Genomic DNA, 57,671 nt, shown 5'->3' with positions numbered 1-57,671 from the left:
TATTCTTTGATAAGCGATTGAGCGCCAACGGAACGATCAGCTGCGCCTCCTGTCACGTCCCTGAAAAAGCGTTTGCCGACGGAAAACCACTGGCCCTTGGCATTCATAATCAATTGGGCACACGTAATACACCGTCACTGCTGAACGCAAAATTCAATACCTCGTTCTTTTGGGATGGACGGCAGGATACGCTGGAGAATCAGGCACTGGATCCGATTTTAAATCCAAGAGAACATGGGATACCTGACCTGAATAATATGTTAAATATTATTCAAAATGATTCCGGCTACAAAAAACTATTTACAGCCGCATTCCCGCAAGACCTGCCCGGCATCGGCCCAAGGCACGTTGCAAGCGCGCTGAGCGCCTTTGAGCGAACCCTCATTGCGGCCAACTCGCCATTTGACCGCTTTTATTTTGGTGGCGATCAGTCAGCCATCAGCGCTGCCGCAAAACGGGGATTGAAGTTGTTCCAGGGCAGCGCAAAGTGCGTCAGTTGCCATTCGATCGGCAAGCAAAGCGCCTTATTCACGGACAATGAGTTTCATCAGCTTGGCGTTGGCATCTCGGAAATTGCGAACGATTTGCCCGAATTGACCAAGCGAATCGTCAAGTTAAAAGAACAAAACCTTAGCCTGGATTCATCCATTCTTCACGATGTAAAGCTGGCAGAATTAGGACGCTTCGCCGTGACCATGCGGCCCCTCGATATTGGCCGGTTCCGCACGCCATCACTTCGCAATGTGGCGCTGACTGCTCCCTATATGCATGACGGAAGCATTCCAACCTTGCCTGAAGCCGTGGAACTCGAGCTCTACTACCGAAGCACCGAAATTGGATATCCCCTGATTTTGACTCCGGCAGAAAAGGATGATCTTGTGCAGTTCCTGGAAACCCTCAACAGCCCTGCAGCCCTTGTTCCACCTCACGAATGGCGAGCGTCAGATTGAGATAGGGCCGCTCTTCGCTTGACACGATTGCGACATTTGTCGCATACTAGTGCCAATCGTCACAAACCGCGTCTTACCATGCATATTCCATCGACCCCTGAACTCTGCGTACTCAAAGCCCTCTGGCGCCAAGCGCCGTTGAGCGCGCGCGAAATCCACGAAGCGGTGGAGGAAGAACTGGGCTGGTCGTTCTCTTCCACGCGCAAAACGGTGGAGCGGATGATGGAGAAGCAGATGATTGCGCAGCATGTGCGCCATGGTGTGCAGGTGTATGAAGCCCTGTTGGACAAGGTCGAAACGCTGGCCGCTTACGCCCGCGACTTCGGCTCGCGCATCATGGAACTCGATACGCCGCTACCGGTGAATATGTTCGCGGGCAGTAAACTGGTTGACGCGACCGAACTCGCGCAGTTGGAGCAGATGCTGTCTGACTGGCCCGATGAGGACGACGCAAAGTGAACGACTTCGACTTGCTGTTGATGCGCTTCCTGCTCGCGAGCCTTGGCTGCTTTGCTGCCGGCTTCAGCGTGTGGGCATTGAGCGCCCTGCTCCGGCGCTTCCTGCCTGCGCTGGCGGCGCAGCGATCGCTTTGGTTGCTTGGTCAATTGGCCGTGCTGGCGACCTTCGCGCTGCTGCTCCTGCCGCATAGTGAGCGCGTGCGCTTGATCCCTCCACTCGAAGCGGCAACCGAAACGGTCACCCATTACATTGCGCCACCAAAGACCCCGCCCCTTCCCAACGCAACGGCCGATAGTGCGCAAGCGTCGGACAATTTTTCCAGTACGCGTGTCTGGATGCTCCACGGTGCCCAATTATGGCTATGTGTGTACCTTGCCGGACTGGCTTGGTCGGCCGCCAGCCTGTGGCGCGCGCAGCGCATGCTGAACCAGCTGGCGCGGACCGGCGATGTAGCGAACGCGGGACGTGCTGCGATCATCGAAGTGGATGCGCCGATTTCGCCCATGCTGCTTGGCCTGTTCCGCCCTCGCCTGCTGATGCCACGCCATTTGGGCGGCTTCGATAAGCTGCAGCGCGAAATGATCGTCGAGCATGAATTGACCCACCTTCGCCGCCACGACTTGCAATGGATGGCCGCCGGTATGCTGCTGCAAATGCTGTTGTGGTTCAATCCCTTCATGCGGCTGCTGCGCGCCAACCTGACCTGGGCGCAGGAACTGGGCTGCGACCGCGATGTGCTGCGAGGCCGTCCGGCGTCCCAACGCAAGGCCTACGCTGCGGCACTGGTGGCGCAGCTCAAGCTGCAGCACCTTACGCCACAGGGCGCGCTGGCATTTGGCAGCATCGATGCGAACACGCTGGCTGAGCGCGTGTCGCTGATTCGTACACCAGCCAACACGCGCCGCGCCATGTGGGCTCGTGCCGCGACAATTGCAGCGCTGGCAGCTATCGTTGGCGGTAATTTCGCGCTGCAGCCTGCGTTGGCATGGAGCGTTTCACCTTCCGCGCAATCGGTCGCTGCGCTGAATTGCACCACCTTCGTCGATGCCGCCAGCGGCAAAGCGCTGCTGCGCGAGGGCGATTGCGCGGCGCGCATCACACCGGTTTCTACCTTCAACATCGCCGTTAGCCTGATGGGCTATGACAGCGGATTCCTGAAGAACCAGCACGCGCCGGTGCTGCCTTATCGCGAGAGCTACAAAGCCTGGAACAAGGAATGGCACCGCGACATGGACCCGAGCCAGTGGATCCGCTATTCGGCCGTCTGGTATGCCCAGCAAGTCACACAGCACATTGGCCGCGAGCGATTCGAGCGCTATGTGCAGGGTTTCGGCTACGGCAACCGCGATACCGGCGGCGACAAGGGCAACGACAATGGCTTGACCTGGTCGTGGGTCGGCTCGTCGATGCAGATTTCGCCCGACGAGCAGACTGCCTTCCTGCGCCGCCTGGTGCGGCAGGAGCTCCCTGTCTCGCGGTATGCGCATGAACAGACTGCGCGCCTGCTGAAAGTAAAAGACCTGCCGAACGGCTGGCAAGTGTTTGGCAAGACCGGTACGGGCGCCCCTGTGGGCCCGGACGGCAAGGACGACTACTCCCGTTCCTACGGCTGGTTCGTAGGCTGGGCGACCAATGGCGAGCGCACCATTGTGTTCGCGCGCCTGGCTCAGGACGAGACTGTGATCGAAGGTGCTGCGGGCCCGCGCACCAAGGAAGCCTTCTTGCGCGACCTCCCCGCGCAACTCGCAAAACTCTAACCAAGGACCAAAATGAAACGCAAAATCTTCGCCCTGCTTGCAGGGCTAGGCCTCCCTTTGCTCGCGTTTTCTGCAGAGCACTGCCTGGCGATGGCCGATGCGGCCACCGGCAAATGGCTGGTGCACGAAGGCGTATGCGATAAACGCTTGCCGCCGATGTCGACCTTCAAGCTGCCGATCGCGCTGATGGGCTATGACGCTGGCGTGCTGTGGGACGAGCACGCACCTGTGCTGCCCTTCAAGCAAGGCTATGTGGACTGGCGCCCGGTTTGGAAACAATCGCACGACCCAAGCTCCTGGATGAAGGAATCGGTCGTCTGGTATTCCCAGCAAATCACCCTGCAAATGGGCGAGCAGCGATTCGCCGGCTACGTCAAGCGCTTCGCTTACGGTAACGGCGATGTCAGCGGCGATCCGGGCAAGCACAATGGCCTGTCCGAATCGTGGCTAGGTTCCTCGCTGCGCATTTCGCCGGACGAGCAAATCGCTTTCCTGCGCCGCGTCGTCAACCGCGAGCTGGACCTCAAGCCCAGCGCATACGACATGGCAAGGACACTGGTCAAATGGCCCGAGCAGGTGGGCGGCTGGCAGGTGTTCGGCAAGACCGGCAGCGGCAGCGATGGCGCCCGTGATTTGGGTTGGTACGTCGGCTGGCTCGAACTCGGCGACCAGCGCGTGGTCTTCGCCCAGGTCGGCGACGCCAGCGGCATGCAAGTGCGCGATGACTTCCTGCGCGGCCTGAAAGTGCGCGTTGCCGTGGATGGCGTGATCCCTTCGCTGATGGCGGAACAAGCGTTGCCCGGCATGGCGGTCGCCGTTACGCTGGACGGCAAGCCATACTACTTCAACTACGGCGTCGCCTCGCGCGAAACCAATGCGCCGGTCAGCGAAAACACCCTGTTCGAAATCGGTTCGGTCAGCAAGACCCTGACCGCCACTCTGGCCACTTGGGCGCAGGCGCAGGGCAAGCTGTCGCTGGCTGCGCACCCTTCGCGCTACCTGCCGCAACTCAAAGGCAGCGCCATCGACAAAGCGACCCTGCTCCACCTGGGTACCTACACCGCCGGCGGACTTAAGCTGCAATTCCCCGACGAGGTGCGCGAGGGGCAGGAAATGGCCTTCTTCCGCGCATGGCGGCCGGATGCGGCGCCCGGGGCAATGCGCCGCTACTCGAACCCCAGCATCGGATTGTTCGGGCATGCCGCCGCGGCTGCACTGGGGAAGGACTTCGCGACCGCGATGGACTCCGAGATCTTCCCCCGCTTCGGCATGAAAATCAGCTACATGAAAGTGCCCGGGCACGCGATGCCGGACTACGCCTGGGGCTACAACGATGGCAAGCAAGTCCGCGTGAATCCAGGCCCCTTCGATGCGGAGGCATACGGCGTCAAGACCAGCAGCGCTGACCTGCTGCGCTTCGTACAGGCAAACATCGATCCGAGCCGACTGGAGCCGTCCATGCGGCGCGCCGTGGCGGCAACCCACGTACCTTATTTCGAAGCCGGCCCGCTTTTGCAGGGACTTGGCTGGGAACAGTACCCTTATCCAGGCACGCTGGAGCGGCTGCAAAGCGGTAGCGATCCGTCCATGACTCGCGAGCTCGTTCCGGCCAAGCGTCTCCCGGCAGGCAGTGCGGCTGGCGACGCAACGCTGTTCCATAAAACCGGCTCCACCGGCGGCTTCGGTGCATACGCGGTTTTTGTCCCGCAGAAGAAGATCGGAATTGTCATGTTGGCAAACTCCGTCTATCCCAACCCGGACCGCATCAAGGCCGCCTACGCGATCCTGCAGCAGCTCGCACCCTAAGGCGCGGCGCAGTCCTTCTCACAGCTTGATCTAGATCAAAAATAACTAACTTGCATTGAGAATACGCAGTTCTTTCCGAATTTTTGACCTGCGTCAATTCAATAACATGCATGTGAAACATAAGATTTGTCTGTCAACGGCGCAATCCCGTGCCAGACAAACCTGTGAGAAGAAAATGAAACCGACCTTGATGTCCAAAGCCATGGCGGCACTGGTGATCGGCGCCGCAACACTGGCGCCAGCTTATGCACAACATGGCCAGCACGGCGGCAATGGCAGCACTGCCGTTCAATATCGTCCTGACGTGACCTTTACCCTGCATACCGATATCGCGGACGGTAAGCTGGTGTTCATCAGCGACACCGGCGAATCCAAGGGCAAGGCTAATCCTACGTTGCGCGTGCCGCTGGGTGCAGTTGTGCAGATCAACCTGGTCAACGGGGATGGCGCCACCCACGATATTTCCGTGCCCGACTTCAAGGCAAAATCGAACCAACTGAAGGACAAAGGCGCATCGACCGCCATCGTCTTCAAGGCCGACAAGAAGGGTGAATTCACCTATATCTGCACCCTGCCGGGCCACGTGGCTGCGGGCATGATCGGCAAGATCATCGTCGGCGAAGGCGAACTCAAAGCTGCGCCACAGGGGGCCGATGTTTCGCGCAACCCGATGGAAGTCGGCACTCCCATCGGCAAGCGCGGCCCGCAAACAGTGAACGTGAAGCTGGACACCACTGAAATTCTCGGCCAGCTGATGGACGGCACCACCTACAAGTACTGGACCTTCAACAATAAGATTCCTGGCCCGTTCATCCGCGTGCGTGTGGGCGACACCGTAAACGTGGACATGTCCAACGCCAAGGACAGCCACATGATCCATTCGGTCGACTTCCACGCCGTGACCGGCCCGGGCGGCGGCGCCGCAGTGACCCAGGCGGCGCCAGGCAGCACCAAGAGCTTCACCTTCAAGGCCATCAACCCGGGCCTGTACGTGTACCACTGCGCTACCCCGATGGTGGCCCAGCACATTTCCAACGGCATGTACGGCATGATCCTGGTGGAACCTGAAGGCGGCCTGCCGAAAGTCGACAAGGAGTTCTATGTGATGCAGGGCGAGCTGTACACCGCGCAAAAGCACGGCACGCCCGGCGAAGCCGAGTTCTCGCTGGACAAACTGCTGGCAGAACAACCGGAACACCTGATGTTCAACGGTACCCATGACGCGCTGACCAAGACCCACCGCATGGAATCCAAGGTTGGCGAAACCGTTCGCATCTTCTTCGGTGTCGGCGGTCCCAACGCAACCTCCAGCTTCCACGTCATCGGTGAAGTGTTCGACCGCGTGTACAACCTGGGCGACCTGACTTCGCCTCCGCTGCAGAACGTGCAGACCACCACCGTGGCTCCCGGCGGCGCAACGATGGTCGAGTTCAAGACCGAGGTACCGGGACGCTTCATCCTGGTCGACCACGCGCTGTCGCGGATGGAGAAAGGCCTGGTCGGCTTCCTCTACGTGACCGGCAAGGAGAATCCGGAAATCTTCCGGACCAGCAGCAAGCCTGACGGCGACTCGGGCCATTAAGCAGGAATAGCCCCGACATAACCTTAACCAGGACAGGACCCGCCCAGCGGGTCCTTTTGCCATTTCAGGAGAACCAAATGCCAAGCCCCAAAATCGACCCCCGCGAGTTCCTCAAGCGACTGCCCCTGTTCGCAGACCTGTCGCCGGAGGAGCTGACGCTGGTGGCTGCCGGCACCACCGAACACCACATCCCGCGCGGCAGCGCCGTCTTCCAGCGCGGCGATCCATGCGTCGGCTTCCACATGGTCATTTTCGGCCAGGTGAAACTCAGCTTCCTCTCCGCCCAGGGCAACGAGAAGATCGTCGAGATCATCGGCCCGGGCCACAGCTTCGGTGAAGCGCTGATGTTCATGGAAAAGCCCTACATCGTCACCGCCCATGCGGTCAGCGACTGCATGCTGCTGCACATCTCCAAGCACACCGTATTCGCCGAACTGGCGCGCAATGCGCAGTTCGCGCGCCGCATGCTGGCCGGCATGAGCCGCCGCCTGCATGGCCTGATTTCGGACGTGGAAGCCTACTCGCTGCGCTCGGGCAGCCAGCGCATTATCGGCTACCTGTTGAAGGATGACGATGCCGGAGATGGTTCGGAAATCACGCTGGCCGTCAGCAAGAAGCTGCTGGCATCGCGCTTGAACCTGACTCCGGAATACTTCTCGCGCGTGCTGCACGAACTGGCCGACCAGGGCATGATTGCCGTGAACGGCCGCCAGATCAAGATTCTTGATTCTGCCCGTTTGCGAGCTTACGAAGGCTGATCGCAGCCAGCGCCAGGTCAAACCCCAGGCGCATGCAGGCAACTGCCAGTACCGCACCGGCCAGTTGGGCAAGCCAGCCAGGTGCGATGGCAGCGGCAAGCAGCATCCCCACGCTGGCGGCATGCCAGGCGAACTGCACGCGCGGTTCGCTCTCCGGCATCATCTGACGCACGCCCGGCACATCGCAGCCGGCGTGCTGCCCGTGGTACCACAAGAGGAACGGCACAATCTTGTACAGCATGCCGTTCACTGCTGACATGGCGAATCCGCCGATAAACAGCACGCCAAGCAGCAACGCCTTGTCCATGCCACGCGGGCAAAGGAAGACGGCAACGCTGGCCAGCAGCGAGCCAAGCGACAGCCACCAGTACCATGTCGCTACATCCGCCGCGCGCTTGCGGCGGAACAGCAGCACCAGCGTATACACCGCGAACAGCGCCAGGCAGGCGCTCACCAGCCCCGCGCCAATCCATTGCCATTGTTGGTTGAGCAGGTAGCCTGCGGTCCACAGCGCCAGCCCGCCAAGACACAGCGGCGGCAGCGTGAAGGCGAGCTGGCGCGGGAACAATTGGGTGGACTGGAACATCGGTACCACCTGGAACACGACCGACACCACCAGCACCCCGACCCAGCCTACCAGCGCCCAGGCGGCATGCACATTGGTCCATTCCATCACACGCAGCCGCACCGCACCGACCAGGAAAGCCGCCAGCGCGACGCCGATCGCCACGGCGCAGGCCAGCGCCACCACCGCCTGGCGCATGCCGGCGACGACAGGCAGCGCATTCGGTGCGGAACGCTGCGCGAGCGCCCGCGCCAGAACAGCGACAAGAAGGATAAAGGCCCCGGCCAGCAGGATCCCGGCCGCGCGCAGGCACCACGGCAGTCCATGCAGGAACCCCGCCGCCAGCAGCAGTGCGCCGCCGGCCAAGGCTCCCCAGATCACGGGACCGAGTCGGCGCGCCCAGTGCAGCTCGACACCTGCAACCACCGGCACCATCTGCAACAGCGAGCCCGCCATGGCCATGCCAAGGAAACCGAGTGTCAGCAAATGGGTCACGGCCAGCGTGGCCGGTGCCCAGCGCGTACTCATTGCCTCGGCGCCCTGCCACACCAGCAGCAGGCCGGCCAAGGCACCGAACCATGGCGCCGCCAGCAGGAAACGCAGCGGCAGCGCCAGCCCGGGCGTATGCTCGAAAGCCAGCTTGCGTTGCATCAGTCGGCGTGGGTAATCAGGATTTCGTAGATATAGTCTTCGCGCATCGAGGTGGCGTGGCGGTAGCCGTTTTTCTCGAGGATGCGGTAGAGGGGAACCGGCTCGCGGTCGATGACCATGCGGAGTTGCTGGCCAGGTTGCAGCAGGTCGAGCGCTTCCAATACGCGCTCCATCGGTTCGGGCGGCACCATGCCGCACAGCTCCAGCAAGATTTCAGGCGCACTCATGATGGTTCCTTCAGATTAAATCCGCCAGGGTCTGGCGGTCGAGATGACCGAGGTAAGCCTCGGTCGCCCTGTGCAATCCCGCCTGCAGGCGGCAAGCGCCGGCAAGTTGGCAGGTATTGCGCGTGGCATTGAAACATTCAACGATCGTAAAGTCGGCTTCGGCCAGGCGCACCACAGCGCCTACCGAAATCGAAGCCGGCGGCTGCGCCAGGCGCAGGCCGCCGGCCCGTCCACGCCAGGTGGCCACCAGCCCGGCCTGGCCGAGCCGGTGAGCCACCTTGCGCAGGTGATGTTCGGAGATGCCGTGCGCCTTGGCGATCTCCTGCACGGTCACCAACCTGCCCTGCTGCCGGCCCAGGTACATCAGCAGGCGCAAGGCATAGTCGGTGTGGCCCGTGAGGCGCATTGATTAATTCTCCAGCGCCACGCCTTCTGCCACGGCCTCTTCCTTCTTCGCCTTGCCGACCAGGCGCAAGGCAAACAGGGCGAGGAACAGGCAGCCGATCGCAAACACGATATCGCCTGGAACTCGCAGCCAGACCGCGGTTTCCATGAAGGTGGAGTGAACCACGTCCGGCGAACGTGCATACCACATGCCCTTGGTGATCGCAGCGGCAGCCTGGTAGATACCGGCGGGAACCAGCGAGATGAACACCATCATGGCCAGGCCGATATTCAGGAACCAGAACATCGATGCCAGCAGCTTGTCGGACCATGCGAAGCGGTCAACCAGGCCGCGCAGGCAGAACAGCATCAGGCCGATACCGAGCATGCCGTACACGCCAAACAGCGCAGCGTGGCCGTGTGCCGCGGTCATGTTAAGACCCTGCATGTAGTACAGCGCGATCGGGGTGTTGATCGAGAAGCCCAGCAGGCCGGCGCCCACGGTATTCCAGAAGCCCACGGCGATGAAGCACAGGATGGCCCATTTATAAGCGCCAATCCAGGGAGCCGATTTCGAACGCTTGTAGTTGCGGTAAGCTTCCATGCCGATCAGCGACAGCGGAACCACTTCCAGTGCCGAGAACATGGCGCCGATAGCGATCACCGAAGTTGGCGTACCGGTGAAGTACAGGTGGTGCAAGGTACCCAGGATGCCGCCGAACAGGAACACGATGGTTTCCAGGATGATGGCGCTATTTGCCGAAGCGGCGCGGATCAGGCCCAGGCGGGTGAACAGCAGCGCGATAACAGCGGTTGCAAACACTTCGAAGAAGCCTTCCACCCACAGGTGGACCAGCCACCAGCGCCAGTACTCGATCATCGAGTAGTGCGTGCCCTTGCCCCAGGTCAGGGAGGTTGCGTAGAAGCCGCCGATACACAGTGCAGCCAGGAATACCATGGCGATGATGCCGCGGCTTTCCGATGGTTTCTTCAGTGCCGGCCACAGGCCGCGGCCAAGCAGGAAGGCCCAGAACAGCAAGCCAACGAACAGCAGGATTTGCCACACACGGCCCATCGAGGTGAACTCGAGGCCTTGGTTACCCAGCCAGAACGCGAAATCCACGCCCCTGTGTTGCAGGGTGCCGAGCCAGCCGGTTGCGGTCGAACCAACCACGATGAACAGCAGCGCGTAGAACAGCACGTCGGTGCCCAGCTTCTGGAACTTCGGTTCCACACCCGAGATCGCAGGAGCGATATACAGGCCGGTCGCCAGCCAGGCGGTTGCGATCCACAGCACGGCGAACTGGGTGTGGATGGTGCGGCTGACGGTGAAAGGCAGCACATTGGCCAGCGGGATGCCGAAGAAGCTCGAACCTTCCACCGCAAAGTGCGCGGTGATCACGCCCATGCCGACTTGCGCCAGGATCAGGCCGATCACGACCAGGAAGTACTTCTTGGTAGCCTTCATCGAAGGCGTTGCCTTCAGCGAAAACAGCGGATCGTTCTTCGGCGGTACAGGATCTTCTTCCTCCTTGTGCATGCCGTGGTAGAACAGCATGCCGGCGATGGCGCCGATCATCAGGACAACCGAAGCAATCGACCAGATGCCGGCGCCGGCGGTCGGCGTATTGTCGATCAGCGGCTCATGCGGCCAGTTGCTGGTGTAGCTCAGGCCGACTTCACCTGGACGGTCTGCCGCGGCAGCCCACGAAGACCAGAAGAAGAAGCCGGTCAGCGCAGCGCGGTCGCTAGCTTCCGGCAGCGAGTTCGGCGCCATTGCATACTGTTCGCGCAGCTTGTCGTATTGTTCGGCGTTGCCGAACAGGCCAGCATAGTGGTTGGCCACGCTGCGAACCGCTTCAGCGCGGATGGCAGACAGCTTTACCTCATTGGCGTCGGCGTTGTAGGTATTGGTGCGCAGTTCGGACTTCACCAGGGCATCGACGTGGGCCTTGGCACCGGCGTCAAGCTGGGCGTATTCCTTATTGAAGTCCTTGCGCGCAAACAGATCTTGCAGCGCAACCGCTTCGCGGTGCAGCCAGTCGGCCGACCAGTCAGGTGCCAGGTAAGAGCCGTGACCCCAGACGGTGCCCAGTTGCTGGCCGCCAGCCGACAGCCAGGCGCTCTGGCCATATTTGACCTGGTCCGCTGTGTAGATCACCGCACCTGTTTCGTCGACGACTTGCGCTATTGGGGGCGCTTTCAGGTAAATTTCGCGGCCCACCCAGCCCAGTACCGTAAACGATAGCAGGCAGATAATGGCGAGCCACGTCCATAACTTCTTAGTGGCGTGCATGATAGCTCCTTTTGTGGTGTTTTAAATGTATGTTTTTAGCCAGAATACAGCCGCCACGCAGGCAGCTCACATGATCCAGGTCAAGTCTTGCTTAATGGCCGCCGCAACCGCCGCAACAGGTGTGGCTACGCTGTTGCGGCGCCACAGGTGGATAGCCATGTTCTTCCAGCAGTTTGCCCAGGTGGTGGATGCTGGTCAGGGAGTCATCGAAGGCAACTTCAACGTGTGCCGCGCCGGTTGGGGCGTGCACGCCGCGGATGCCGGGAACGGTGCGCAGCAGTTCAAGCACGCGGGTCACGTTGGCGGCGTCCAGGGCGGAAGCAAGTTGGAAAGAATGATGCATTTGTAAGTCCTCCTCGGGGTTGATGTGGGAGGAAGTGTATGGAGCGGCTGTTTTTTCGTCCTTGACGCAGCTTAAGCAAAACCGGCAAACCGGTGTCTGACCCGCAGGGTCAGACACCAACAGTCTTGAGGCCGGTGGCATGGTTTAAGTCCTTTGGCTTTCGCAGCACATCAAAAGCCTGGAACCAACCACCATCCGTCGCTGTGGCAGTGTCTGACCCTGCGGGTCAGACACTGGTTCACCGGTTTTCAGCCACAGCCACCCATATAGTGGCACTCAACACACCGCGTGCACCCATCCACCTTCCGCAGCGCCCTCGCCCCACACTCCGGGCACTTTCCCGCCGACTGCGCAGGCGCAGCCCCTGCCGCCGTCATTGCCTCCGGCGCCACATGCCCCGTCGACGCGCACCGCAGCGCCAACTGCGGCACCGGCACCTGGTTGCCATACGCATCCAGGAACCCACGCCGTATCAAGATCCGCTGCAAGGTAAACGCAATCGCCGCCACCTCGGAATCGTGATAAACCGGCACCTGCACGCCATCCTCACGCGTCAACAGCCCGCAACGAACCGGCCCCTTCTCCCAAGCCACTTCACGCATATCCGCCAGCGCCTTGGCAATCGAACTCCCGGCGCGCGCCGCCATCGACAACAAGCGCATGGACGAAGTGATCCACTGCTGCCCATCGCTGCGCTGGTTGGCCGGCATGAAGAACTCAAACGGACGCTCAATCCGCACCGGCGCCCCCTCCAGCATGCCATCCACGGTAATGAAGCTCACGGTCAGGTAGGCCGACTTCTTGCCCTCCTGCGTCCAGTATTCGACCTTCGAAGTCACCGACTCCAGCTCCCCCAGCGGACGCCCGTCAAAGCGCTTGCGCAAGGGATCATCGTCCCGCAACGCCGGCGCAACTGAAGCGGAAGCCGCCTCCGGCGCAGGCGCCACACTCAGCACGCTGCCCGTCACCGTATTCGGCCGGAAGGTCGCCAGCCCCTTCAGCCCCGCCACCCAAGCCTCCGTGTACAGCTCCTTGAAATCCTCATACGGATAATCTTCCGGCACATTGACCGTCTTCGAAATCGCCGTATCGACGAAAGGCTGCACCGCCTCCATCATGCTCACATGGTCCAGCGCCGCCATATCCAGCGCCGTCACGAACTGCGGCGGCAACTGGCCCATATCGAAGCCCATATGGCGATACAGTCGCCACGCATGATCGGCCACCTCATAGGAGCGCGACGACCCATCCGGCATGCGCTTGCGGCGCTGGTAGACCCAGGAAAAGGCCGGCTCGATGCCATTCGAAGCATTGTCCGCAAACGCCAGCGTGATCGTACCTGTAGGCGCAATCGACAGCAGGTGCGAATTGCGGATCCCATGCTTCGCAATTGACTCGCGCAAGTCATCCGGCAAGCGGCGTACGAAGGCACCCTCCAGGTACTGCTCCTTGTCGAAGAACGGAAAAGCGCCCTTCTCCTGCGCCAGCGCCACGGAAGCCGCATATGCCGCATCGCGCAAGGCTTCCGCAATGCTGGACGCCATTGCACGCCCGCTTTCGGAGTCGTAGCGCATGCCCAGCATCACCAGCGCGCTGCCGAGGCCAAGGAAGCCCAGGCCAATGCGGCGCTTGGCCGCCCCCTCATCGGCTTGCTGCGGCAGCGGCCACTGGGTCGCATCCAGCGCCAGGTCCAGCATGCGCACCGCGATGCCGGCCACCATGCGCATTGCCTCAAAGTTGAAGGCCGCGCGATCACTGAAAGGGTTTTGCACAAAACAGGTCAGGTTCAGCGAACCGAGATCGCAGCACCCATAGCCGGGCAGCGGCTGCTCGCCGCAAGGATTGGTAGCGCGCAGGGTCTCACAGTAATACAGGTTGTTCTCGGCATTGATGCGGTCCACGAACAGCACGCCCGGCTCGGCGTGATCGTAGGTGGACGTCATCACTTTATCCCACAATTCGCGCGCCGGCACACGGCGATAAACCCACAGCCCATCCTCACGCCGGCGAGCGCCAGCAGCCAGGTCCTCATCGCCCGGTTCGACCTTGTGCACCAGTTCAAACTCCGAATCCGACGCCAGCGCCTGCATGAATCCATCCGTCACGCCGATCGACAGGTTGAAATTGCGGAAACCGCCATCGTCCTTGGCAGCGATAAAGCGCTCGATATCCGGATGATCGATGCGCAGCACGCCCATCTGCGCACCACGCCGCGCGCCGGCCGACTCCACCGTCTTACAGGAAGCATCGAAGACTTCCATATACGACACCGGACCGGAAGCGCGCGACTGCGTACCCTTCACCTTGGCCCCCGCAGGGCGGATAGCGCTGAAATCGTAGCCCACACCGCCGCCCCGGCGCATGGTCTCCGCCGCTTCCGCGACAGCGGTATAGATGCCGGGCAGCCCGTCATCCTCTCCCGTCACCGAATCGCCCACCGGCTGCACAAAGCAATTCATAAGGGTGGCCTTCAGTCCCAGGCCAACAGCGGAATTGATGCGCCCAGCAGGCACGAAGCCATGCTCCTGCGCCCACAGGAATTTCTCCTCAAGGTCTTCGCGCAGCTCCGGCGCCTCCAGCGCAGCCAAGGCGCGCGCCACACGGCGGCGGACGTCGATAATGTCCCGCTCATCCCCCTTCGCGTATTTTTCGCGCAGCACGTCCAGCGAGATTTCCTGCGGCGGCATCGGGTTGCCGAACATTTTTTCGTTTGCATTCATGGGTAGCCCTGCTCAGGTTAAAACTGAGCCTGACTATCCCTGAATGCCGAAGCAAATTCCTTGATTCAGGATAAGCTTGGCGACCAGATGTCCTGTTCTGACCAACCCAACTCCCTGAAATCCTGCACCCGCAACGGCGCCTCCCCCTCCGAGAAGAACTCATCCAGTTGCGGCGGCGCGACCGGGGTGGACGACAGCATGGCATGCACCTGCCCCCGATGATGGATCTGATGCCCAAAGATATGGGCCAGCAGCCGCTGGCGGCTATCGCGCTGGAATTCGCCCTCACCCCGATCAATCACCACGACCCGGCCCAGATCGTCATCGCGCAAGCCCTTGCAATAAGCGATCAAACGATCGTCGGAAGCACGCTGCGCCGCCCAAAGCGCCGCACAAGTATCGAACGGCTCCTCCACCGCGAAGAATTCGCTGCAATAGTCGGGATGCGGCGGCGCCCCGCGCGCCTCCCGCTCCAGCGCATCGATATAAAACCAATCCACGGTAAGAATGTGATTCAGCGTAGCCCTAATCGACGGAAAAAACCCCGTCCTTGGCGCCACAAAATCTTCCTGCGACAACTGCGCACAAGCCCGCAACAGCCGATGGTTAGCCCAGCCATTGTTATACGCCTCCGTCAGGAAATGCCGCGACAGCCGATTACTGCCCAGCTCGTGTCCCACCATGGGGTCACACCCGAAATGGGACACGGCCTCTGCCGTTACAGGTTTAGTCATTGGATATGTAAATAGCTGATGCCAGGAGCATCTTCGAGAATCGAGCGCACCGCCGTGTACAGCTCCGCCACCACCGTCGCGCGTGGATCGCGCCCGGCCAGCCGCTCCATCAAGCCGCAATCGGCGAAAACATAAGCCTGCCAGCCCTCTTCCGCACTGGTGCAAGCCACATACAGCTCGCAATCTTCAGCCGCCACCGGCACGCACCACGCAAAATCCTCAGGAATCACGTCGCCCAGCGCGCGGTAGCCATGCGTGGGCAGCTCATTGGCCATCCACTCGGCCAGGCGGCGGCCATAAATACCGGGATTGGTCAGCTTGTCCTCATTCGCAACGATTTCGAAGCGGGACGACTGGAACATCAGGACCGGGCTATGCATTCTGATGCTCCTTTCATTTTTTCAGCTACGCGGCACTTGCGCGAAAGCCGCATTCAGTCGCCGCACCGTCGCGTTGTTCATCGATGCCGTATGCTTGTTCCAGCGGTCCATCGTGTGCTGCAGCTCGCTCTGCAGGCGCTGCGCCAGTTGGAACTCGCGCACACCGGCAGCCCAGATCGCAAATTCGGCGCGCGCCTCGAAACTGCCGAAGCGGTTGACGGCGTTTTCGAATTCGCTACGGGCTTCATCATTACGCCCCGCTGCCGCAAAGGCTTGCGCCAGCAGCAGGCTGCATTGCTCGGCGCGGTAATTGGCATCCGTACGACGGATAAATTCCAGGTGTTCGATGGTCTTGCCATAAGCGCCCACCGCCAGGTTGGCGCGCGCTGCGCCCAGGCGGATTTCCAGGTCCGAGCCGAAGGCGCCCTGCAAGCATGCCTCGTAAGTGCTTGCAGCTTCGGCCGTCTCACCCGCTTCCAGCAAGGCCGAGGCAAGACGCATCTGGTTCTGCGCGGTCGGGGTGAAGTTGAAAGCTTCACGCGCTTCGCGCAGTTCGCGGCCCGGATCAAGCATCTTGCCGGCGACCGCAACGGCCTTGCGTGCGCCAACTTCCAGGCGAGAGCTCGGCAGGTACACGGCGAAGAAATACACCAGGCTGCCCAGCAGTGGGAAAGAGAACAGGATCAGCAGCCAATACAATTCGCGTCCGCGACGCACCGCGTGCACGGCAAAAAAGATGGCAACCAAAATATGCAGACCCAGACCGAAAAACGGCATTTCACTTTCTCCTATCAGTTGAAGTTTCGATTATAGACGACCGTCCCGCAAGGGTTCCAGATGAATGCTCAGCCCGCTTGCCGAAGTACGGATCGCCGTCGGGAAGAACTGCACGCCGGCGTAACGCAGCTCATCCGGACGCCAGGTATAGATCGGCGTGTCGCGCGCCAGGCTGTCGGCCAGCAAACGGGCGGCACCGGCCACCTGGCGCTGCGTGCGCTCATCCAGCCCGTCCAGCCTGAAGTCGTCCAGGCGCGCTTCAGCCAGCATCACCGCGTTACGCGACTGGTCGATATTCAGGCGGCCCGACAGCGACAGGCTGCCGGTAAACTGCTGCCGCATCAGCGGCGACGAGACCGACAGCGTAGCGCCAAGCGCAATGCGGTCGTTCGGCAGCGTGGACAGCCGCGGCTGCTCCAACCGCAGCTCGAACACCGCCAACGCACGATGCTCAAGCGGGAAGCGCTGGTCGATATTGCGCTGCAGTCGCGCTAGCGGCACTTCGTAATCGCGCGGGCCAGCAAAGCTTGCGCAGCCGGACAGCAGCACCGTAGCGCCGCCTCCAGCCGCCAACGCAGCGATGGCAATGGCGCCTGTGGCGAGACGTCTGTGTGGGGTCATTTGCAGCTCCTGTGTCATATTCGGGGCAATGATAACGGGGATCACCTATGCAACCTGTAACCATTGGTATCGCTGGATGGGCCTTGCCGCGCGCCGATGCGGACCTGTTTCCGCCGTCCAGCTTCGGCAGCAACCTGGCGCGCTATGCGGCCGTGTTTGACGCAGTCGAAATCAATTCCTCCTTCTATCGCCCGCACAAGCCCGAAACCTATGCGCGATGGGCGGACAACGTGCCTGCCGGCTTCCGTTTTGCCGTCAAGCTGCCAAAATCCATCACGCACGAAAAGCGCTTGCAGGATATTGAAGCGGAACTGGACCAATTCGCGACCGAAGCGGGAGCGCTCGGCGACAAGCTAGGCTGGATCCTGGTGCAGACACCGCCAAGCCTGCGTTTTGACCCGGCTGCCGTAGCCGCCCTCTTCGCCGGTCTTGGCGAGCGCTTTGGAACCGAACCGGGCGACGGGAAGCGCGGGCGCTTGCGCCTGGCGTGCGAGGCCCGCCACGGCTCATGGTTTGACGACGAGGCGACAGCGTTGCTGAGCAAGATGGATGTGATCCGGGTAGTGGCCGATCCCCCTGCGGGCGAGCCTGGGCCATTTGTGGCAACCAGCGAAGACGCTGCCTACGTGCGCCTCCATGGCAGCCCGCAAATTTATCGTTCAGTCTACGAGCCGGAGCGGCTGGCACAGGTCGCAGCGTGGCTGCGCCCCCGGGGCGACCAGGCCCTGGTCATCTTCGACAACACCATGTCCGGCACCCAGGTCCGGCAAGCCGCGCAACTGCGCCAGATGCTCACTTCTTCACCCGACATCGCCCCATAGTTCCCAGTTGCAAAAAAACCACTTGCGCCCGACAGTTTCAGTGTTATAGTTCACTACAACACCAGTTCATTAAATCACCAACACTGGAGGAAACGATGTATGTGGAATGAAAACCGTCCGATCTACCTGCAGCTGAAGGAGCGGGTCGTCGGCATGATGCTGGATGGCTTGCTCAAGCCAGGCGATGCCCTGCCCTCGGTGCGCCAGGTCGCGGCCGATTACCAATTGAACCCGATTACCGTCTCCCGCGCTTATCAAGAGCTGGTTGACGAAACCTTGGTGGAAAAAAGAAGGGGATTAGGAATGTACGTTACCGAAGGCGCTGTTGATAAACTGCTGTCCACTGAACGCGACCGCTTTATCCGCGAAGAATGGCCCGCAATGGTCGAACGCATCCGCCGCCTGGGCCTGGACATTGAACAACTGCTGCGCGCCACGAATGTGCCGCCACAAGGAGCCCCGGCATGACAGCGATCATCACCGCTAAAAACCTGAGCAAAAGTTTCGGCACCACCAAGGCGCTGGATGATGCCAGCTTCGAAATCAAGGCTGGCCGCATCGTCGGCCTGATCGGACCAAACGGCTCCGGCAAAACCACCACGCTGAAAGCCATCCTCGGCCTGTCCCGCTTCGAAGGCGAGCTGAATGTACTGGGCCTGGACCCGCGCCAGCAGCGCGATGAGCTGATGAAGGACGTCTGCTTCATCGCCGACGTCGCCATCCTGCCGCGCTGGCTGAAAGTCAAGGACGCCATCAGCTTCTGCGAAGGCATCCACCCGCGCTTCAACCGCGAACGCGCCGAGAAGTACATCGCCAACACGAAGCTGTCGCCGGACATGAAGGTCAAGGCCATGTCCAAGGGCATGATCGTGCAACTGCACCTGGCGCTGGTCATGGCGATCGACGCCAAGCTGCTGGTGCTGGACGAGCCGACCCTGGGCCTGGATATCCTGTACCGCAAGCAGTTCTACCACCAGCTGCTGGAAGACTACTTCGACGAAAACAAGACCATCCTGATCACCACGCACCAGATCGAGGAAGTCGAAAACATCCTGACCGACCTGATGTTCATCCGCGACGGCAAGATCACCCTCGCCGCCTCGATGGACGAAATCGGCGACCGCTACACCGAAGTGATGGTGCAGCCGGAATACATGACCGCCGCCAGCGCCCTGCAGCCACTGCACCAGCGCACGGTGTTCGGCAAAGCGGTGATGCTGTTCGACGGCGTCTCGCGCAAGCAGCTCGAAACGTTTGGCGAAACCCGTACCCCTAGCGTGGCCGACCTGTTCGTAGCCAGCATGAAAGGACAATACGAATGAATACGATGAAATGGCTGATGCAGCGCGAGTACTGGGAGAACAAGGGCATGCTGTTCTGGGCCCCTGCCATTGTCTCCGGCCTGATGCTCGCCTTCACCGCCGTGATGCTCATCATCGGCAACAACATGGAAATGCATATCAACGGCGATAGCTTGTCGCGCTTCCATGAAATGAGCGCCGCGCAGCGGCATGAGCTCGCCAACGCCGTCGGCGCTGCCTTCCCGATGATGGCCACGCCGCTCTACATCCTGATGGCCTTCGTGATCTTCTTCTACTGCCTGGGCGCGCTGTACGACGACCGCCGCGACCGCAGCATCCTGTTCTGGAAATCGCTGCCGGTGTCGGACGTTACCACCGTGCTGTCCAAAGTGGCGGTAGCAACCGTAGCGGCACCGCTGATCGTCGCCATCATCGGCTTCGTGGCATCGCTCGCGATTATCCTGATGACGTCTCTCGCCCTCAGCTTCCACGGCGTGAACGTATTCGGCGACCTGCTCTCTTCCACCAACCTGTGGCTGTCGCCGTTCCGCATGCTTTCCCTGATCCCCATCTACCTGCTGTGGGCGCTGCCGACCGTGGGCTGGCTGCTGATGGTGTCGAGCTGGGCGCGCGGCAAGGTATTCCTGTGGGCAGTCGGCGCGCCCTTGATGACCGGTGCGCTGCTGGCCTGGGCCAACTACGCCTTCAAGCTGGGCGTCAACATCGAATGGTTCTTCTCGCAGGTGGTGCTGCGCTTGCTGGGCAGCGTGCTGCCAGGCGCCTGGTTCATCTTCGACCGCTCGGCGCAAGAGGCGATGAAACACGCCCCTGGGATGGAGAACGACCCGGCCGGCCAGATCAGCGGTTTCTTCAACGAGACTTACGCCTCGCTGGCCAGCCCGACACTGTGGGTTGGTGTCGCCGCTGGTGTAGCCATGATTGCCGTCGCAATCTGGATGCGCCGCTGGCGCGAAGAGAACTGATCACCGGCCAGCTGGTCGCGGCAGCCCGATGTTCATCGAGCTGCCGCCCATGCCTCCCGTTCGGCACCGCACTGAAGTCCCATCGGTTCACCGTTATAGTGACTGGATCACCAGTCACAGGAGCTGCCGATGGCGAAGTCGCCCCCAGGAATCCGCCTATTGCGCAGTCTTACCCGTGCAGGAAAGGCACAGCAAAAATTGCTGGCCACCTTCCTGGGCGCTTCGACACACAAGACAGCGAAACCTAAAAAGCCCCGGCGCAGCGCACCAAGCAGCCATTCCACGGCACCAGGCAAATGGATGGCCGCGCACTACCCGGGTCCGCCGGGCGCCTCACCCCTTGTCTATTGGCTCTATCTTCCCGAACGTACTCCTGAAAGCGCGACGCGAACTGGTTTGCCTTTGATCGTCATGCTGCACGGATGCCACCAGAGCGCTACCCAGTTCGCGCAGGGTACCCGCATGAATTTGCTGGCGGAGGGCAAAGGATATGCCGTGCTGTATCCGCAGCAGTCGGTGAGCGCGCATGCGCAGCGATGCTGGCATTGGTATAGCCAGGCTGCCCAGCAAGGCAGCGGTGACACTGCCAGGCTTGCAGCACTCATCGCACACATTTGCGAACGGCATCACGTCGATCGCAGCCGGATCTATGCATGCGGCATCTCGGCCGGCGCTGGAATGACCGCCGTCCTGGCGCTGCAGCACCCTCAGCTTTTTGCCGCGATCGGCCTGCATTCCGGCCCGGTGGCCGGCGTCGCCAAGTCCTCGGCCGAGGCCTTGCACGTGATGCGGCACGGAGCAAGCGTCCACGCCGTGGGAGTGATTCAAGAATTGCTGCACAGGCGCGCGTTGCACCCCAAGCCGGACGGCGCTTGCGCGAACCAGCCCTTGCCGGCAATCCTGATCCAGGGCGAGGCGGACAAGGTGGTACGACCAGTCAATCAGGCGCATCTTGCGCGCCAATGGTTGGCGCTGAATGGACTCAGCGCGAACACACCGTCGCAAGTGACGCTCAAACCCGAGGGAAAAACCGTTCGCCGGAATGCCTGCGAGATTCGCGACTTTCACGTTGGCCGCCAGGTTGTGCTGCGCGTTGCAAGCATAGCGGGCCTGGGACACGCATGGAGCGGCGGCGACCCGTCGCTCAAATTCAATGAAGCCGCAGGCCCGGATGCCAGCCGCATGATGCTGGACTTCTTTTCGAAACACCGGCGCTCACGCAAGGCATAAGCCAAGGGCGGCCGCCCCGCAGGCACGCCCGCCCCAGGATCAGGGCACGCTAGCGGGCATCAAGCAAGGCTGCGAATGCCTCCGCCCTCGCCGGCAGAGATCCGGTTGGGTAACACACACAATTAATTGATCACCATCACATCGAGGAATATACTTTCCGAGAGATCGGAGGAATTATGTCAGTCCATTCCCAAACATACGTTAGTAGTGTCGAGGCAGCTTACATCGCCGATGTGACGGACCGCGATGTCCATCGCGCGATTGACGAGCAGATCGTGCCTGATGGGTTCATTCAGCTCAGCAATGGGCGACGTCTTTCTCGTCTTGCAGCTGCCTTCATTGCGTTCTATTACAAAACAGAGACGATGTTCACCGCGAGCATGCGCAAACGCGTGCTCAACACCATCGCGGATCAAGTGACGAATTCCGGGAATTTGATCGTTACTGAGCATGAACTGCGAACACTTCTAAATCGAGCAGAAACCAAAAGCGTTCTCCACTTTTCGACCGAAGAGGCTGAGTCAGCTGTGTCCGTCGACTTTAGCAAATACATCAGCGTCGTCTTTAAGAGGTCTGAGGAAGTCGAACGAGCCCTATTGGCAATTTCTTCTAGTGAGGATGTCATGGGAGGCTTACCCGTATTTCGCGGAACGCGAGTCCCTGTCGACTCAATACTTGCTTCAATAGAGAATGGTGTCGAGTTATCGCGAATCAAAGATTCGTATCCGTTTTTGTCGGATGAGCTCATCAAATACGCGAAAATCTATTCGAGAGTTCGGCCTCGACGCGGGCGTCCCCGGCGCTTGGACGAAGTCAACCCTGGTTGGAAGGTAAAGACAGAGAAAATTGTTCGAGCAGCCAGCAAATGACCTTCCGCCTATTCATCGACGAATGCCTCTCGCCAGAACTCGTCGACATGGCGGTTGAAGCCGGTTTTGAAGCGACCTGCTCCAGGGACCGAGGAGTCTTGGGCATGAAGGACTGGAGCTTAGTCACCTATGTCGTGAATAACGACTTGACGCTTGTAACGCACAATTCAAGAGATTTCCGCGGTGAAGGCCCTGCGCAGCCCGGTGGATTACACGCACAACAAGAAATCCATGCAGGCCTGATCTGCATTAACTCGGTATTTAGCATGGACTTCGAGCGCCAACGGCGATTGTTCGGCTATCTACTGGATGAACTGATGCTTCATCCAGATCTTGTGAACCAGGCACTCGAAATCTTTGAAGACGAAAATTGCGAGGTCTCCATATCGCATTACGAGATTCCAGTAGCATAGCGAAAAATCTAACTCATCTGGCGCCATGGCTTTGGCGAACCGGCCAGCGCAAGGCGCCTGCATTGGATTAGAAATGGTACTCGGCGCGAACCATCGGAGTTTGCGCCAGACTCCCTGGCACGTTGGATGGATTGCCAAACTTGTTGCGCCAGTACTGGTACTCAAAGCCAGCCTTCAACTTACCCGGCTTCAGCCCCGCCGCTGCGCTGAAGTCATACATCACCTGCATGTCGATGTTGGTCTCCGGCGAAGTTGGTCCGCCGAACTCATTGCGGCCCTTCTCGCCGATGTAGTTCATATATCCTTCGAACGACCAGCCGCCGCCCAGCGGAATGCCCCAGGCGGCGTTTAGCATGGCATGCGTGTCGTAGTGGTAGCGCTTGGACACGCCGATCGGTTCATTGCTTTCCCATAGCGCCAGCAGGCTGATATTCAGGAAGCCGGGCACGTCGACCATCAGCGTTGGCCCGGCCACCAGCATTTGCTTGCGCGAGGCATAGCCCTTGTCGTTCTTGTGGTTCCAGTCGAAGCCCGCCGTGAGACCCAGGCCGCGCATGCCGGCGCCTTTGAATTCCTTGCCGGACAGCTTGCCGATATCGAGCGTGTGGCGGTACAGCAGGTAGGTTTCGGTCGCGCGGTCGTCCTTGCGGTCGGACTTCAGGATGTCCAGGTTCATGTAATTGCCGCCGTACTGGTAGCCGCTGGCGTGGGTCAGGTTGATCACGCTCTTGCGGATGTCCTCCGTGTTATACGGCTCGGCGAACCTGGTGCCGAAGCGGTAGCCGATGGAGTTGTCCATCCAGTCCAGTGCCAGGGCTGGCTGTGCGGCGCCAAGGGCCAGGGAGACAACGGCGGCGGCGCGCGCCAGCGGTGCGAATCGGGTCATGCATCCTCCTGTTAGCGTAATTTCGGGGTGGCGTCGAGCTTGAACAACCCTACCACTTCCTCCAGTCGTGCGGCCTGTTCGCTGAGCGATTGCGCGGCCGCGGCGGCCTCCTCCACCAGCGCGGCATTCTGTTGCGTGGTGTTGTCCATCTGGGTCACGGCTTGGTTGACCTGGTCGATGCCGAGGCTTTGCTCCTGGCTTGCGCTGGCAATTTCCTGCATCAGCCCTGCTACGTTCTGCACGGACTTGAGGATTTCCTGCATCGCGTTGCCGGCGGAATCGGCCAGCTTGCCGCCATCGGCCACCTGTTGCACGGATTCGGTGATCAGTTCCTTGATCTCTTTTGCCGCTGCCGCGCTGCGCTGGGCCAGGTTGCGCACCTCGCTGGCGACGACGGCGAAGCCGCGTCCCTGTTCGCCTGCGCGCGCCGCCTCGACGGCGGCATTCAGCGCCAGGATATTGGTCTGGAACGCAATTCCGTCGATCACGCCGATGATGTCGGAAATCTTGTTCGAACTGGCGGTGATTGATGCCATCTTCTCGACCACCTGCCCCACCACGTCGCCGCCACGCTTGGCCGATTCGGCAGTGCCGGCCACCAGCTTGTTGGCCTGCTCCGCGTTGGCGGTGTTGTTATGGACCGTCGAGGTCAGCTCTTCCATCGCCGCTGCGGTTTGTTCCAGATTCGAGGCTTGCCCTTCTGTGCGGGCCGACAGGTCCATATTGCCGCTGGCGATATCGCCCGTTGCCGCGCCAATGGCGCGGCTGCTGTCGCGTACGCGCAGGATGGTGGCGTTGAGCGATTCGACGAACTTGTTGAAGGCCCCTGCCAGCGCGCCCAGTTCGTCCTTCGACTGAACCGGCATGCGGCGCGTCAGGTCGCCGCCGCCACTGGCGATATCTTCCAGCAGTTCTGCCGCCTTCGCTACCGGGGATGCAATGGCGCGGGCGATGGCGAAGATCGCCAGCAAGCCGATGCCGCCGCCGATGATGGCGGCGATCAGCGACGTCATGGCGGCGCCGCGTGCGATGCCGGCCAATACTTCGGCTTCCGGCACTTGTGCGACCAAATAGGCGTTCAATTCGGGGATGAAGGACGAGGCAACCAGCATTTCGCCTTCGGCGCCTTTGAAGCTGTCCGCGACGAAGGCTTCGCCGCCCAGCAAGCGCTTGGCCAGGGCCGGCGTCATGCCGTGCAGTTCCGCCAGCTGGTGCTTGCCGTCGACCATTTTCGGATCGCGGTGAATCAGCACCGCGCCGTTGGCGCGCACCAGGAACACGTAGCCGGACTGGCCCAGTTTATAGTTGCGCACTGCTTCCGCCAGCGCATTGACGGACAGGCCCAGGCCGGCCGCGGCCTGCTTGCCGCCTGCCGTCTGTACGCGGGTGTTAATGAACAACATATAGGTATCGGCGCTGACGTCTTTGTCGATGTCGAGCTGATAAGCCGAGCTGCCCGAAAGGAAGCCGTAGAACCATTGGTCGCTGGCGGCTTTCTCGTTCAGCGTGCGGTCGTAGCCCTTGTCAGTGTAGTACTTGCCGGTCGCGCGCGACACCCAGAACACGGTGGCCGCATTGTTCTTGGACTTGAGGTTCTTGGCTTCGGTCGTCCATGCTTCCACGCCCTCGTCCGGCACGCCCGCGTCCTCCCAGGCATGCAGGAAGGTGTTGTTGGCCAGGGTTTGGGAGACCGCTAGCGGGGTGGCGATCTGGCGCAACACGTCGTTGCGGATGGCCGCGACCTGGGCCGGAAGTTCCTGCCGCAGCACGCGCTCGCGCGCCGCCTGGCTGGTCTTCATGATGCTGAGGGTGGAGGAAATGATGATGAACAGCAGAAGGGTCAGGCCCATGCTGAGAAGAAGCTTGTGCCGGATGGACAAGCGGTGCAGCAATTCCATTCGAACTCCCGGGTGTCATATTATGCGTCCAGCATATCAACGCCCGGGAGCCGCCACAATCAATCCAAACGAATATGGCGGATTCTCACAACAGCTACCGCTACTCGATTACAGCCCGTAATTCGGCAACTTGCGCTGCCAGCGCGGCCACTTCTTCGCGCAGGGAAGCGACTTCCTGCTCCAGTTGCGTTACGCGGTCGGCACGGCTGCCGCCGCCCTCGCCCGCTCCGCTTGCGCTGCCGCCGTATGCACCGGCGGTGGCCTCGCGCGCCAACGCGTCTTCGCCGCCGAGCAGGTGGCCGTAGCGCGGTTCGCGCGAGCCGGGCGCCAATGGCAGCTTGGAGACGATGGGCGGATACTTATCAATCAGGAATTGCAGGCCAGTTTCAACCTCGGCCACCGATTTGAATTCGTGCAGGCGGCCGGTGCGGGTGCGGATCTCGCCGGCCGTTTGCGGGCCGCGCAGCATGAGGATGGTCAGGATTGCCAGCTTGTCTTGTTCAAGCGTCCACTTCATGCGCATGCGGTGTTCGTACTTGACCACCCGCGCGCCGGACTGGCTGACGGTGCCCACCAGCTTGCGCTCGGCCAGGCGGGCCAGCACGTCGGCTACGGTTTCTTCGCTGATCTGCATCACCGGCTCGCGGCTGGAGAGCTGGTTGCAGCCGTTGGTCAGCGCGTTCAGCGACAACGGGTAGTTATCCGGCGTCAGGCCTTCTTTTTCGGCCAGTACCGCGAGCACGCGGATTTCAAACGGGTCCAGAATGTCGTCCATGTATTTTCCTTATTCGACCAGTTTGTTGAGTTCTGCCTGATCGAGCTTGTCGCAGGCTTTGATGTCCGGACAGGATAAACCCGCCGCCTTCATGGCTGCCGACAGGCGCTCGATCTGTTCTTCCTGTGCCACCGCGTGGGTGATCAGGCTGTGCAAGGCCTTCGACAGCGGGTCGTCGCCGTTGGCTGTTACGCCGTATGCGGAGAAGAAGCGCGAGGATGGCGATGGTGCTGCGTGTTCTTTCTGTACCAGGTGGGCCGGGTTGCCGACGGCGGTGGCGCCGGCAGGGACCGGTTTCAGCACCACGGCGTTGGAACCGACTTTGGCGTATTCGCCTACCGTGAAGCCGCCCAGCACTTTGGCGCCGGCGCCGATGATGACGCCGCGCTCCAGCGTCGGGTGGCGCTTGGCGCCTGCGTGCAGCGAGGTGCCGCCGAGGGTGACGCCCTGGTAGATGGTGCAGTCGTCGCCGATTTCCGCGGTCTCGCCGATCACTACGCCGAAGCCGTGGTCGATGAAGACGCGGCGGCCGATCGTGGCGCCGGGGTGGATTTCGATGCCGGTGATGATGCGGGCCAGGTAGGAGATGAAGCGGCCCAGCCATTTCAGGCCGTGGATCCAGCACCAGTGCGCCCAGCGGTGCATGACGATGGCTTGCAGGCCGGGGTAACAGGTCAGCACCTCCCAGCCATTGCGAGCTGCGGGATCGCGCTCGATGATGCTGCGGATATCCTCACGGAGGTGGTCAAACATGTTGGTGGTGCGCTTGCTTGTTGGTCAGACGAACATCATAGCGCATCCGCCGCCCTGCTGCAGGGCGGCGGCTAGAGGCTATCCTCAGCGCAGCGGCATCAGCCGGCGATCGACCGCGTCGCGCAACAAGCCGAGGAATGCCTTGTGTTGGCGTACGTGCATGCCCAGCACCTCCGGCTCGGTGATGCCATGCTCCATACGGAATGCGACGGATGCCTGGCGTTGCCTGGTCTCGTAGTCCGCCAGCCTTGCAAGCGTGTCGAGCGGCAAAGTGCGCATGCCAGGGCGCTTCGACTGCAGGCGAGACAGGCGTGCACGGTGCACGCGCAAGATCTCGGCAGCTGGCGCGTCGGCTTCCATTTGCAGGCCGTGCACCATTGGGCCGCTGCTGAACATCGATTTGCCACGAACTGGGGCAGTCAGCAGCATGGTGCCGTCCTCCAGCAGGCTCACCACCCGTACCAGGCGCAGCGCGTTGACCGCTTCGGCCACGACGGCGACGTCTCCACGTGCATCGCTCCAGAACTGACCGTGCATGGTTGCTCCCAGCATCGCGGTGATGGCCGGGTTCTCAAAACCGCACTGCAATGTCAAGTCACTGCTCGCCAGTTCGGGCGCCAGTTCTTCGAACCATTCCACGCCGGTTTCCTGCGGCACCAGTTCGACAGGATCGAAGCTGATCTGGCGCACCACGATTTCGGCCACTCTTTCTGCCTGGCTTGACAATTCCGCCAGCTCGGCCGCAGTGGGTTCGGCATCTGTCCGCGCTTGTTCGCCCTGCCATTGCTGGCAAAGCTCATTCAGGTCACCAATACTGTCTTCGCCGAATTGGCCGAACTGACTGCGCATCTCACGCAGGCGCTCGGTCGCTTCCCGCATCGCCGCGTACTGGCCAGCCTGCACTGCAGCGCAGCCACCGTCGCACAACGCGGCCTGTTCCTGGCTGTGTTCCTGCGCCTCCTGGGCGCGCTCACGTTCATCATCGTCGCCAGCGCCGGCAATTGAACGTTGCCAGGCTGCCGCGGCGAGACGGTATGTTCGCGCTGCATCGTCGTAATGCCCTTGGGCCTGAAGCAAGCCAGCCTGTGTGTCGAGCAATTCGCCATCGTCGGCAAGGCCTGGCGCTGCAGCGACAGCTTCGAGTGCCAACATCATGGTGGCGACATGGTGGCGGCTGCCGGTGGCATCTTCAAAATGGCCGGGCGGTATCTCCTCTTCGTCGCCAAAGCCCACTGCGGCGCGCGCAAGGAACAATACCTCCTGCTTCAACAAGGCAGGATGAGCGGGGTTGGCAGCCAGGGCCACGAGCATCAACTCGTACTTCAGCCAAGGGGGCGTGAAGCCCATGTCATCGACGGCAGCGAGCATCTCGACCATGAAGCCTGCATCGGCCGCATTGGCGGCGGCCAGGCTGCGCACGCTGGCCAGCGCCTCGCCCTGCAGCTGGTCGACCAGCGCGTCGAAACGGGGATCGGCATCGACCTCTTCGTCGTCATCCTCGGCGTAATCTTCATCGTCTTTTTCATCGTCCACGCCAAGCTCTTCTTCGGCAACCGCGTGAGCCCAGCGGAGCTGGACGCGTGCTGCCCGCAAAGCACTGGCGCGGTCGGCAGGATCCAGTTTGGCAGCCATTTTCCAGTCCGCGAGGGCAGACAGACGAATGCCGCAGGCATCCATCATCCGGGCACGTAGCCGGTAACCATCCGCCTGCGCTGGATGCGCGGCAATGTAGGCATCCAGTTGTGCTTCGACCTCGCCGAAATCGGCTTCATCGTCCAAAACCTTCTTTACCAGACCATCGAGTTTCTGCAACGAGAAGATCATGAAAGTACCTTCAAGTGAGGGGTAATCAGCCTTCTTTTGCGATACGCTGGCGGCGCGCTTCGTATAGGCAGACGCCGGAAGCGACCGAGACGTTGAGCGACTCGACCGAGCCGAACATCGGAATCGACACCAGCACGTCGCAGGTCTCGCGCGTCAGGCGGCGCATGCCCTCGCCTTCCGAGCCCATGACGATCGCGGTTGGGCCGGCGTAATCGCCTTCGTACAGGGTCTTGTCGCCGTCATCGGAGGTGCCGATCAGCCAGATGTCGCGCTCTTTCAGTTCGCGCAGGGTGCGCGCCAGGTTGGTCACGGTGATGAACGGTACCGATTCCGCTGCGCCCGAAGCCACCTTGGCGGCAGTCGCGTTCAGGCCTACCGAGCGGTCTTTCGGTGCGATCACCGCATGCGCGCCGGCGCCGTCGGCTACGCGCAGGCAGGCGCCCAGGTTGTGCGGGTCGGTAATGCCGTCCAGTACCAGCAGCAGCGGCGGGCCTTCCACCGCGTCCAGCAGCTCGTCCAGGTTGCGCGCCAGCGCCAGCTGGGACGCAAAGGCGATCACACCCTGGTGGCGGCGGGTGCCGACGATCTTGTCGAGGCGCTCGGATTCCACCGGCATCACACGCACACCGGCCGCCTTGGCATTGGCGATCAGGTCTTTCATGCGGCGGTCGTCGCGGCCCTGGTCGAAGAAGATCTCTTCAACGCTGGAAGCTTCGTGGCGCAGGCGCGAGGTAACGGCGTGGAAGCCGAAAATCATTTTGTTCTTGGACATCGTGGTTCTCAAAATAAGTCCGGCGCCGAAGCGCCGGACGGGTGCTTATCGTTTTTTCTTAGGCTTTGCGGCCTTGGTCACGCGCTGGGCGGTGGCCGCCTTCGGCTTGGCCTTTGGTTTCGGCTTGGCGCTCTTGCGAGCAGCTGGCGCCGATGGTGCGTGCGCCGGGCTGGCGGCACCACGCTTGGACGTCGAGCGGCCAGGCGCGCGGGTCGGCGCTTCTTCCCGTGCGGAGATCGACGGTGCCGCCGCGCCGCGTGCGCCCTTGCGCTTGCGTGCAACGGCCTGGTTGTCGTCTTCGTCAAAGCTGTCGAATTCGCCGAGCGAACCTACCAGGCCGCCGCCCTTGCGCGAACCCTTCTTGCCTTGCGGCGGCAGGGTCGAGATTTCGCTGTCGGCCAGGCGCAGGTCGATCTTGCGCGACTCCAGGTCGACGCGAACCACCTGCACGTTCACGCGGCCGGTCAGCTGGTAGCGTTTGCCGGTGCGGCCGCCGCGCAATTCGTGGCGCGCATCGTCGTACTCGAAGAAGTCGGCGCCAAGGTCGGTGATGTGCACCAGGCCTTCCACGAACAGCTGGTCCAGCTGGACGAAGATGCCGAAGTTGGTCACGCCGGTGATGATGCCGCTGAACTCTTCGCCCAGCTTGTCCTGCATGAAGTAGCACTTCAGCCAGGCTTCCACGTCGCGCGATGCTTCGTCGGCGCGGCGCTCGTTGGCCGAGCAGTGCACGCCCAGCGCGTCCCAGATGCTATGGTCGCCCTTGGCCTTCTTCTCTTTGCCATCCTGCTTGTCCTTCAGAGCCTGGCGGCGCTGCGCGTTCGAGATCGTGGTGTTCAGCACCGACTGGTCATTGATCTTCGGCTCGTACTTCTTGCCCGCCAAAATGGCCTTGATGGCGCGGTGGGTCAGCAAGTCCGGATAGCGGCGGATCGGGCTGGTGAAGTGGGCATACGCCTCATACGCCAGGCCGAAGTGGCCGATATTGTCAGGACTGTAGACCGCCTGCTGCATGGAGCGCAGCAGCATGGTTTGCAGCAGCTGTGCGTCCGGACGCTCCTTGATCTTCTTCATCAGGTCAGCGTAGTCGCGGGCTACCGGCGTATCGCCGCCGCCCAACGACAGGCCGAGCTGCTTCAGGAAATCGCGGACTTGCGTCAGTTTTTCCTTGGTCGGGCCGGCGTGGATACGGTAGGTGCCCGGGTGCTTGTGGCGCAGCAGCAGGTCCGCCGCGCATACGTTGGCCGCCAGCATGCACTCTTCGATCAGCTTGTGCGCATCGTTGCGGGTGCGCGGGATGATCTTCTCGATCTTGCCGGCCGGGTTGCAGACGATGTAGGTCTCGGTGGTCTCGAAATCGATCGCACCGCGCTCCTGGCGCGACTTCTGCAGCGCATGGTAGACGTCGTACAGGTTCTGCAGGTGCGGCACGATTTCCGCGCGGCGCGCCGCTTCCGGGCCCTTGGTGTTGCCGAGGATGGCCGCCACTTCGGTATAGGTCAGGCGCGCGGCCGAGTGGATCACGGCTGGATAGAACTGGTAAGCCTTCAATTCACCTTGCGCAGTGATCACGGCGTCGCACACCAGCGTCAGACGGTCGACGCGCGGATTCAGCGAACACAGGCCGTTGGACAGCTTCTCCGGCAGCATCGGGATCACGCGGCGCGGGAAGTAGACCGAGGTGCTGCGCTCGATCGCGTCGCCATCCAGGCCGTCGTTCGGCTTCACGTAGTGCGACACGTCGGCAATCGCCACGATCAGGCGGAAAGCCTTGCTGCGGCCGATCTTCACCGGCTCGCAATACACGGCATCGTCGAAGTCGCGCGCGTCTTCGCCGTCGATGGTCACCAGCGGCACGTCGCGCAGGTCGACGCGCTCGCCCCAATCGGCTTCATGCACCACGTCCGGCAGCCTGGATGCCTGCTTCAGCGCGGCGTCCGAGAAAATATGCGGCACGCCGAACTTGCGCACGGCGATTTCGATTTCCATGCCCGGGTCGTCCATGTCGCCCAGCACTTCAACGATCTTGCCGGACGGCTGCTTGAAGCGGCCTGGCTGCTCGGTCAGCTCCACGCTGACGATCTGGCCAGACTTGGCTTTGCCGACGGCGCCCTGCACCAGGATGTCCTGGCTGATGCGCTTGTCTTCCGGTGCCACGACCCACACGCCGTTTTCCTTCAGCAGGCGGCCGATGATGTGGGTGGTGCCGCGCTGGACCACTTCGACAATGGTGCCTTCCGGGCGGCCGCGGCGGTCGTAACCGGTGACGCGTCCCAACACCTTGTCGCCGTGCAGCACCTTCTGCATCTCGCGCTCGGCCAGGAACAGGTCTTCGCCCGGTTCGTCCGGAATCAGGAAGCCGTAGCCGTCGCGGTGGCTGGACACGCGCCCGGCCACGAATTCGGAATGGTCCGCCAGCACGTAGAAGCCACTGGTATCGGAACGGATCTGGCCGTCGCGCTCCATCGCATTCAAGCGGCGCGTCAGGACGGCTTGGGAATCGGCTTTGACTTTGAGCGACAGCGCCAACGTGCGCAGGTCGAGCGGCGCCTTGGCGCTGCGGAAGATGCCGAGAATCTCTTCGCGGCTAGGAATGATATGAGTGGAGTTCAAAAGTTCTTCAGTAATCTTTTTATTGGTTGTTAGTGTAACAGGAAGGACCGTGCACAAAAATCTTTCGCAGGCCCTTTGACATCGGCTGAGTTTCCTCTATAATTCTGGCTCTCGCAGCGATGCGGGTATGGCGAGTCGATGTGCAGCGTGGAATGAAAGTTCATCTGGCGCAAAACTCACCAAAGCAGTATGATAGCAGATGTTGTTGCTAATGCCCACGTGGCGGAATTGGTAGACGCGCATGGTTCAGGTCCATGTGCCGCGAGGTGTGGGGGTTCGAGTCCCTCCGTGGGCACCAAAAATTCCGCAGAGAAGCCGCTGATTATTCAGCGGCTTTTTTGTTTTCAGCGTCGGATTTATTGACGCCTCAATGCTTCCGCCTGATGTGCGCCACAGCGCCATGGCGGTGCGCATACTTCTTGCGGCATCTTCCCTACCCCATCAATCCGTAGGAGACCGCCATGAAAACATTGCTCGCCGGCCTATTGCTGGCCGCCAGTACCGCCACCGCAGCACCGGTTTTCAATTTTTCATATGTCGCCGGCACCTCGATCCAGGCGCAGCAAGGCTTCCAGGCGGCGGCCGCACGCTGGTCAAGTTTGCTGAACGATAATGTGACGATAAATTTGACGGTCGGCTTCAACTCGCTTGGCGGCGGGATTCTCGGGCAAGCGGCCTCGGCAGAAGACTTCCACACCTATGCCTCGGTCCGCAACGCCCTGGCGGCCGATGCGACCTCCGCAGCCGACGCCACCGCGGTCGCCCACCTGCCCGGCGGCGCGACTTTCGGCATGCTGATCAACCGCACCGCCAACAATCCGCACGGCGCCGGCAGCGCGACACCCTACGTCGACAATGATAGCGACGCCAACAACCAGATCCTCTCCATCACCAACGCCGAAGCCAAAGCCATCGGCCTGGCCGTCACGCCGCAATCCCTGCCGGGCTGCATCGGCAATTGCGACGGCTTCATCCAGTTCAACAGCAACTTCAATTTCGACTTCAACCCGAACAACGGCACCGACGCCAATGCCTTCGACTTTGTCGGCGTGGCGGCGCATGAGATCGGCCATGTGCTGGGCTTCATCAGCGGGGTCGATATCCTGGACGGCAATTCCCCACCCTATAACGGTCCCTTTAACGACAACCTGTTCACCTACGTCTCCACGCTCGACCTGTTCCGCCATTCCGCCATGAGCGCGGCGCATGGCGTGATCGACTGGACTGCCGACAATCGCAGCAAATACTTTTCGCTGGACGGCACAACTGTTGGGCCGGAATTTTCCACCGGCGTGAACTTCGGCGACGGCCGCCAGGCCAGCCACTGGAAGGACAACCTGTTCATCGGATTGATGGACCCGACCGCCGGCCTGGGCGAAACCTTGCACATTACCGGCAACGACATCCTGGCCATGGACGCGATTGGCTGGAACGTCGCGGTCATTCCCGAACCATCGGGCTGGGCCATGCTGGGCGCCGGACTGCTACTGCTTGCGGTGCGCCAGCGTGGCCGTTCCAACAAGCTTTCATAATTGACTTGACGCGTGGGCAGCAGGCCATTACTATGCGTGCCTCGTTGCAGAACAACGCGACAATGCCCACGTGGCGGAATTGGTAGACGCGCATGGTTCAGGTCCATGTGCCGCGAGGTGTGGGGGTTCGAGTCCCTCCGTGGGCACCAAAAATTCCGCAGAAAAGCCGCTGAGAAGCGGCTTTTTTGTTTTCCGCTTCCACTCAAGCCCGGAATGGAAAGTTGCACGAAAATATTAATTAACACTTGACCGATTCGGTCTCGACCATTAATATGCGTGCCTCTGTTGCACACAACACTGCAGCAGAGAGTTGAAGAAGTTAGCGCCCACGTGGCGGAATTGGTAGACGCGCATGGTTCAGGTCCATGTGCCGCGAGGTGTGGGGGTTCGAGTCCCTCCGTGGGCACCAAACGCTACCTTCTGAGACAAATGCAGTAACAGTGCCCACGTGGCGGAATTGGTAGACGCGCATGGTTCAGGTCCATGTGCCGCGAGGTGTGGGGGTTCGAGTCCCTCCGTGGGCACCAAGAATTCCGTAGAAAAAAGCTCCCTTCCGGGAGCTTTTTTCATTTACGCGTTCAGCGCCGCTTCCACTGCCTGCGACAGGCTGCGGGTTGGGCGGCCGATCAGCTTCTCCAGCGCTTTTCCATCATCGAACAAATCGCCGCGCGCCGAACCGGCATCCGAGTCGGCCAGCAATTCAGGCCATGGCGCCGGCACGCCCACGCCGGCCAGCACAGCGGCGAAGTCCGCCTGCGGCAATTCGCGATATGCGGCAGCCTTGCCCGCCTGGCGCGCCGCTTCGGCGGTCAGTTCGGCCAGTGTGAACGAGGTGCTGCCCGCCAGTTCATAGACTTGCTGCGGTGCTTCCGCGGTCAGCACGGCCACAGCGGCAGCTGCATAGTCGGCGCGGGCGGCGGCAGAAATACGGCCATCCCCTGCACTGCCCACCATTTCGCCGCGCTGCGCAGCGCCCTGGATGCGGCCGCCGAAGTTCTCGAAATACCAGCCATTGCGCAACAGGGAGTAAGCCAGGCCGCTGTTGCGGATCGCCGCTTCGGTGGCGACGTGTTCTTCGGCCAGGCGCAATGTGGAGGTATCGGCGCGCAGGATGCTGGTGTAAGCCAGCAGCTTTACGCCGGCGCGCTTGGCCGCGTCGACCACGGCGCGGTGCTGCGGCACGCGTTTGCCGACCTCATTGCCCGAAACCAGCAGCACGCGGTCGGCGCCTGCCAACGCGGAATCCAGGCTGGCCGGATCGGTGTAGTCCGCGCGGCGTACCTGCACACCACGCGCCGCCAGGTGCGCCACTTTGCCCGGATCACGCACGGCGGCAACGATTTGGGCTGCCGGCACCTTCTCCAGCAAGCCTTGCACCACCAATTGACCCAATGCGCCCGAGGCTCCAGTTACGACGATCATGTTTTTCTCCTTGGTTGAAAACGATGTAGGGCTATAATAGGACCAACACTAACTTTTCGTAAGTACGTACTTTTTGGTAAGTATGGAAAAAACTTCAAAATCCCTGCGGGCAGCGTTGGCCCGCCGCTCGGCAAAGCCGGGAAATGTCCTGGCGCCCGATTGTGCGTCGCGGGCCATCTTGAGCCATGTGACCAGCCGCTGGGGCGTCCTGGTGCTGGTGGTGCTCCTCGGCGGCATGCACCGTTTCAGCCAACTGCGCAAGGAAGTGGGCGGCGTCAGCGAAAAGATGCTGGCGCAAACCCTGGTCGCGCTGGAAGGAGACGGTTTCGTGCTGCGCACTGCCCTGCCCGTGATTCCGCCGCACGTCGAGTACAGCCTGACACCGCTCGGCCAGGAGGTCGCCGAGCGCCTGGAAGTGCTGGTCGACTGGATTGAGGACAACGTGCAACGCATCGTCGCGCCGCAGGTGTAATACACTGGCAGAGTGGAACCGAACAACACCATTCTCGTGGCAACCGGCGCCAGTCTCGATGTGGCGGCGCTGGAGCTGGCGCTCGCCCGGCACGATTACCGCGTCGAGTCGGTCACCAGCGGCCAACTGGCGCTGGAAGTGGCGTCCGCCGGCGGCGTGGTATTGGTGCTGCTCGATACCGCGCTGGCCGGCGGCGCCGCGCTGGAACTGACCGGCCAGCTGACGCAGGCCGATGCAAGCCGCCGCATTCCAGTGCTGCTCATGTCGCACCGCCCGACCAACGATGAAAAGGAACGTGCCGCCCGCGCCGGCGCCGACGGTTACTTCACCCTTCCCCTGGCCACCACCAGCGTCGTCGACCATGTGCTGTTCGCGCTGCAAGGCCAGCGCATCGGCGGCTTCGACCTGGAGGTGAACTACCACATGATGGCGGCAGCATCGCCGGACGCGGTGGTGCTGATCGATATGGACAGCGGCCGCCCGGTCGACCTGAATCATCGCGCAGAACAGCTGCTTGGCCGCAGTGCCCTGGAGTTGCTGACCGCCCCGTTTTCCGCCTTCTGCGACCCGCTGGAAATGAACGCCATGATGCAAAGCGTGCTGGCCGGTGAGCTGCGCGTGCACCGCATGTCCCTGCGCCACAGCAGCGGGCGCATGGTCGAATGCAATGCCCGCGGCGTCAGGATCGCCAAGCCGGGCCGGCGCCTGTTCCATATCCGCCTGGTGGACGTCACGGGCACCCAGCGCGCCGACGACCTGCGCATCGGCCAGGAGCGGCTGCTGGAAATGATGGCGCGCGGCGTGCCCCTGGAGGACACGCTGCACAAGCTGGTGCAGCTGGTCGAATCGCAATCGCCGGGCGTGCTGTGCTCCGTCATGCTGCTGGATGAAAACGGCACGCACATGCACTGCGCCTGCTGCCCCAGCCTGCCGGGTGCCTACGCGGCCCTGCTGGAAGGAATGGCGATCGGCCCCGGCGTGGGCTCCTGCGGCACCGCCATGCATCGCCGCGAAGCCGTCGTGGTGTCGGACATCGAGCACGACCCGCTGTGGGCGCCCTACCTCGACCTGATCCGCGACTTCGGCCTGCGCGCCTGCTGGTCCATGCCCATCATGCAGGACGAGGACAAGGTACTGGGCTCCTTCGCCATGTACTACCGCACCGTGCGCCATCCGGATAATGAAGAACAGCGCCTGATCGGCGTCGCCAGCCACCTCGCCAGCATCGCCATTGAGCGCGCCCGCCGCGAAGCCGAACTGGCGCGCCACCGCAGCCACCTGGAAGAATTGGTCGAGGCCAGGACCGCCGAACTGACGCGCGCCAAGCAACACGCCGAATTGACCAGCGAAGAACTGCAAGCGGCGCTGGAAAACCTCAGCATGACGCAGGATGAACTGGTGCGGCGCGACAAGCTGGCCGCCCTCGGGTCACTGGTGGCGGGCGTGGCGCATGAATTGAACACCCCGATCGGCAATAGCCTGATCACCGCCTCCACGCTGGCCGACCACACCGCCGCCTTGAGCAGCCAGGTCGAAGCCGGCATCCGCCGCTCGGAGCTGGAGGCCTACCTGGAGCGTGCGCGCGAAGCGGGCGACATCATCCAGCGCAACCTGCAGCGCGCCGCCAACCTGGTGGGCAGCTTCAAGCAGATCGCCGTCGAAACCACCGACACCCAGCGCCGCCACTTCTTCCTCGACCAGCTATTGCAGGAAATCCTGGCGCCGATGTGGGCCAGCCTGCCGCAACCCCGCCCGATCCTGGTGCTGGACGTGGTGCCCGGCCTGCAGCTGGACAGCTACCCGATCCCGCTTAGCCAGGCGCTGGGACATTTGATCGACAATTGCATCATCCACGCCTTTGCCGCGCCTGGCGATGGCGAACCAACGGTCACCATTACCGCCAGCGCCGAGGGTAGCGACGTGCTGCTGTCGGTGGCCGACAATGGCGCCGGCATTCCCCCCGAGCACCTGCACCGCGTATTCGATCCGTTCTACACCACGCGGCTCGGCGCCGGCCAGTCGGGCCTTGGCCTGTACATCACCCACAATATCGTGACCGGCGTACTGGCGGGCCATATCGACGCGGCCAGCACGCCGGGCCACGGTGCCACCTTCACCATGCGCCTGCCGGCCGCCGCACCGAGATGAAACGACACCTCGCCATCCTGCTACTTGCCGCCATGGCCGCCTTGGCCGCCGGCATCGCCACCGCCCGCCCGGCCTGGTGGTACCTGTATCAAAGCCGCGTCGACGGCCAGCGCGCCTGCTCGCAAACGCCGCTTGGCGAGGGCTGGGTGCAAATGGCCGGCCCTTTTAAAGATGCCCATTGCGAAAAGTTGGTCCGTAATAAATAATGAAGTCAATGCAAGAAGCAACGCCATCCCACACCGACAAGGAGACCGTATGTTTCAGAATCCCGAGCAGTTTGCCACCGCCACCAAGACGCTGTTTGAGTTCCAGCTGGAGACCTTCAACACCCTGACCAACCGCGCCATGCAAGGGGTGGAGCAAGCGGTGGCCTTGAATATCGCTACGGCGCGCAAGGCGCTGGACGAGCAGATCGACGCCGGCCGCAAGGTCAACGCTTCCGTCACGCCGCAGGAAGCAATGAACGTGATCAACGCCCGCCTGCAGCCCGGCATGGCCGCCACCAACGCCTATAACCAGCAACTGGGCGCCCTGCTGACGGAGATGTCGAACGACTTCCACAAAGCCGCGGACGCCCACCTGGCCGAAGCCAAATCGAACCTGAGCGCCCTGATCTACGACGTGACCAAGAACGTGCGCCCTGGCTCGGACAATGCCGTTGAAATTGTGAAAAGCGCCATTGAGAACGCCTTCAAAGGCTATGAACAGGTGACCCAGGCCACACGCGATGCAGTCACCGCCTTTGAACAGCAAGTGGAAAAAGCCAGCGCAGCCAGCAAGAAAGGCTGATTGGCACATGCGGCCAGCCCGGAGCGCTGGCCGCAGCAATGTGTCTTGACTGTCGGAAATCTTTACACTGATGCCGGTTTGCATTTGAGCGAAAAACAATAAGGTAAAAGAATCAAGCGCTTAAGGACTGGGCATACTTTCTGCTTAATAGCCTCCATTTTCTTGGAGGCTATTATGAATACCGTAGGTAAACTCTTCGCAGCAACCGCTTTTCTCAGCCTGATTACCACTCAAGCCTGTGCCGCACCGATCGACGTCCTGTACGTCACGAATGGCGACTCGGCACGCCTGGCAACGGTACAAGGCAATACCGTCACCGACATTTCCACCACGTTTGGCGGTGCCTACCCGATTGCGGCCCGCAGCGACGGCATCTGGCTGTCGCGCTACTGGGGCAGCGCGGCGCCTCAGCAATTCGACCTGAACGGCAATTACCTTGCGACCGCGCCGTCGAACCCGAATTCCATTTTTGCGGTGGATGGCGCTGTCAACGGCGACATCAACTACGCGCTCGGCAATGCATTCAACAGCAACGCCACCATCTACAGCTTCAACAAGGACTGGACCAACCCAAGCGCCATGTTCTCCGTCACCGGTTCTGACCTGGTCGGGATCACCTTCGATTCCGCCCTGGGCACCTTGTTCGTCTCGGACATGCGTAATATTTACCAGTACTCCCTGGGCGGCGCGCTTCTGAGCCAGTTCGCGCACCAGTCCTCGCGCGGCAGCCTGGCGTACGAACAATCGAGCGATACCCTGTGGTACGTGCGCAATGGCTCAAACATCATCGACCAGTACTCGACCGCCGGCGCGTTCCTGGGCAGCACCACCGTGAACGGCCTGGCGTCGAACAACTGGGGCGCTGAATTCGTGACCGCCGCTCCGTCGCAGGAAGTCCCGGAGCCGACTTCGCTGGCCTTGCTGGGTCTGGGGATGGCTGGCCTGGGCATCGCCCGCCGCCGCAAGAAATAAGGCCCGACCGGGCTGGTAAGGGGTGACGCGAGGGCGCGGAGGCGTTATACTGTATAAAAATACAGTTACACCTCTTCGCTCCCTGCATGAACCCCGTCCTCGAAAATCCCTTCTATTACCTGGATAACTTCCACCAGGTCCTGCATTGGATTGGCGAACGCTATAGCGACCTGCTGACGGACGAGGAAGCGGGCTTCCTCGCCAGCTTCCCCACCCTGCCCCAACCATCGCGCGCCCTGTTCGTGCGCATGGTGATGCGCAAGGGAGAGCTGTTCCGCGCTTCCAAGTTGAGCTATCCCGAGATCGGCTGCACCATTTCCGCCGCCAGTCCGCTGGTGATGCAAGGCTGGGTGGTGCAAGACCCCGAGCTGACGCTGGACGAACTGTTCGAGTTGCTGCAAAAGCCCGAGATCACCCGTGTATTCGCCCTCAGCGGCGCCGAACGTGGTGCGCGCAAGGCCGACCAGCTCGAAGCGCTGCGCGAGCGCCACGCAGGCAGTCACCGCTTCACTTCCTGGTATGCCGACGCCGGCGACCAGGCCTACCACATCCTGTCCAAGCCCCTGTGCGACCGGCTGCGCCTGATCTTCTTCGGTAACTTCCACCAGGACTGGTCGGAGTTCGTGCTGTCCAACCTGGGCATCTACCGCTTCGAAAAAGTCGAGTTTTCGCCGGCCGCGCGCGGCTTCCGCTCGCGCCGCGACATCGACGATTACCTTGCATTGCATGCCTGCCGCGAGCGATTCGCCGAGGGTGAAGACCCGCTGCAACTGGCGCGCGAGCTGCCCGCCCTGGCCGGCGACAACGAGTGGCTGCTTAGCCGCCGCCAGAAAATGCTGTTCCAGTTCGGCCAGCAGCTGGAAAAACTGGGCAACTGGGCCGGCGCCTTTGAACTGTACCAACAGTGCGCCTACCCCGGGGCCCGGGCCCGCGCCATCCGCGTGCTGGAAAAGGATGAGCGCATCGGCCTGGCCTATGAATGGCTGCAGCGCGCGCAAGCCGCGCCCGAGAGCGAAGCCGAGCGGCAGCAATTGCTGCGCATGGCGCCGCGACTGCGCCGCAAGCTTGGCCACATGCGCGAGCCGGCGCACAAGCCCACGCCGGTCGAGCGCATCGACCTGGTGCTGCCGATGCCGGCGGAGGATTGGTGGGTCGAAGGCGTGGTGCGCGATCATTTGTGGCAGGACGACGCACCCTGCTTCTATGTGGAGAATGCGCTGGCCAATTCCCTGTTTGGCCTGCTGTGCTGGGACGCGGTATTTGCCGCCATTCCAGGCGCCTTCTTCCATCCCTACCACCATGGCCCTGCCGATTTACACAGCGCCGACTTTCAGCGCCGTCGCGCCGCGCTGTTTCAAGCCTGTTTCGCGCGGCTGGAAGATGGCAGCTACAGCGACGCGATCCGCGCCAATTACGCCGCCAAGGCCGGCCTGCAATCGCCCTTCGTCTATTGGGACGCAATCGATGAAGAACTGCTCGGCCTCGCGCTGGAATGCATTCCCGCAGCCCATTTGAAGCTGTGGTTCGAACGCATCCTGCTCGACATCAAGGCCAACCGCAGCGGTTTCCCCGACCTGATCCGCTTCTGGCCGGGCGAACAGCGCTACCAGATGGTGGAAGTCAAAGGCCCTGGCGACCGCCTGCAGGACAACCAGCTGCGCTGGATCGATTACTGCGCAGCGCATGGCATGCCGGTGTCCGTGTGTTACCTGGCGTGGCAGGAATGAGCTACACCGTCGCCGTCCGCGCCCTGTGCGAGTTCACCGCCAAGCAAGGCGACCTGGACCTGCGCTTCACGCCCACGCCTACCGCACAGGAAGGCATGGAGGGCCACGCCATTGTCGCCAGCCGCCGTGACGACGACTATGAGCGCGAGGTGAGCCTGTCAGGCGACTTCGGCCCCTTGCACGTGCGCGGCCGCGCCGACGGCTACAACCCGCGCCAGAACCAGCTCGAAGAGATCAAGACCTATCGCGGCGACCTGTCGCGCCAGCCCGCCAACCACCGCATCCTGCACTGGGCCCAGCTCAAGGTGTATGGCCACCTGCTATGCGCGTCACGCGAACTGACTGCCGTGCGACTGGCACTGGTCTACTTCGACATCGGCACTCAGAAGGAAACCGTGTTGACCGAAGAAGCGGATGCCGCCTCGCTGCGCGCCTTCTTCGAAGAACAATGCGGCCGATTCGTGGCATGGGCCGAACAGGAACTGGCGCACCGCACCGCGCGCGACGAACAACTGCGCGCCCTGCGCTTCCCGCACGAAGACTTCCGTCCCGGCCAGCGCCAGCTTGCGGAAGCCATGTTCAAGGCCAGCGCGCGCGGCTGCTCGCTGCTGGCACAAGCGCCAACCGGTATCGGCAAAAGCATCGGCAGCATTTTCCCGATGCTGAAGGCCAGCGCTGAACACGGCCTGGACAAAGTGTTCTTCCTGGCCGCCAAAACCAGCGGCCGCGGCATGGCGCTCGGCGCGGTTGACGCCATCAAACGCAGCGCTCCCTTGCTGCCGCTGCGTGCGCTCGAACTGGCGGCCAAGACCACTGCCTGCGAGAACCCGGACAAAGCCTGCCACGGCGAGTCCTGCCCGCTGGCGCAAGGCTTCTACGACCGCCTGCCAGCCGCCCGCGCCGCAGCCTTGCAGCAGCCGATGCTGGATCGCGCTTCGGTGCGCGAAGTCGCGCTGGTGCACCAGGTCTGCCCGTATTACCTTCAATCGGAACTGGTGCGGTGGGCCGACGTGGTGGTGGGCGACTACAACTACTACTTCGACATCAGCGCCATGTTGTACAGCCTGACGCAGATGAACGGCTGGAAGGTCGGCGTGCTGGCCGATGAAGCCCACAATATGGTTTCGCGCGCCCGCAAGATGTACTCGGCCGAAATGGACCATGTGCGCCTGCGCGTACTGCGCAAGACCGCCCCGGAAGCGCTGCACAAACCGCTGGACCGCGTGCACCGCCAATGGAGCGCGTTGGAAAAAGAGCAGGAAGCCGAATACGCCAGCCACGCCGAGCTGCCCGAGAAGTTCATGGCCGCGCTGCAAACCGCCTGCACCGAAATCGGCGACTACATGGCCGAGCATCCTGCCTGGTTCGATGCCGACGTGCTGGACTTCTATTTCAACGCCCTGCTGTTCGGCCGCCTGGCGGAAAGCTTCGGCGAGCACTCGCTGTTCGACATCGAGAAGTCCGACGGTGGCCGTGGCGCCGCGGCAGGCCGCGTCAATTCGGTGCTCTGCATCCGGAACATCCTTCCCGCGCCCTTCCTCAAGCAGCGCTTCGAAGCCGCGCACGCGGTGGCCCTGTTTTCCGCCACGCTCAGCCCTTGGAACTACTACGCCGACACGCTGGGCATGCCGGCCGACACGGCGTGGGTAGACGTTGCTTCGCCCTTCGACGCGCAGCAGCTCCAGGTACGCATCGCCAGTCACATCTCCACCCGCTACCAGCACCGCGAGCGTTCGCTGGCGCCAATCGCAACGCTGATGGGCGAGCAGTACCAGCGCGAGCCCGGCAACTATCTGGCCTTCTTCAGCAGTTTCGATTACATGGAAAAAGTGGCCGAGCTGTTCGCCGCCCGCCACCCCGGCGTGCCGCTATGGCGCCAGGAGCGGCGCATGGATGAAACGGCGCGTGATGCCTTCCTGGCCCGCTTCCGCGCAGGCGGCGAAGGCATCGGCTTCGCGGTGCTGGGAGGTTCTTTTGGCGAAGGCATCGACTTGCCGGGCGACCGCCTGATCGGCGCCTTCATCGCCACGCTTGGGCTGCCGCAGATTAATCCGGTCAACGAGCAGATCAAAACCCGCATGGAAGCAGCGTTCGGAGCCGGCTACGACTACACCTACCTCTATCCCGGACTGCAGAAAGTCGTGCAGGCCGCCGGCCGCGTCATACGCACCACCAGCGACCGCGGTACCGTCCACCTGATTGACGACCGCTTCGGCCGCCCTGAAATCCAGGCCTTGCTACCCACATGGTGGCAGGTCGGCGCCAGGAACCTTCCGGCATAGCGACTGACCACCCGTGCGCCCTGTTCCACCAGCAGGGCGATGTCGGGCAACTCAGTCTTGCAGCGCTGCGGGAACAATGAAACATTTGAGGAACATCGGGTTTTCAGCGCGTGCGCTGGCCGGAGCCGCACAACAAGGCGTGGTTTTCCTTGCGTTGGCGGACGATGGCCTGGCGTTCTTCTTCACTCACGGTGACCGATCCGTTCGCGCCACCGAACGCCAGCCTTGGAACTTTTTCGGAAAACTCGATCTGCTGCGCATCGCGCTTGCAGACTTCATCATCGCTCATGGCCTTGTTGTTACGGTTCTGGCTGGGGTTATACGGCGTCTTCCCGGCATTGCGCGCTGCGGTGTCGGCAGCTTCCTGGTTCGCCGTCTCGCGCTGCAAACGCCTTTCGCGCGACTCGAGTTCACGCTGCTGCCAGTTGTTGGCTGGCGCCGAAGCAGGCTTCGCAGCGGCACGCTGCACCGCGATTTCATTGCTCTTGACGCCATCCTGCGGGCGGTCGGCGTAATGAACCTTGCCGTTGGCGTCGGTCCATTTATAGAGTTGGGCGTGCACCGGCAAGGCCGCCAGGGCAAGGATCAGTGACAGAATAATTTTCATAGTGCGAAGTATAAGAAAAACGACTCCTGCCGTGTCTCACACATTGTCACTTGGGAACAACATGAATTCCACGGCCAGCACGACAGGCCGGGCATCGGGGCCAACGCCCCAAAAGGAGTCAGCAAGGGCAGATCAGCAGCCCTTTTCGCTCTGCCATCACCAGCGCAAGCTGTTCGCTGAATTCCCGGAATTCATCCACGAACGCCTGGCAAGCTTGATCGTCAGGGACGTAGTCCTTCTCTGCCTTTTGCAACCAGGCGGTGAAGGCGGTCCTTACCGCTTGCAAATCGACTTTGCTTGCCGCGGCAGCCATCTCAGGCAGCTGCGCTGATTTGAACGCAAAGAAGTCGCCATCGCCAGTGAGATCAATTCCCGAATGCTCCCGGCTGAACCATGTCTGGAACAACGACGCGCCGCCGGTGACATCGGCTTCGGACCCGTTCAGGATCCAGTGATAGAGATCGACATTGCGGTGATTGGCCTCGCTGAAGCCGATCGGGTCGACGCAGTCCCGGGGCCAGTCGGCCGGCAATCCTTCCACCTCAGGGTCTTCGCCTTCGATATACGGGTAAATCGCATCCGGATGATTGCCCAGGAAATCTATGTGGGCATCGGGAGCTGGAAACACGCAAAAATAATTAGCCATTTAGTTTCCTGTTAAGGCGTTGTTTCATTTTTGAACTTTACAAAAATGATAACACGCCATGTATCCAGCGGGAAATACCCGTCTATTCACATTCAATCTGCAAGTATCTCATCGGCATTTCCCATTGTCACTAAAGGCTGCACACCGTTGAATTCCAACTGAACCGTAGCACCGGGGTCTTATGCTAAATTGCGTGCCAACATAGCAAAAAGATAACTAGCATGACTTACCTCAATGCCGCCGTTCCCGAGGCCCTGCTCGGCACAGCCCAAACCAACCGCCTGTTGCGCCTTTCCTTCCCCCATGAGGACGGCCCGCAAGCACTCATGCTGGTCAACAGCCTGGATGCCACGGAAGGCTTGTCACGAGACTTCCGCTTCACTGTCGAAGTGCTGTCCAACGACGCCAGCATCCCGCTGACGGACGTCCAAGGACGCATGGTGACGATATCGCTGGTGCGTGAAGACGGCAGCCTGCGCTACTTCAACGGCTACGTATTCGAGTTCCAATTCGTGAAGACCGACGGCGGCCATGCCTACTACCGCATGCAACTGGCGCCATGGATGGCGTATCTTCGGCTGCGCAGGGACTATTACCTTTTCCACAGCAAGACGGTGCAGCAGCAGACCACCGACATCTTCAACGACTATCCGGTCGCGGACTGGCAAGCGCGCATCCATGGCGAAGACGCCGGAATGACCGATGCCTGCCAGGCGACGGAAAGCGATTACAACTACCTGCACCGCCGCTGGGAAGAACGCGGCTGGCATTACTGGTACGAGCACCGCGCGGACGGCCACACCCTGGTGTTGGCCGACGATACGACCCGCGCCGATGCCATCGACGGCGAGTCACCCGAGATCCCCTTCCAGCGCGAAGCCGGCGCGAAGGAAGACGACGCGATCGGCGACTGGTCGCCGGTGCGCCGCATCGTCCCCGGCAAAGTCGCACTGGCCAGTTTCGATTTCAAGAACCCGCGCCCGCAGACGACCACCCTGCCCGTCATCAACGACCAGGGCAAGGTGCACCAGATCGAAACATACGACTACACCGGCGCATATGGTTTCATGGACGGCGACGACGGGGACGCACAAGCCCGCAGGCGCACCGAAGAAATCGAGGCCAGCGCCAAGCATTTCGAAGGCGGCGGCAACGACCGCACCGCGCAACCGGGCCGATGGTTCAGCCTCACCGGACATTTCGATAGCCAGGACAGCGAGTTCCTGATCCTCGAAGTGCGGCACAGCGCCAGCAACAACTACCAGACCGGCACCCTGGCCCCGGCCCATTACAGCAACGCCCTGACCTGCATCGGCAGGAATGTCCCGTGGCGTCCCGGGCGTGGCTTCAACAGCCAGGCGCCCAAGCTCTATGGCCTGCAAACCGCCACGGTGGTTGGCCCGGCCGGCGATGAAATCCATACCGACGAATATGGCCGGGTACGCGTGCAGTTCCATTGGGACCGCGTGGGCCAATATGACGAAAAGAGTTCCGCCTGGGTGCGTGTGGCGACAGCATGGTCCGGCCCGAATTTCGGCATGACGTCGATCCCGCGCATCGGCACCGAGGTCATCGTCCAGTTCCTGGATGGGAACCCGGACCGTCCCCTGATCACAGGCATGGTCCCCAATGCGCAAACCATGCCGCCCTGGTCCCTGCCGGACAACAAGACGCAGAGCGGCATCCTGTCGCGCTCCACGCCAGGCGGCGGCTACGAGAATGCCAACGCGATCCGCTTCGAGGACAAGAAAGGCGCCGAGCAGCTCTGGCTGCACGCCGAAAAGGACCAGCTCACCGAAGTTGAGCACGATGAGGACAAGTGGGTTGGCAACGACCGCCGCAAAACTGTCGACCACGACGAAACCAACCACATCAAGCACGACCGCACGGAGACCGTTGACAACAACGAAACCATCACCGTGCATAACGACCGCAAGGAGCGTGTCGACCATAACGAAACGATCAGCATCGGCGACAACCGCACCGAGGATGTTGGCAAGAACGAGACCATCGACATTGGCGGCACGCGCAATGTCACCATCGGCCACATGAAGATCGAGACCGTGGGGCTGGCGAAGATCGTCACCATCGGCGGCGCCTATCAGACTACGGTGGGAGCGGCCATGAACACCACCGTGGCGCTGATGCAGGCCGAGGAGGTGGGCTTGTCGAAGACCGTGATGGTCGGCCAAAAGATCTCCTACACCGCAGGCGAAGAGTTCCGCATTGAGGTCGGCGCCAGCACCTTCGTCATGAAGAAGGACGGGCGCATCGAGATTTCGGGCAAGGAGATCATCATCCGCGGTTCGAAAAAGGTCGAATTGCACGGCGACGACGTCGACACCAATCCGGTAGGTTAAGCGTGGAATTCCCTGCAATCCCCAGCCTGCGCTTCGACAATCGCACCGAATTCGACGCGCTGCATTTCGATACGGTCGACCAGAATGGCGCAGCGTTCCATGTGATCGCCGCCAAGACCGCCTATACGCTTGGCCCCTGCGATGAGCATGGGCGCGCGCAACTGATCGCCCTCGAAGACCCGGCGCCCTTGCACGTGGCGGACGTCCATCACGAGGACGATATCGACAAGAGCGTCCGCTACGAAAGCGACCTGGCCCCATTCAAGCCGCTATGCGACGTCGTGGTGGTTGGCGACGCGCACGCGCCAGCCAACGCTGACGGGAGCGAGTTCGAGGTATCGCTGCGCGTGCAGCGCCCTGGCCTACCCGCACCGCTACCCGAGCGCCCGCAGCCGCTCAATCCAATGATGCGCCTGTCGCTCGACGTGGAGCAGGATTGGCTGCAGCGTGTGGCCGCAGCGCAGAATGCCACCACACCTGGCGCAATCCTGATTGACAAGACCTTGCGGATCACCGGTGAACGCCGGGTACACCGCAACGCCGCACCGGAGCGCTGGCTGAAATCCACCTTGCGCGCATGCTCGCTGGGCATGGCGGACGCCGCGCCCTGGCGCATCAGCACGGCCGATGTGGCCGCACGCACTCCCCTGCGCTATGAGTACGCATACGGCGGCGAATGCCGCGTCGAAACCGGCAGCGCCGACGCCGGCCGGATTCCCGCCAAGCACCGGCTCACCGCCGAACAACGCCAAACCTATCCGGATCCGACAACCGCGCCGGAGGCACATGACAGTTGCCAGCAAAATCCGCTTGGCCGCGGCTTCGCCCCCAACTGGTTCCTGGACGCCAGCCGCGCCGAGTCCCTGCCCGCGCCTTGCATCGAATATCCCGACCAACCTTTCACCGCCAGTGGTTTCTGGCAGGCGGCCGCTGGCGACAAGCCGCAAGCGCCGGCCGGCATGGGCTATGTGGGCCGGGGCTGGCTACCGCGTCGGGAACTGGTGGGCCAGGTCGACATGAAAACGGCTTGGAAAGACGACGAAATCCCACTCCTTCCCAAGGACTTCGATTTCCGCTACTGGAATGGCGCGCCGGCCGACCAGCAATGCCCGTACATGGAAGGCGGCGAGCAATTCCTGCTCACGAACCTGTGCCCGGCCAACGCGCCCTATGCCCGTGTCGACGAACAGGGCAAAACCACATTGTCTTTCGCCATGCCGAAGCAGTCCCTGTTCCTGCTGGGAGTGGACGCCGATTCTGCCATCGCCGCCATGCCGATGGCAATCGACACCGTGGTGATCGACCTCGACGCCGGCCAGGTTGAGTTGACTTGGCGCCTAGCCATCTCCGCCGCAGACGACTTCCAGGAAGTACGGCTGCACCATGCGAACACCCCGCAAGCGCTGGAGCGCTTGAACACGTGGCACGCAGATACTGAACCACAAAGCCTTTAAGATTCCATGGCTCACGAAACCGTCACCAAGTCCAAACGCTTTTACTGCGTCAGCCTCACACCGGATATTTGCAAAACCCCGGTTGGCAACTCTGTCGTCCCCATCCCATACACGATTACCGGGGAGTTCAAGGATGCCAAGGACGTCTCGCGCTCCGTAAAGACGCAAAGCGCCCCCGTCTTCCTGCATAACAAAAGCGTGATCCCCAGCGTCAAAGGCGACGAGCGCGGCACGCTGGGCGGCATAAAGAGCGGCACCTACCTCAAAACGGTGGAATCGAAAGACTACAGCTCCACCAAAGGCTCCAACGGCACCCAGACCATCCAGGAATCGCGCTTTGTCTGGATGAACAACCGCAATACCTTGGGCCGCATCTACGAACGTGGAGTGCAAGCGGCGCGCACGCGCCTGCAAAGCGTGGGAAAAGCGGCAAGTGAAACCCTGCACGACGCGGCGCAGGGGTACAAGGACAACGTTTCGGACAGCCTGCACCAGTTCGGCAAGGACGCGATGGACAAGGGCGGCGACATTGCCATGGGCAGCGCCGCCGTGGGCGTAGGCGGCCTTGCAGTAGGCGCCACCGGCGTCGGCCTGCCGGTAGCCGCGGCCATGGAAACAACCGCTGCGGCAGGTGGCGTAACCGCCGGCGCAGTAACTGCGACAGGCTACGCAGCCGACACTTCGGCCACGGTACTGGACCAGGCGGCCGACTATATCCTCACTGGCAAAACGCCGGACATCGTGACCGCCGCGACCGGCATGGCAACCAGCGCGGCAGAAAACCTGGTGTTCAAGAAGGTCGCCAAGCTTGGCAGCTTCCTGAAGAAATTGATGCCCTCGAAGAAAGCGAAGCCCGGCTCGACGCCACCGGCACAGCCCAAGCCCCAGCCCAAAGCGACAGATGGCGACGGTAAGGACGGCAAGGACGGCGGCAAGACCAAGCAGACCAAGGAACCCAAGTCCGATAAGCCGTCCGACTGCTGCCCGAAAGACGGCGCCCCCGGCGGCAAGCCGGTCAAGAGCAACCACCCCGTGCACTTTGGCACCGGCGAAGAAATCCTGCCGCAAACCGACTTCGTACTGGAGGGACCGACGCCACTGGCCTGGACCCGCACCTATCGCTCCGGCTCGGAGACCGAAGACTGGGGCCTGCTGGGCGCACGCTGGGGCACGCCGTACACCAGCAGCATCTCATTCTGCGCAAAAGGGACTGTTTATCACGATGCCACCGGACGTGCTGTCAGGATTCCATCGCTCGCAATCGGCCAGCAACACGACCATCGCGGCGAAGGATTCATCCTCAAGCGCGACAGCGACCAGCAAGTCACCCTGACCTGGCGCGACGGCAGCATCGACACCTTCACCGCAGGGCCCGAAGGATGGCTACCGCATGGCTACGATGGCGTGAACGCCATGCTGACGCCGCGTACACCTGTTCGCACACAACGCTATTACCTCACCCGCCGCGCTGAACGCGATGGCAGCGGCATCACCATCGAACGCAATCATGCTGCTCAGCCTGGCGAAGTCCTGCTGCGCGTTCGCACCGACGACGGCCTGACGATTGAAGCGCTGCGGGATGCCCACTTGCCGGTCGAATTTGGCCCCGGGCCGCAACCCGCCGCCCCGCGCATCGGCCGCATCGAGCAAGTGCTGCCCGACGGCACCCGCCTTTGCCACGTGCGCTACCGCTACGAAGCCGCCCTGCCCGACTTGGTTGCAGCAACCGCGCCAGCCGGCTCCTTCGAAGCGCTGCCGCTGCGCTGCAACCTGGTAGAACAAAGCAATATCGCCGACCAGTCGCGCAGCTACACGTACAAGCACCACTTGCTGCAGCAGTACACCACCTACTCCGGCTTCGCCCACGGCCTGGAATGGGTCAGTCTTGCCTTCCTGCGCGAGCGCTGGGCCGGCAATGCCCTCGACGACGCGCAACTTTCCGAGCGCTGCCCCATCACCATCGATAACAGCTACCAAGCCCGTGCCGTGCGAACCACGACAGCCGATGGCCGCGATGAAGTCCAGCTCACGTACATCGACGCCGACACCACCCGGGTCACCGAGCCTGACGGTGGCGTGCTGGAATACCAGTTCAATTCACAATGGCTCGCCACCGGCGTGCACCGGATCGGCCCGGACGGCGGCCGCCGCTCGCTTGGCCGACGCGAATGGGACCACGATGGGATGCTGTTGGCCGACATTGATGCGGACGGCAACGACAACCGCTATAACTACGACAGCACCGGCAACCTCATTTCGCTCACCGATGCGCAGCAGAACGTAACCAGGATCGAATACGACTCCCACAACCAGCCAATCGCCATCACAGACGCGCTGGGCCACACCACGCGCACCGCTTATAACAACGCTGGCCGAATCACAGAGCGCACCGACGCCTTAGGCCGCCGTACCGCCTACGCCTATGACGCGCAAGGTCGCCTGGCCGTAGTGACGGACGCACGCGGCGGCAACAAGCGCCTATCGTACGACGCTGCCGGCCGCCTTGCCTCATACACCGACTGCTCGAACTTCACTACTCGCTACAGCTATGATTCGCATGGACGGTTGACTGAATACATCAATGCCATCGGTAGCACCACGCGTTACCAATACGATCCGGTCGGCCACATGACATCCATCGTCTACCCTGACGGCACGACTGAAAGATTCGACTTCGACGCGGACGGTAACCTGGTCACGCATATCGATGCAAAAAAGCAGCGCACGCGCTATCACTTCGATGGACATGGCGCGCTGGTCGAGAAAATCGATGCAAAAGAACAGTCCCTGCGCTACAAGCATGACCAGGCACTGAGGCTCGTCGAGCTTATCAACGGAAATGGCGATTCGTACAAGTTCAGCTACGATGCAGAGAGTCGTCTGGTCAGCGAAACTGGTTTCGACGGTAAGGTCACCACATTTACATACAGTGCCGCAGGCAATCTCATGGCCAGCAACAGTGCGGGCATCGCCACCGATTTCGCTCGCGACGCGCTAGGCCGCTTGCTCGCAAAAAGCAGTCCAGACGGCGCCGTACGTTACGCTTACGACGCGCTTGGCCGTCTGACTGCAGCAGCCACAGCTCAAGCCGAACATCGCTTCGGCTATGACGCTGCTGGCCAGCTGATAGAAGAACGAATGGCCTATGCACCCGGGCCGGTACGTCTGCCTGGCGAACCCAAAGAATACGTCGCGGCATTCACGATGACCCATGCCTATGACGAACTAGGCAACCGTATCCAAACCGTCTTGCCCAACGGTCGCAGGGTTGACACCCTACGTTATGGCAGCGGCCACTGGCACGGCACATTGTGGCAAGGCAAATCGCTGGTCGACTTGGAACGCGATCATTTACACCGCGAGACGCTGCGCGAGCTAGGTGGGGACAAGGAACGCCTCACGGAGCGACGTAGCTACGATCCGCAGTCGCGACTGAACTCATTCACTCTCGACAAAGGAGCCCAGCGCCTGCGCGAACGCCGCTATGAATACGATGCAGCCAGCAACTTGGTGTACATCGATGACAAGTTCGGCGGCAGCATCCGTTACGCCTACGATCCCCTGGGACAGTTACTGTCAGCAGTTCAGCCCGACTTGACCGAAACGTTCGCCTTTGACCCGGCGGGCAACTTGCTCGATACCGGAGCTGCAGCAGAGCCCATCAGCACCCGACAGATCTTGCGCGACCTAGACGAACAACCCGCCCCTGACACGACTGCTCCACCACTTGCAAAAGTCACGCATAACCTGCTGCGCCAGTACATGGGATACTCCTATGAATACGACGTGCAGGGTAACACCATTGCCAAATTTCCTCGCATGACTACACGAGCTAATGATGAGGGAATCCTCGAGTTCAAATATAACTCTGAAAATCGTCTGACCACCGCCATCCGCACGTTTACAAACTCGCGGCAGGTGGCGCGCTACAGTTATGACGCGTTTGGGCGCCGCATCGCCAAACGCGTCGAAGAACAGCAATGGCAAGCTGGCCAATCCACTCCTTCCGTGGAACTTGATCACGCTGGCAAATTGACATTGTTCATGTGGGACGGCGATGTGCTGACTCAGGAAATCCATGCCGATAAGACGGTCACCTATTTATACGAGCCTGACAGTTTTGTGCCGCTGACCCGAATCGAGTCGAATGAAGGTTCATGCCGTTATGCCATGGCCGACACGCACATTTTGCATGTCGACGCATGGGCTCCACCGTCGCCACCATTCGATGACGACGCGCATGTGAGGTCATGGATGTCGCACCGGGAAACACAATTCGCACAGCTGTACCATGAACAATCCGTTCGACAACTAGCCCAAGCAGACGTCGATGCCGTACGCGACCGCATCTTGTATTTCCAATGCGATCACCTTGGCACTCCAATGGAGTTGCGCGACGAATATGGGGCGGTCGCATGGGCGATGCGCTTTCACGCTTGGGGACGAATGCTCCAACGTTCGAAACATACGGTAGAGCAACCGCTACGGTTCCAAGGACAATACGAAGACAATGAGACGGGGCTGTATTACAACCGAAATCGGTTTTATGATCCAGACATTGGACGATACATTACACAAGATCCGATCCGACTTGAAGGTGGCCTCAATCCATATCAATATGCGCCTAATAGTATTGGCTGGATCGATCCGTTAGGTCTTGCCAAACTTATGCAGCTCGGCACATACGGAAGCCTGAACGGCGGTGCGAACGTTAATGACAACTTACAAGCCCATGAGCTGGTACGGCATGAATATTTGGTTCAAAAAGGCTTAGCCAATAAAAATTGTCGTGATGCCGACAATCCATCGATCGCTCTTGACCTTGATCATCACACTCGCGGGCCACAAAAAGACACCCGAGGTATTGGCGGAGCTCATTATCACGAGGGTCGGATCAGAGTTCAACAAGGTCTGGGGAGAAATGAATTCCACCCTAGCATAAAGCGCGAACTGGACATTACCCAGGGCGGGTTGCGCAAAGCTGGGGTACCGGCGAGCCGCGCTCGAAAATTACGAAAACAATCTGAACAGTTTTTAAGAAATCAAAATAAATGCCGGGCCTGTCCGACAGATTGCCCACAATAAGGGAAATTTTATGAGCAAACGACTAATTATTAGCACCCCTTCAAGTAACCCTCTTGAGCCACGTATTGGAGGGGCGGCTTTAATTGGAGGAATCGCAGATTGGCCAGAGAGCGAGAACGGATCTCCGCTAGTTTTAGTTGCATCGATACCTAATATTTTCATTTCGAACGCAACTGGATTGAAGCTTGCACCTGAGCTCTATACCTCAGTTTTTTCTTATTATTCTGAGGTAGATTATTTCCTTGACGAAATCACTTATCATGGCGCTCAGGATGAACTTGAATGCCTGCGACGCGGCAGCACGCGCGTGCTCCAACATCCACTTGGCTCCACCATAACCCAATCGTTTTGCATCCCCCCCTATCTGCTCGAATTGGGTCAGTTCGTACCTGAAAGCAACGACTGCGGGTCGCGAATCGGCGCCCCCCCATGTTTGCTTCAAAATGAAGTTTTAGACTTACAGAATACGTCTTTTGCGCTTCAGTTAAGAAGTTCAGATTTCCCCCAGAAATATAGCGATATATTTGGGATTTCCGATGCATTGGGATATTTATATTTACGGGAAGGAAGCGAATCACTAGATGGAGGCCTATTCTTTGTTCAAACGACGTAGGTAGAATGCTTCTGAAGTTAAAAATGAAATACCTGAGAGAATGAGCATACTAGGAATCAAAGAAAATATCATCCAGAATTGAGAAGCTTCGAGCTGATTTTCACATTATTCGCGCCAATGTCGATATGATCGAAGATTGTTTGCCGATAGTTGAGGAAGTCAAAGAATGGAAATATTCAAAGAAACAATATTTCACTCCACTGCCGTTTGAAAACGAATTGGGCGGATATTCCCGTGGCAACATAATAAAGAGAAAATACGAGAGTTTCGATGAAGCATTATTGAACGGAAACTATGCCTTCGGGTTTATCCAAGACCATCATCGGATCACAATTGCACCAGCTCCGACACCAAATAGCCCATGGGAGGTCTCTTTGCATTCCGTGATTGGTGACGAAATTCGGATTAAACATTCAGTTCACCATCGACGATTACCTAAACCGTCAGAATTACGGGGTATTTGCGATTTATTCCCGATTGACTCGCAAACCAAAGCCAGCGTTGGTGTTGGCGACAGAGGCGCATTTTACGTCTATTGCTACATTTATAATGATGCAGGTCTAATTGATGCGGTTCGGGCGTTTTCAAAAGGCTGGCTTCAAGAAGCCGATTATCGGCTTCATTACGGAATTGATGGAGCAATGCGAAAAATTACCATTGGCAATTCCATTATATGGGAAGCCACTTGAAGGACTGCGGCTATCGAACTAGCGGCTAGCTCCCAACATACAATGAGTAAAAATTGGAGCGAAGTCCAACTCGCCGCAAGCCCACTGTTCGACTACGTAGTCGGCCCTGAACAATTGAACGGAGCCTGATTCTAAAGGCGAAACGCCTGAAAAACACCGCTGCAATTTGCAAGGTTTCGTTAGAATAAAGACTATTCCTTGCTACGGATAAAGTTATGATTGAAATTTTAAAGTCTGTTGAACTCATAGAATTTATGAAGGAATTGAAAAACGATTTCAACTTAAAAAAGGGAGATGTTTCCTTCTTAAATTCACATTACCCTACAATTGAAAAAGTTAAGGAATGGAAATACGCTACTGGGCCAATTTTCGATCAGCCTCCCTACTCCGCTGAGTTAGCGGGATTTGACCCTGGCAGGCTTTTGAAGAAGCGGTATCTCACTCCATTTGAGGCAAGGCTCAAGGGCACATATAGTTCCGGGTTCATTAGCGGCGCACATGTGGTTACAATTTCCCCTTCGAAGCCCATAGAAATACCTATAATGGCTACATTTTTTTCGACGAACGGTACGTCTGTAGACGCGATAAATATCCAATATCCAAACAACGATTCTTACAACTCCAATAAGCCTCCGAGGCTCATCGGGATGCGGAGGATTTTTGATTTCCAAGACAGCATCAGGGCATGCATTATTGTTGGTGAACGAGACGCTTATTCGATAGATCTGTTCTACCTTGACGGAAACGGCCTTGTCGATTCGGTTTCCATGGTAAGTGCGCCTTACGATTTCCAATCAAATTGCAAGTTTAACTATGATAGTGATGGCCAATTGATGTCTGTTACGTCCAACGGAATAGTTTGGCAGAGAAGTTAAAAAATGATCGTAAATTAAACGATTTATCTAGCCAATTTGGCCATATTTTAAATTGATTGCGCCTAGGTTTTCATGAGTTCACGGCTAGTGTTCGCTTCGTCACCGGATAACCTCTTAGAGCCCCGCGTCGGAGGACCGGCATTGATTGGCGGAGTTGCAGCCTGGCCCGCCGGCGAAGATGGAACATCGCCAGTTTTAGTGAGTAATTTTATTGTAAATATGTTTTATAAGATCGACGATCTGATTGAGCTGGTTAAATGCAAAGCTGATCGGGAGGACGTCTATATGGTATATGCGCCCAACAGTACAGATGATCTTTATCCTGGAATGGTCGTCTACGTCGGAGACGTTCCCGATTTTGACGAAGACGACAATGAATTCTTTCCTGACTTTGTGAAATCCTTAGCGCTTGAAGTTTGTTATATGCGTGAACATTTTCAAGACGTCGTCGATTTAGCCTATAAACAAAAGCCATCTGCTTCGATAGATGAATTCATCAAATGCTTAAACCATTACGCCGCGCATGATGACTTCCTAGACTTGCATTGAAAGTCGAATAAGCCATTGACAACTCGACAATATGGGAACAGGCTTAGTGGGCTCTCTCATAGAATACAGATTAAATCAAATTCGTAATCAACCAGTCCTACGATCACAACTGGAAAGAGAGTCAAATTCTACATGACAGTCAACATAAGAATGGGATGTTTCGATATGGAGCCCGATGCAGTCAATGGATATTGAATTCACGTTATTTAGAATTAGGACCCAAATCAAGTTTGACCGTGTAACCGGGGTCAGGAATACACTTGTCGCCCTGCTGGATCAATACACTGGATCGGAGCATGAAGCAGAGATTCTTGAGATTCTTGCTTTAGGTTTTTTAAAATCAATTAAAGATTACAAGAGCGCAATCCCACTATTAAAACGACTTCTCTTCTTGGAAATCTCCGCCAATCTCAGGCAACAAACTACTGATTTCCTTTTAGAATGTCAAAACAAGGAAAAAATTGCTCCATCGGAGCCGGACTCAAACAATCCGAGCTTCATTGAATTTATTGAATTCATTCGATCCAAAAAAATATTCAGTTCGCCATCATCACCCGGCAAGCGAGACACGTACTTTGCAATCAACGATCTCGAGATGGCGGAAAAGTTAGCTTGGCATCAAGGTATTGATCAACCATTTCTTTCTTGGAATGGCTTGCGATCTCAAGCAGCGAAGCAAGTTTACACTTACTATTTCGAGAACAAGATCAGCATGGACCTGATCGACGACATTATTTCATCCGAGATTATGAAGATCTGCGAATCGTCGGTTCCGACAGAACTGATGAACTTCTATGATGACATATATGGCGACCTCGTAGAAATCGCTCGTGGAAGGTTAGTTGAAGTAGTTACTGATCTTCATAAATCGATGTGGGAAGCCTATACAAGTAATATTTTCCCGTGCGGCTGGAGGGGTTCCTACCCAGAAGGTAAACTATGTATATACACTCCATAGTCAAGCCTAATTTTTTCGAGATTGCATAGAAAGTCGGAGTTTTCTATGAGTCGAAGCGTTGAGAATAAGAAGTCGTGATTGGACGATGCACGATGCTGACGCCCCCTCATATCACCATTCATGAAAAGAAAGGGATGAGCGATCGGAACGTTTCGAAGCGAAATTATCTACGATCCTCGTCGCAGACTTAAGTTATGGATTCCCTTGCGAGTGGAATGATCAATGTTCCGTCAGCAATCTGATCATATTATAGTGGCCCCCGAATTTGAGACGGTGGTTTAAGCTGTCGTCCGCGAAAGGATGATAGCAAATGAGTGAAGGCAAAAAACGCAGGGTGCATACG

The 57,671-nt window shown here is 60.2% G+C and carries 49 protein-coding genes, 4 tRNA genes and 1 pseudogene (1 of these 54 running past the window's edge); 34 read left to right on the top strand and 20 right to left on the bottom strand.

The genetic code is table 11. The annotated features are described in order from the left end of the window. The 7 genes and pseudogenes from BM269_RS19000 to BM269_RS18975 form a co-directional block, all read left to right on the top strand. Window positions 1-950, top strand: the 3' portion of a protein-coding gene (locus tag BM269_RS19000) for a cytochrome-c peroxidase (protein ID WP_090440406.1). Its footprint begins 178 nt before the window's first position; only the last 950 of its 1,128 coding nucleotides appear in the window; its start codon lies off the left edge, out of view; the stop codon is at window positions 948-950. Window positions 951-1,028: 78 nt separating this feature from the next. After that, on the top strand, window positions 1,029-1,409 hold the full coding sequence (locus BM269_RS18995; RefSeq protein ID WP_090440403.1) for a BlaI/MecI/CopY family transcriptional regulator: 381 nt from the start codon (window positions 1,029-1,031) through the stop codon (window positions 1,407-1,409). A gap of 20 nt (window positions 1,410-1,429) precedes the next feature. Continuing rightward, window positions 1,430-2,278: pseudogene (locus BM269_RS30175) on the top strand (M56 family metallopeptidase); the annotation flags it as partial. 39 nt (window positions 2,279-2,317) lie between these two features. Further along, complete coding sequence (gene blaOXA, locus BM269_RS30170; protein ID WP_373994403.1) at window positions 2,318-3,166, top strand: class D beta-lactamase; 849 nt, start codon at window positions 2,318-2,320, stop codon at window positions 3,164-3,166. A 12-nt stretch (window positions 3,167-3,178) separates the two neighbouring features. After that, window positions 3,179-4,972, top strand: a complete 1,794-nt coding sequence (gene ampC / locus BM269_RS18985) for a class C beta-lactamase (protein WP_090440397.1) — start codon at window positions 3,179-3,181, stop codon at window positions 4,970-4,972. A 175-nt stretch (window positions 4,973-5,147) separates the two neighbouring features. Further along, on the top strand, window positions 5,148-6,554 hold the full coding sequence (gene nirK, locus BM269_RS18980; RefSeq protein ID WP_170860426.1) for a copper-containing nitrite reductase: 1,407 nt from the start codon (window positions 5,148-5,150) through the stop codon (window positions 6,552-6,554). Between the two features lie 77 nt (window positions 6,555-6,631). Continuing rightward, a complete protein-coding gene (locus tag BM269_RS18975; RefSeq protein ID WP_090440394.1) occupies window positions 6,632-7,312 on the top strand; it encodes a Crp/Fnr family transcriptional regulator in 681 nt (226 codons plus the stop codon). Here BM269_RS18975 and BM269_RS18970 read toward each other — a convergent pair. From BM269_RS18970 to BM269_RS18925, 10 genes are all read right to left on the bottom strand, one after another. Next, complete coding sequence (locus BM269_RS18970) at window positions 7,269-8,528, bottom strand: hypothetical protein (RefSeq protein ID WP_090440391.1); 1,260 nt, start codon at window positions 8,526-8,528, stop codon at window positions 7,269-7,271. The genes BM269_RS18975 and BM269_RS18970 overlap by 44 nt on opposite strands. Beyond that, window positions 8,528-8,755 (bottom strand): DUF2249 domain-containing protein, encoded by a 228-nt coding sequence (locus BM269_RS18965; protein WP_090440388.1) that lies wholly within the window; start codon window positions 8,753-8,755, stop codon window positions 8,528-8,530. The genes BM269_RS18970 and BM269_RS18965 overlap by 1 nt, the downstream gene beginning before the upstream one ends. A gap of 10 nt (window positions 8,756-8,765) precedes the next feature. Beyond that, the gene (locus tag BM269_RS18960; RefSeq protein WP_055925684.1) at window positions 8,766-9,161 is read right to left on the bottom strand and encodes an RrF2 family transcriptional regulator; all 396 of its coding nucleotides are present in this window, start codon (window positions 9,159-9,161) and stop codon (window positions 8,766-8,768) included. Between the two features lie 3 nt (window positions 9,162-9,164). Then, entirely contained in the window at window positions 9,165-11,435 is a 2,271-nt protein-coding gene (locus BM269_RS18955; protein WP_090440385.1) for a nitric-oxide reductase large subunit, read from the bottom strand. Between the two features lie 91 nt (window positions 11,436-11,526). After that, a complete protein-coding gene (locus BM269_RS18950; RefSeq protein WP_090440382.1) occupies window positions 11,527-11,778 on the bottom strand; it encodes a hypothetical protein in 252 nt (83 codons plus the stop codon). Window positions 11,779-12,026: 248 nt separating this feature from the next. Beyond that, complete coding sequence (locus BM269_RS18945) at window positions 12,027-14,498, bottom strand: adenosylcobalamin-dependent ribonucleoside-diphosphate reductase (protein WP_090440379.1); 2,472 nt, start codon at window positions 14,496-14,498, stop codon at window positions 12,027-12,029. Between the two features lie 65 nt (window positions 14,499-14,563). Then, window positions 14,564-15,181: a DinB family protein gene (locus tag BM269_RS18940; RefSeq protein WP_090440813.1), complete on the bottom strand. Its 618-nt coding sequence runs from the start codon at window positions 15,179-15,181 to the stop codon at window positions 14,564-14,566. Between the two features lie 47 nt (window positions 15,182-15,228). Next, complete coding sequence (locus BM269_RS18935) at window positions 15,229-15,612, bottom strand: hypothetical protein (RefSeq protein ID WP_090440376.1); 384 nt, start codon at window positions 15,610-15,612, stop codon at window positions 15,229-15,231. 21 nt (window positions 15,613-15,633) lie between these two features. Beyond that, window positions 15,634-16,389: a tetratricopeptide repeat protein gene (locus BM269_RS18930; protein WP_090440373.1), complete on the bottom strand. Its 756-nt coding sequence runs from the start codon at window positions 16,387-16,389 to the stop codon at window positions 15,634-15,636. 30 nt (window positions 16,390-16,419) lie between these two features. Continuing rightward, window positions 16,420-17,010, bottom strand: coding sequence for a DUF1439 domain-containing protein (locus tag BM269_RS18925; protein ID WP_090440371.1), 591 nt, complete (start codon window positions 17,008-17,010; stop codon window positions 16,420-16,422). Window positions 17,011-17,057: 47 nt separating this feature from the next. Between BM269_RS18925 and BM269_RS18920 the strand changes: the two genes are divergently transcribed. The 7 genes from BM269_RS18920 (at window position 17,058) to BM269_RS18890 (ending at window position 22,627) form a co-directional block, all read left to right on the top strand. Then, window positions 17,058-17,831, top strand: a complete 774-nt coding sequence (locus tag BM269_RS18920; protein WP_090440368.1) for a DUF72 domain-containing protein — start codon at window positions 17,058-17,060, stop codon at window positions 17,829-17,831. Between the two features lie 99 nt (window positions 17,832-17,930). Then, complete coding sequence (locus BM269_RS18915; RefSeq protein ID WP_090440366.1) at window positions 17,931-18,299, top strand: GntR family transcriptional regulator; 369 nt, start codon at window positions 17,931-17,933, stop codon at window positions 18,297-18,299. Continuing rightward, window positions 18,296-19,153, top strand: coding sequence for an ABC transporter ATP-binding protein (locus BM269_RS18910; protein WP_090440363.1), 858 nt, complete (start codon window positions 18,296-18,298; stop codon window positions 19,151-19,153). The genes BM269_RS18915 and BM269_RS18910 overlap by 4 nt, the downstream gene beginning before the upstream one ends. After that, window positions 19,150-20,115 carry a hypothetical protein gene (locus BM269_RS18905; protein ID WP_090440360.1) on the top strand — a complete coding sequence of 322 codons (966 nt, stop codon included), beginning with the start codon at window positions 19,150-19,152 and terminating at the stop codon, window positions 20,113-20,115. Before BM269_RS18910 ends, BM269_RS18905 begins: the two co-directional genes overlap by 4 nt. A 129-nt stretch (window positions 20,116-20,244) precedes the next feature. Continuing rightward, window positions 20,245-21,345 carry an extracellular catalytic domain type 1 short-chain-length polyhydroxyalkanoate depolymerase gene (locus BM269_RS18900; protein WP_090440357.1) on the top strand — a complete coding sequence of 367 codons (1,101 nt, stop codon included), beginning with the start codon at window positions 20,245-20,247 and terminating at the stop codon, window positions 21,343-21,345. 176 nt (window positions 21,346-21,521) lie between these two features. Continuing rightward, window positions 21,522-22,214, top strand: coding sequence for a DUF433 domain-containing protein (locus tag BM269_RS18895; RefSeq protein WP_090440354.1), 693 nt, complete (start codon window positions 21,522-21,524; stop codon window positions 22,212-22,214). Continuing rightward, on the top strand, window positions 22,211-22,627 hold the full coding sequence (locus BM269_RS18890; RefSeq protein WP_090440352.1) for a DUF5615 family PIN-like protein: 417 nt from the start codon (window positions 22,211-22,213) through the stop codon (window positions 22,625-22,627). The genes BM269_RS18895 and BM269_RS18890 overlap by 4 nt, the downstream gene beginning before the upstream one ends. Before the next feature lie 67 nt (window positions 22,628-22,694). On the opposite strand, the gene BM269_RS18885 is transcribed toward BM269_RS18890, so the two are convergent. From BM269_RS18885 to rnr, 7 genes are all read right to left on the bottom strand, one after another. After that, entirely contained in the window at window positions 22,695-23,513 is an 819-nt protein-coding gene (locus BM269_RS18885) for an outer envelope protein (RefSeq protein WP_090440347.1), read from the bottom strand. 11 nt (window positions 23,514-23,524) lie between these two features. Continuing rightward, the gene (locus tag BM269_RS18880; protein ID WP_090440344.1) at window positions 23,525-25,411 is read right to left on the bottom strand and encodes a methyl-accepting chemotaxis protein; all 1,887 of its coding nucleotides are present in this window, start codon (window positions 25,409-25,411) and stop codon (window positions 23,525-23,527) included. 100 nt (window positions 25,412-25,511) lie between these two features. Next, window positions 25,512-26,186, bottom strand: a complete 675-nt coding sequence (locus tag BM269_RS18875; protein WP_090440341.1) for a YceH family protein — start codon at window positions 26,184-26,186, stop codon at window positions 25,512-25,514. Window positions 26,187-26,195: 9 nt separating this feature from the next. Continuing rightward, a complete protein-coding gene (gene cysE / locus BM269_RS18870) occupies window positions 26,196-26,939 on the bottom strand; it encodes a serine O-acetyltransferase (protein WP_090440338.1) in 744 nt (247 codons plus the stop codon). A gap of 84 nt (window positions 26,940-27,023) precedes the next feature. Next, the gene (locus BM269_RS18865; RefSeq protein WP_090440335.1) at window positions 27,024-28,763 is read right to left on the bottom strand and encodes a hypothetical protein; all 1,740 of its coding nucleotides are present in this window, start codon (window positions 28,761-28,763) and stop codon (window positions 27,024-27,026) included. Between the two features lie 25 nt (window positions 28,764-28,788). Further along, complete coding sequence (rlmB, locus tag BM269_RS18860; RefSeq protein ID WP_170860435.1) at window positions 28,789-29,520, bottom strand: 23S rRNA (guanosine(2251)-2'-O)-methyltransferase RlmB; 732 nt, start codon at window positions 29,518-29,520, stop codon at window positions 28,789-28,791. 60 nt (window positions 29,521-29,580) lie between these two features. Next, a complete protein-coding gene (gene rnr / locus BM269_RS18855; protein ID WP_090440329.1) occupies window positions 29,581-32,148 on the bottom strand; it encodes a ribonuclease R in 2,568 nt (855 codons plus the stop codon). A gap of 213 nt (window positions 32,149-32,361) precedes the next feature. Here rnr and BM269_RS18850 point away from each other — a divergent pair. The 5 genes from BM269_RS18850 (at window position 32,362) to BM269_RS18830 (ending at window position 34,207) form a co-directional block, all read left to right on the top strand. After that, window positions 32,362-32,446 (top strand) — tRNA-Leu (locus BM269_RS18850). 163 nt (window positions 32,447-32,609) lie between these two features. Beyond that, entirely contained in the window at window positions 32,610-33,680 is a 1,071-nt protein-coding gene (locus tag BM269_RS18845) for an NF038122 family metalloprotease (protein ID WP_090440326.1), read from the top strand. 64 nt (window positions 33,681-33,744) lie between these two features. Further along, window positions 33,745-33,829: transfer RNA gene (locus BM269_RS18840), tRNA-Leu, on the top strand. A 175-nt stretch (window positions 33,830-34,004) separates the two neighbouring features. Beyond that, window positions 34,005-34,089 (top strand) — tRNA-Leu (locus BM269_RS18835). Between the two features lie 33 nt (window positions 34,090-34,122). Continuing rightward, window positions 34,123-34,207: transfer RNA gene (locus BM269_RS18830), tRNA-Leu, on the top strand. Between the two features lie 43 nt (window positions 34,208-34,250). Here the strand turns inward: BM269_RS18830 and BM269_RS18825 are convergent. Continuing rightward, on the bottom strand, window positions 34,251-35,102 hold the full coding sequence (locus tag BM269_RS18825; protein WP_090440323.1) for an NAD(P)H-binding protein: 852 nt from the start codon (window positions 35,100-35,102) through the stop codon (window positions 34,251-34,253). An 82-nt stretch (window positions 35,103-35,184) separates the two neighbouring features. Between BM269_RS18825 and BM269_RS18820 the strand changes: the two genes are divergently transcribed. From BM269_RS18820 to BM269_RS18790, 7 genes are all read left to right on the top strand, one after another. Beyond that, window positions 35,185-35,574, top strand: a complete 390-nt coding sequence (locus BM269_RS18820; RefSeq protein ID WP_090440320.1) for a winged helix-turn-helix transcriptional regulator — start codon at window positions 35,185-35,187, stop codon at window positions 35,572-35,574. A 12-nt stretch (window positions 35,575-35,586) separates the two neighbouring features. After that, entirely contained in the window at window positions 35,587-37,722 is a 2,136-nt protein-coding gene (locus tag BM269_RS18815; protein ID WP_090440318.1) for an ATP-binding protein, read from the top strand. Beyond that, window positions 37,719-37,928 carry a hypothetical protein gene (locus BM269_RS18810; protein ID WP_090440315.1) on the top strand — a complete coding sequence of 70 codons (210 nt, stop codon included), beginning with the start codon at window positions 37,719-37,721 and terminating at the stop codon, window positions 37,926-37,928. The genes BM269_RS18815 and BM269_RS18810 overlap by 4 nt, the downstream gene beginning before the upstream one ends. 49 nt (window positions 37,929-37,977) lie before the next feature. After that, window positions 37,978-38,511, top strand: a complete 534-nt coding sequence (locus BM269_RS18805) for a phasin family protein (RefSeq protein WP_090440312.1) — start codon at window positions 37,978-37,980, stop codon at window positions 38,509-38,511. A 174-nt stretch (window positions 38,512-38,685) separates the two neighbouring features. After that, the gene (locus tag BM269_RS18800) at window positions 38,686-39,483 is read left to right on the top strand and encodes a PEP-CTERM sorting domain-containing protein (RefSeq protein WP_090440309.1); all 798 of its coding nucleotides are present in this window, start codon (window positions 38,686-38,688) and stop codon (window positions 39,481-39,483) included. Between the two features lie 86 nt (window positions 39,484-39,569). Further along, a complete protein-coding gene (locus BM269_RS18795; protein ID WP_090440307.1) occupies window positions 39,570-41,210 on the top strand; it encodes a VRR-NUC domain-containing protein in 1,641 nt (546 codons plus the stop codon). After that, window positions 41,207-43,492, top strand: coding sequence for an ATP-dependent DNA helicase (locus tag BM269_RS18790; protein ID WP_090440304.1), 2,286 nt, complete (start codon window positions 41,207-41,209; stop codon window positions 43,490-43,492). Before BM269_RS18795 ends, BM269_RS18790 begins: the two co-directional genes overlap by 4 nt. A gap of 103 nt (window positions 43,493-43,595) precedes the next feature. Here BM269_RS18790 and BM269_RS18785 read toward each other — a convergent pair whose 3' ends face one another. Beyond that, window positions 43,596-44,099, bottom strand: a complete 504-nt coding sequence (locus tag BM269_RS18785; protein WP_090440301.1) for a DUF4124 domain-containing protein — start codon at window positions 44,097-44,099, stop codon at window positions 43,596-43,598. A 118-nt stretch (window positions 44,100-44,217) separates the two neighbouring features. Further along, window positions 44,218-44,745 carry a hypothetical protein gene (locus BM269_RS18780; RefSeq protein ID WP_090440299.1) on the bottom strand — a complete coding sequence of 176 codons (528 nt, stop codon included), beginning with the start codon at window positions 44,743-44,745 and terminating at the stop codon, window positions 44,218-44,220. 221 nt (window positions 44,746-44,966) lie between these two features. On the opposite strand from BM269_RS18780, the gene BM269_RS18775 reads away from it, so the two are divergent. From BM269_RS18775 to BM269_RS18755, 8 genes are all read left to right on the top strand, one after another. Further along, a complete protein-coding gene (locus BM269_RS18775) occupies window positions 44,967-47,105 on the top strand; it encodes a type VI secretion system Vgr family protein (protein ID WP_090440296.1) in 2,139 nt (712 codons plus the stop codon). A gap of 2 nt (window positions 47,106-47,107) precedes the next feature. After that, window positions 47,108-48,559 carry a DUF2169 family type VI secretion system accessory protein gene (locus BM269_RS18770; protein ID WP_170860425.1) on the top strand — a complete coding sequence of 484 codons (1,452 nt, stop codon included), beginning with the start codon at window positions 47,108-47,110 and terminating at the stop codon, window positions 48,557-48,559. Between the two features lie 6 nt (window positions 48,560-48,565). Next, on the top strand, window positions 48,566-53,644 hold the full coding sequence (locus BM269_RS18765) for an RHS repeat-associated core domain-containing protein (RefSeq protein WP_090440292.1): 5,079 nt from the start codon (window positions 48,566-48,568) through the stop codon (window positions 53,642-53,644). A 10-nt stretch (window positions 53,645-53,654) separates the two neighbouring features. Continuing rightward, window positions 53,655-54,257: a hypothetical protein gene (locus BM269_RS29140; RefSeq protein WP_139232797.1), complete on the top strand. Its 603-nt coding sequence runs from the start codon at window positions 53,655-53,657 to the stop codon at window positions 54,255-54,257. A 125-nt stretch (window positions 54,258-54,382) separates the two neighbouring features. Beyond that, window positions 54,383-54,946 (top strand): hypothetical protein, encoded by a 564-nt coding sequence (locus tag BM269_RS29135; RefSeq protein WP_139232796.1) that lies wholly within the window; start codon window positions 54,383-54,385, stop codon window positions 54,944-54,946. A gap of 215 nt (window positions 54,947-55,161) precedes the next feature. Continuing rightward, entirely contained in the window at window positions 55,162-55,821 is a 660-nt protein-coding gene (locus tag BM269_RS29130; protein ID WP_139232795.1) for a hypothetical protein, read from the top strand. Window positions 55,822-55,893: 72 nt separating this feature from the next. Then, window positions 55,894-56,370 carry a DUF7716 domain-containing protein gene (locus BM269_RS18760; protein ID WP_229204702.1) on the top strand — a complete coding sequence of 159 codons (477 nt, stop codon included), beginning with the start codon at window positions 55,894-55,896 and terminating at the stop codon, window positions 56,368-56,370. 184 nt (window positions 56,371-56,554) lie between these two features. Further along, window positions 56,555-57,328: a hypothetical protein gene (locus tag BM269_RS18755; protein ID WP_139232794.1), complete on the top strand. Its 774-nt coding sequence runs from the start codon at window positions 56,555-56,557 to the stop codon at window positions 57,326-57,328. The last annotated feature ends 343 nt before the right edge of the window (window positions 57,329-57,671 follow it).

It is taken from the genome of Duganella sp. CF458 (assembly GCF_900113115.1).
GTDB lineage: Bacteria > Pseudomonadota > Gammaproteobacteria > Burkholderiales > Burkholderiaceae_D > Rugamonas.
This window is presented reverse-complemented; position numbering and strand designations above follow the sequence as displayed.

Bases quoted from the DNA above. Each gene is read 5' to 3' on its own strand.
- BM269_RS18765 (WP_090440292.1), top strand. From the start codon at position 48,566: ATGGCTCACGAAACCGTCACCAAGTCCAAACGCTTTTACTGCGTCAGC.
- BM269_RS18820 (WP_090440320.1), top strand. From the start codon at position 35,185: ATGGAAAAAACTTCAAAATCCCTGCGGGCAGCGTTGGCCCGCCGCTCG.
- BM269_RS18825 (WP_090440323.1), bottom strand. From the start codon at position 35,102: ATGATCGTCGTAACTGGAGCCTCGGGCGCATTGGGTCAATTGGTGGTG.
- BM269_RS18940 (WP_090440813.1), bottom strand. From the start codon at position 15,181: ATGGTGGGACACGAGCTGGGCAGTAATCGGCTGTCGCGGCATTTCCTG.
- BM269_RS18935 (WP_090440376.1), bottom strand. From the start codon at position 15,612: ATGCATAGCCCGGTCCTGATGTTCCAGTCGTCCCGCTTCGAAATCGTT.
- BM269_RS18755 (WP_139232794.1), top strand. From the start codon at position 56,555: ATGGATATTGAATTCACGTTATTTAGAATTAGGACCCAAATCAAGTTT.
- BM269_RS18785 (WP_090440301.1), bottom strand. From the start codon at position 44,099: ATGAAAATTATTCTGTCACTGATCCTTGCCCTGGCGGCCTTGCCGGTG.
- BM269_RS18810 (WP_090440315.1), top strand. From the start codon at position 37,719: ATGAAACGACACCTCGCCATCCTGCTACTTGCCGCCATGGCCGCCTTG.
- BM269_RS18920 (WP_090440368.1), top strand. From the start codon at position 17,058: ATGCAACCTGTAACCATTGGTATCGCTGGATGGGCCTTGCCGCGCGCC.
- blaOXA (WP_373994403.1), top strand. From the start codon at position 2,318: ATGTGGGCTCGTGCCGCGACAATTGCAGCGCTGGCAGCTATCGTTGGC.
- BM269_RS18975 (WP_090440394.1), top strand. From the start codon at position 6,632: ATGCCAAGCCCCAAAATCGACCCCCGCGAGTTCCTCAAGCGACTGCCC.
- BM269_RS18760 (WP_229204702.1), top strand. From the start codon at position 55,894: ATGAGTTCACGGCTAGTGTTCGCTTCGTCACCGGATAACCTCTTAGAG.
- BM269_RS18790 (WP_090440304.1), top strand. From the start codon at position 41,207: ATGAGCTACACCGTCGCCGTCCGCGCCCTGTGCGAGTTCACCGCCAAG.
- BM269_RS18800 (WP_090440309.1), top strand. From the start codon at position 38,686: ATGAATACCGTAGGTAAACTCTTCGCAGCAACCGCTTTTCTCAGCCTG.
- BM269_RS18865 (WP_090440335.1), bottom strand. From the start codon at position 28,763: ATGATCTTCTCGTTGCAGAAACTCGATGGTCTGGTAAAGAAGGTTTTG.
- BM269_RS18915 (WP_090440366.1), top strand. From the start codon at position 17,931: ATGTGGAATGAAAACCGTCCGATCTACCTGCAGCTGAAGGAGCGGGTC.
- BM269_RS18805 (WP_090440312.1), top strand. From the start codon at position 37,978: ATGTTTCAGAATCCCGAGCAGTTTGCCACCGCCACCAAGACGCTGTTT.
- BM269_RS18875 (WP_090440341.1), bottom strand. From the start codon at position 26,186: ATGGACGACATTCTGGACCCGTTTGAAATCCGCGTGCTCGCGGTACTG.
- ampC (WP_090440397.1), top strand. From the start codon at position 3,179: ATGAAACGCAAAATCTTCGCCCTGCTTGCAGGGCTAGGCCTCCCTTTG.
- cysE (WP_090440338.1), bottom strand. From the start codon at position 26,939: ATGTTTGACCACCTCCGTGAGGATATCCGCAGCATCATCGAGCGCGAT.
- BM269_RS18775 (WP_090440296.1), top strand. From the start codon at position 44,967: ATGACTTACCTCAATGCCGCCGTTCCCGAGGCCCTGCTCGGCACAGCC.
- BM269_RS29130 (WP_139232795.1), top strand. From the start codon at position 55,162: ATGATTGAAATTTTAAAGTCTGTTGAACTCATAGAATTTATGAAGGAA.
- BM269_RS29140 (WP_139232797.1), top strand. From the start codon at position 53,655: ATGAGCAAACGACTAATTATTAGCACCCCTTCAAGTAACCCTCTTGAG.
- rlmB (WP_170860435.1), bottom strand. From the start codon at position 29,520: ATGATTTTCGGCTTCCACGCCGTTACCTCGCGCCTGCGCCACGAAGCT.
- BM269_RS18925 (WP_090440371.1), bottom strand. From the start codon at position 17,010: ATGACCCCACACAGACGTCTCGCCACAGGCGCCATTGCCATCGCTGCG.
- BM269_RS18780 (WP_090440299.1), bottom strand. From the start codon at position 44,745: ATGGCTAATTATTTTTGCGTGTTTCCAGCTCCCGATGCCCACATAGAT.
- BM269_RS18895 (WP_090440354.1), top strand. From the start codon at position 21,522: ATGTCAGTCCATTCCCAAACATACGTTAGTAGTGTCGAGGCAGCTTAC.
- BM269_RS18795 (WP_090440307.1), top strand. From the start codon at position 39,570: ATGAACCCCGTCCTCGAAAATCCCTTCTATTACCTGGATAACTTCCAC.
- BM269_RS18880 (WP_090440344.1), bottom strand. From the start codon at position 25,411: ATGGAATTGCTGCACCGCTTGTCCATCCGGCACAAGCTTCTTCTCAGC.
- BM269_RS18970 (WP_090440391.1), bottom strand. From the start codon at position 8,528: ATGCAACGCAAGCTGGCTTTCGAGCATACGCCCGGGCTGGCGCTGCCG.
- BM269_RS18845 (WP_090440326.1), top strand. From the start codon at position 32,610: ATGAAAACATTGCTCGCCGGCCTATTGCTGGCCGCCAGTACCGCCACC.
- BM269_RS18965 (WP_090440388.1), bottom strand. From the start codon at position 8,755: ATGAGTGCGCCTGAAATCTTGCTGGAGCTGTGCGGCATGGTGCCGCCC.
- BM269_RS18900 (WP_090440357.1), top strand. From the start codon at position 20,245: ATGGCGAAGTCGCCCCCAGGAATCCGCCTATTGCGCAGTCTTACCCGT.
- BM269_RS18905 (WP_090440360.1), top strand. From the start codon at position 19,150: ATGAATACGATGAAATGGCTGATGCAGCGCGAGTACTGGGAGAACAAG.
- BM269_RS18945 (WP_090440379.1), bottom strand. From the start codon at position 14,498: ATGAATGCAAACGAAAAAATGTTCGGCAACCCGATGCCGCCGCAGGAA.
- BM269_RS18995 (WP_090440403.1), top strand. From the start codon at position 1,029: ATGCATATTCCATCGACCCCTGAACTCTGCGTACTCAAAGCCCTCTGG.
- nirK (WP_170860426.1), top strand. From the start codon at position 5,148: ATGAAACCGACCTTGATGTCCAAAGCCATGGCGGCACTGGTGATCGGC.
- BM269_RS18910 (WP_090440363.1), top strand. From the start codon at position 18,296: ATGACAGCGATCATCACCGCTAAAAACCTGAGCAAAAGTTTCGGCACC.
- BM269_RS18960 (WP_055925684.1), bottom strand. From the start codon at position 9,161: ATGCGCCTCACGGGCCACACCGACTATGCCTTGCGCCTGCTGATGTAC.
- BM269_RS18950 (WP_090440382.1), bottom strand. From the start codon at position 11,778: ATGCATCATTCTTTCCAACTTGCTTCCGCCCTGGACGCCGCCAACGTG.
- BM269_RS29135 (WP_139232796.1), top strand. From the start codon at position 54,383: ATGATCGAAGATTGTTTGCCGATAGTTGAGGAAGTCAAAGAATGGAAA.
- BM269_RS18955 (WP_090440385.1), bottom strand. From the start codon at position 11,435: ATGCACGCCACTAAGAAGTTATGGACGTGGCTCGCCATTATCTGCCTG.
- BM269_RS18930 (WP_090440373.1), bottom strand. From the start codon at position 16,389: ATGCCGTTTTTCGGTCTGGGTCTGCATATTTTGGTTGCCATCTTTTTT.
- BM269_RS18890 (WP_090440352.1), top strand. From the start codon at position 22,211: ATGACCTTCCGCCTATTCATCGACGAATGCCTCTCGCCAGAACTCGTC.
- BM269_RS18885 (WP_090440347.1), bottom strand. From the start codon at position 23,513: ATGACCCGATTCGCACCGCTGGCGCGCGCCGCCGCCGTTGTCTCCCTG.